This window comes from Mesorhizobium sp. CNPSo 4688, from assembly GCF_057784295.1.
The window spans coordinates 449,493-505,895 of the sequence record NZ_JBWLUY010000002.1; the positions used below are offsets into that span (position 1 = coordinate 449,493).

Genomic DNA, 56,403 nt, shown 5'->3' on the forward strand with positions numbered 1-56,403 from the left:
CATGCGAGGGGAGAGCGACGAAACCGGATCCTGGAAGACCATCTGGATTTTCGCGCGCAGCAACTGCAGCGCGTCTCCCTCGGCGTCCAGGACGTCGATCGGTCCTTCGCGGCCGTTGAAGACCACGGAGCCGCCGCTGGGGGTGACAGCCCGCATCAGGATCTTGCTGACGGTGGTTTTGCCGCAGCCGCTTTCGCCGACCAGACCCAGGCACTCACCCCGCCTGATGTCGAAGCTCACGCCGTCCACGGCGCGAACAGAGGTTTGATGGCTCCCGCCGAACCATGCGGACTTGCGGGTGGTGTAGACCTTTTTCAGATCCCTGACCGACAGCAGGATGTCGTCCGGCCCTTTCGAGTCCGGCGCTGTCTGTTTGCCCAGCAGGTTGCCGACATTCACCGGCACCTCGCGGAGCGCCTTTAGCCTCTCGCCGGGCTTCAGGTCGAAATGCGGAACGGCTGCCATCAGGCCCTTCAGGTAAGGGTGGCCTGGCCGGCGGAATATCGCCTCCACAGGTCCCGCTTCCATGATCTCGCCATGGTACATGACCACCACCTCGTCGGCGACATTGGCGACAACGCCGAGGTCGTGTGTGATCAGCAGCATCGCCATGTTCAGCTTGGTCTGAAGCCCGCGCAGCAGTTGCAGGATTTGCGCCTGGATGGTGACGTCCAACGCCGTCGTCGGCTCGTCGGCGATCAACAGAGCGGGCCGACAGATAAGCGCCATGGCGATCATGGCGCGTTGCCGCAATCCTCCCGAAAGTTCAAACGGATACATGTCATAGGCGCGCTTGGGATTGGGAAACCCGACAAGACTGAGCATCTCCTCGGTCCGCGCCTTGCGCTCCGCTCGAGCCATGGGCGTATGAATCTGCAGAGATTCGCTGACCTGATTGCCGATCGTGTGTAGCGGCGACAGGGATGTCATCGGCTCCTGAAAGATCTTGCCGATGCGGCTGCCTCTCAACGCCCGGATTTCTGGTCCATCGCGCGGCATCTTCAGGATATCCTGCGTCGTGCCGGGCTTTTCGGGATCGGAAAACAGGATACGGCCGCGAACATGGGCTGTGTTCGGCAAAATGCCCATCACTGCCTGGCTGAGAACCGATTTTCCGGAACCGGACTCGCCAACAAGCGCGGTAACCTTGCCCGGCAGGACGCGCAGATTTGCGCGCCTGACGGCATGCAGCGGTCCCCCGACAATGGCAAACGAGATGCCAACATCCTCGATCCGCAGCAAATCAACGCCTGCACTCATGCCCAACACCAGCCCCCACTCTGGCGGCTCTCCCGGCCTGCCCAGAAGCAAGACTAGCGCATTGTCAGCCTAGAGCAACTTGGATTCGAAACGAGTTCGCCTGTGGACGGCGACCGAACTGCCGACCCAAGGCGTTCGGATCAGATCGTGACGGTTACTGGAGCTTCCTCCGGTCGCCCGCCGACAGCCGCGCGGCATCACGATGAAGCAGCATGACCTGCTCGGCGTCCGATATCCGGTCGTGAAACGGCTCCAGCGCAACGTCTTCATCGAGTGCGAGAGCACCCGACAGGTCGGGTGAAAGCACCGTCAGCTTCTGCTTGATGCCGGCCAGCTCCTCCTTGCCGAGCGTCAGCCAGCTGTTGGCGCCGCAATAGCCCGCGAACTCTTTGCTGGCGAGAACGCTGTGCGGATATTTCTTGGTCAGGGTCTGGAGGCGCTGGACCTCGTTTACAGCCGAGCCGAAGACGGAGAATGTGAGCCGGTCGGTAAGCCCGACATTGCCGAACATCACATTGCCGACATGCAGGCCGATACCAAATTTTATGTCGTCCAACCCCTGCTCTTTTCTGCGCAGATTGAGCTCCATCATACGCGTGCTGGCCTTGTGCGCTGCCGCAAGAGCGGCCTGGCAGGCGATCTCGGACTGCGCGCGGTGCCTTTCGCAGGGATAGACGGCAATGAAGCCATCCCCCAGGAAACTCATGATCTGCCCGCCTTTGCGATTGAAAGGTGCAGCAATGGCATCGAAAAACTGGTTCAACGTATCGATATAGAGCTCGCGGCCGGAGGTTTCGGCAAGCCTCGTCGACCCGCGCATATCGCCCATGACCAGTGCGGCCCGGATTGTGTCGCCCTCGCCGCGCTTGATCTGGCCGTCCAGCACACGCCTGCCGGCGTCGCCACCGAGATACGTGGTCATCATGTTGTCGGCGAGCTTGGTGAGCACAGCCATCTTGGCTGCGATAGCGAGATGGTTCTGGACGCGCAGCAGCGCCGAAATCATGCTGTCGCTGAAGCCTGAAGCACTGTCCGTGGACCAGGACCCCATCATGCCCTGACTGGTGTCGCCGTTGAAGGGATGGACGAAAGCCATGTAATCGGTGACGCCCATGAGCCTGAGGTCATCGAAAACAGGAAACTCCGACCGCACCGACGGGTCGAGCCGGCGGCGCAGATGGTCGAGCTTGTTGCTGAGCAGATGGTAGTATGGGCTGGTCAGGAATCTGTCGGAATGAACGCCGTTCTCACTGCGGAAGCCTTCCACTTCCAGGCCCTGGCCGCGAAGCCAGGTAAAGCCAAGCGCATCATAAAGCGGATGAAGCATCGAAAAGCTCAGATGCACCCGCTTCAGCGGCACGCCGGCAGCAGCCAGCCGTTCACAAAAGCCCTTTACCAAGGTTTCCAGGTCGTCGCCGGCCAGCGCCGATTGGGTCAGCCAATCGGCAACCTTATCCATGAGAATGCTGGAAATTTCTGCTTGCGTTGTGCTCATGCTATCCCGAAACCCGTCGAAGACGAGCCATCTCCTTTGATCTGCCAAATCCTCTAAGTCAATGAAACCGGCTTCGGGGGCAAAAGCCGGCGAAGAATTTCCCGAATGACTGTCCTTGCAGGAAGGAAACAGGCGTAACTGCGCTTACTTCGCGAAACATTATGTGGCGAGGCTGCCCTCGGAGTGCAATCCCAATCCTGACATCGGGCAAAGAATTCGCCGGCTCAGCCGCCGTCAGGCCTTCACCACCGTCTCTCGGGCGAGCCCGAGACGGCCAAAAACATTGCGTGTGTCGACGATCAGAAGTGCGTGATCAGCGATCGCCTGATAGTCGATCATGTCGTGGTCGGTTGCGACGACGACCGCATCGAACTCCTTCAAGGCCGCCTCGGTCAGCTCGACCGAGCGACGCCCCTTGATCGCCATATGCTCGCGTGTGGTTGGAATCTCGGTAACATGCGGATCGTGGAATTCCGCCTTACCGCCCCATTCCTCGATGAGTTCAATGAGCCGCAATGAGGGGCTTTCGCGGATGTCGGGCACATTTTTCTTGTAGGCGAGCCCGATGATGAGAATGCGCGAGCGGCTGAGCGCCTTGCCGCAGCGCTGGTCCAGCGCCTTTGCCAGTTCATCGACCACATGACGCGGCATGGCCGTGTTGATCTCCGCCGCCAACTCGATGAAGCGGGTTGGCAGTTCGTATTCGCGCGCCTTCCAGGTCAGGTAGAAGGGATCGATCGGAACGCAGTGCCCGCCAAGGCCTGGGCCAGGATAGAAAGGCATGTAGCCGAAGGGCTTGCTCTTTGCCGCCTCGATCACCTCCCAGATGTCGATACCCATTGCGCCGAGCACGACCTTCAACTCGTTGACGAGGGCTATGTTGACCGAGCGGAAGATGTTTTCCGTCAGCTTGACCGCCTCGGCGGTCGCCGTGCTGGAAACCGGAACGACGGTCTTGACCACGCTTTGATAGAAAGCCTGCACAAGCGTCGCTGCTTCGACGCCGTCGCCTGCCACGACCTTGGGGATCGTCGCGACTTCAAAGCTGCGGTTGCCGGGATCCTCGCGTTCGGGCGAGAAGCCGAGGAAGAAGTCCGTCTTCGAATGCAAGCCGGTTTCTTCCAGTATGGGCTTGATCACGTCATCGGTGGTGCCGGGATAAGTGGTCGATTCCAGCACGATCAGCTGGCCGAGGCGCAGATGCTTGGCGATGGTGCCTGCCGTGTTCCTGACAAAGGAGAGGTCCGGTTCACGGTGTTTCGTCAGCGGTGTCGGAACGCAGATGATGATGACATCGCAGACGGCCAGTTCGGCAAAATCCGCAGTGGCGCGGAACCGTCCGCTCGTCACATGACCGGCAAGGGCCGTCGACGTTACGGCCTCGATATAGGATTGGCCGCTGTTCAGGCTCTCGACTTTCCCTGCTTCGATGTCGAAGCCGGAAACCGGGAAGCCGGCGCGTGCGATCGCAACCGACAGCGGCAACCCGACATAGCCCAGTCCGATCACGCCGACTTGCGCGGTACGCGTCGAAATTCGGTTCAGAAGACGGTCATATGTCGATCGTGAGGCGTCCAAAAATCTGCTTTCCCGTCAATTCGGACAGACTATCCGCTCCATGGCGAGGCTCACCTGGTCCCGAGAACCGTGGCCGAGGCATATTGCGGAAAACCGATTTCCGCAAGCCGTATCAAGCCGGGGCCTTCGCCTTCAGGCTCGCGGCAGCCATCGCATAGCCGCCGTCGGCGCCATCGATGAAATGAACGTGATCGGGCTGCAGCGGCGAGATGACGAGGCATGTCATCAAGGCCGATTTCTGGCGGTGCAGGCCATAGCTGCAGATGCCCGCTTCCTCCGCCTGTTTCAGCCGGCTCTCGATCCGTTGCAACACATCCGCGTTAACGTCGATGGTCATCTTCAGGCCGTCGTCGAACTTGCGGAAATCCGAATTGCTGGCCACCTCGCGTTTGTAGACCTTCGGATCGAAACGGCCGATCGTCCAGCCAAATCTGTCGGTGACGGCGGTAAGCGTCATCAGGAATATCACCCACAGCTTCGCCAGCCACCGCCGCCCTGGCGGCGCCGTGGCCCGCGCCTCGACATCGAGGCCGGCGGGCAGCAGACTGTAGGCCGGCCCGTCTACCGGCACCGGGTGGCCATCGCGTTCCTGCCTGCCGGCAAGGGCGATGATGTCGGACGCCAGAAACTGAAAACCGCGCAAATCTCGCGAAGCCCCTGGTATGGCTATGATCGAGACAATTTCGCCGTGCCGGGCTTCGATCGGGTTCCAGCGGCAGGAGAGGCCGGTCAGATCCGGCCGCGCGCCGGCCGGCGCGGGGTCGATGCGGTAGCGCCCCGCTTTCATCTCGGCTTCCGCCCAACTGCCGCCACCGCCGGCGAACATGGCATAGAACGCCGCTTCGGAGGCCTGGAACCGCGCCACGCGAACGTCGAGGCCTTGCGCTCTTATGTCCTTTATCGGCACGATAGCCGCACGCAAGGTCAGGTCCAGTTCGTCCGCCACCCATCTCTGGACAGAAGCCAGCGCGTTGCGGGCGATCTCCAGCGCCGAGCCGGGAAACGCCACGAGTGCGCCGTCGCCGCCGAAGACATAGGGAAGATCTTGCCGACCCAGCGCGTTGAGCAGCGCCGAAATGACGCTGGCGCCGGCCATATTGACGGTTTTATAGCGCCCGGCCCCGATCGCCTTGGTCGAGCCGACTATGTCGGCGGTGGCCAGCGCCCAGCCATCGGGGAGCGGCCGATAGTTATCGATATCGGCAACGCTTTCGAACTTTGCGAAGACCGGCAAAGAAGCGACAAACGGGTCGGACGCGACAGCTGTTTCCATGAGCATCAGATAGCATATTCCAGCGCTTGAAGGTGAAGTCGATCATGCGTCGAAATTGACTTGGCACAGCTTTGCGATGATAGGATCGCGCAATGCGAATTGCCTTTTACGCGCCGCTGAAGTCGCCCAATGATCCCGTTGTCTCCGGCGACCGCCAGATGGCACGGATGCTGGTCAGGGCGCTGCAGCACGGCGGGCATAGCGTCGAACTGGCATCGGAGTTGCGCTTCTATCTACGCCAGCCGGAGCCGAAAAGTTTCGATGCTCTCAAGATCGAGGCCCGGGACGAAGCCACGCGATTGACAAGGCTATGGGAGCGTGACGGCAAGCCCGATCTCTGGTTCTGCTATCATCCCTACTACAAGGCGCCCGACCTGATCGGGCCAGAGCTGGCGTCGGCCTTTGCTGTCCCCTATGTGACGGCGGAAGCCTCCTATTCCAGGCGGCGCAACGCCGGCTTGTGGGCCGATAGCCAGGCGCTGGTGGCGCGAGCCATCGAACAGGCGGCGCTGAACATCTGCTTCACGCAAAGGGATCGGCAGGGACTGGCGGATGTGATTCCCAACGCCGCTCTCGGCATGCTTTCGCCTTTCATCGACACATCGGCATTCCGGGAAACGCCGGCCCGGGGTTGTCCGACGCGCCTCGTCACCGTTGCCATGATGCGCCCGGGCGACAAAGTCGACAGCTATCGCATGCTGGCGCAAGCGCTCGGCTCGATCGGCCACCTGCCCTGGACCATGTCGGTCGTCGGCGACGGGCCTGCCCGTGACGAGGTCCAGGCGCAATTCGCCGGCTTGCCCGCCGACCGTATCGAATGGCTTGGCGCGATCGAGCCGGCCGCCGTGCCGGATGTCCTTTACACCAAGGGAATTTACGTCTGGCCGGGTTACGGCGAGGCCTATGGCGTTGCCTATCTTGAAGCGCAGGCCGCCGGCTTGCCGGTGGTGGCTCAGGACATTGCCGGCGTGCCGGAGGTCGTGCGGGATGGCCAGACCGGGTTTCTCACCCCGCCGGGCGATGTGGCGGCGTTCGCTTCCGCCATTGCAAGGCTTCTGGCCCATAACGACGAAAGAACCATGATGGCTGCGGAAGCCAGGCGTTTCGTCCTCGAAGAGCGCTCGCTGAGTGGTGCAGCGGCGCGTCTGGCCGAACTTCTCAAGAAGATCCCGGTCTCATGACATCCGATCCGGTCTGGCAGCCCTTGGTGGAAGAGCTGGCGCGCCTGCAACGGGCGGACCGCAAGGCGGAGTTCTGGCTGCGCGACGATGACACCGTGGATCCGACGCCTGCGCTTGATCGGCTGCTCGACCTCACCGGTGAATTCGCGGTTCCGGTCACTCTGGCTGTCATTCCGGCCGAGACCGACGGCAAGCTTGTCGTCCGGCTTGACGAGGCGCCGCATGCCACGGTCGCCATCCATGGCTGGGTGCACCGAAATCATGCGCCCGCGGACCAGAAAAAGCAGGAGCTCGGCCCGCATCGGCCACGCGAGGCGGTGCTCGACGATCTGGCTCGCGGGCTGTCGCACATCACCGGCCTGCACGGCGCACGTGCCGTTCCGATGCTGGTGCCACCCTGGAACAGGATCGACGCCGGCCTGGTATCCGACCTTGGATCCATAGGATTTGCGGCATTGTCGGTCTATGGGCCGCCGAAGCCGGCTCCCCTGGCCGTCATCAACAGCAATGTCGACATCATGGATTGGCATGGCACGCGCGGCTGCCGCGACCATGGCCTGTTGGTTCAGGCCATCATCGCGCAATTGCAGCATGCATTCGATGGCGGCGAACCGGTCGGCCTGCTCACTCACCACCTCGTCCATGATGAATCGGCCTGGCTTTTCCTTGAACGGCTATTCGCAGTCACCGCTCGGACTGAAGCCTGCACATGGCTTCCGATCCGGACATTGATCGGGCGCAGCGCCACTAGAGCATGATCCCGAAAAGTGGAATCCGGTTTTCTCGGACAAACGGTTTCCGTTTGCCCAGAGATCATGCTCAAACAAGGAGAGAAAAATAGCTCAACGCTTTTTGTGCAATGAGACCGGGAATTGGAGCGTCTGGCCATCCCGCGCGGCAAAAGCGCCGGCAAACCTGTCCTTGGCCAGTTTCTCCATCTCGTCCAGTTGCTCGTCGGTGCGTGTCGGGTCGTGGTGAAACAGCGCGAGCCCCCGCGCACCGGCCGCCTCACAGAGCTTGACGCCCTGTTGCCATGTCGAGTGCCCGTTGCCGCGGCGGCGTTCCATTTCCTTCTCGGTGTAGGTGCAATCGTAAATGACGAGGTCGGCATCGTCGATCAGGCCGAGCACCGACTGATCGAGTTTGCCCGGCTCGTGCTCGGTGTCCGTGATCACCGCCACGACGCGGCCGCCCCATTCGACCCGGTAGCCTATGCAGCCGCCCGGATGGGTAAGGCTGCCAGTCCGAACCACCACCCCTTCGCGCGGCCGAAGCACGTCTCCTGACACAAAGTCACGGCAGTCGAGCCTTGCCTTGCAGACGTCCATTTTCACCGGAAACCACGGTGGCCGCATGAACTCATCGATCATCTGCCGGGTCGTCATGCGTCCTGCAAGATGCCCGGACCAAAGCGTAAGCTTGACGCTCGGGTCAAAGATCGGCGCAAAAGCCGGCAGCCCGATGATGTGATCGTAATGGCAATGGGTGAAAAACAGGTCGAAATCGGTCACATCCGACGCCTGAAGCGCCCTGCCGGCAGGCCGCAGGCCAGAGCCCGCGTCGAACAGAAGCGTATGCTGGCCGCATCGCATCTCAATGCAGATTGTGTTGCCGCCATAGCGAGCGAATTCTGGCCCGGATACCGCAATGCTGCCGCGCACGCCCCAAAATCGGACCAGGAAAAAATCGTCGTCCATGCTAGCTTTCGCCCATCGTAGCTCTAGGCGCTTCGTGCGTCGATCAGATCCGCAGTCGTATGGCTTAGCCGATCGGCAAGAACCCGCAATATCTCGATGGTCATTTCCGGGAACTCCTTCATGAGCCTTAGGAAATGATCCTTGCGGATTCTCAGGGCCTCCAGATCACTTGCCGCTCTGACGGTGGCAGTGCGGGAACTGTTGCACAATATGGCGATCTCGCCGACGATCGAATTTGGCAGCAGTTCGGCAACTTTTATCGGCCCGTTGTCGGAATCGACCAGAATATCCGCCGTGCCTGAAAGGATGACATAGGCGGCGTCTGCCTCGTCGCCCTGCCGGAAAAGGATCTGGCCGGCGCTGTAGTTCACGCGATCCGACGTGAATGCGAGCAGCTTGAGCTTTGCCGGCTCAATGCCAGAGAACAAGGGAACGCGTTGCAGCATTCCAACTTCATCCTTGAGCAGCATTGTCGCAAACCTTCCTAAATTCGCGTCTGCCAGACTATGACAGAAGTTCCTTGAAGATACCGTTCTCTGCCAAAAGTGTCTCGTGCGTACCGTCTTCCACCAATTGACCCGAGTCAAAGACGATAACGCGATCGAACATTGTCGCCATTGCCGGGTTCGTCACGACCCACACAATTGCCGGCGAATGGCCGTCGCGTCTGGCTTCCTCGAGCACGTTTCGCAGCACCTTGTCCTGAATGCGCTGGTCGAGCGCCGACAGCGGCCGGTTGAGAATGAGAAAATCGGGACGCTTGAGCAGAGCCCTGGCAACGTCGAGCTTCTGTCGCTGCCCACCGGTCAGCCGCCTGCCGCCGGCGCCGACGTTGAAGTCCAGGCCGACATCCAGAAGCTCGGCATAAAGCCCCAGCTCGTCAAGAATTTCATAGACGATGGAGCGTATGCGGTCCGGCGCGTCGGGATGGTTGTTGCCCACGCGCCCGAACAGGACATTGTCCATGACGGTGGCCGCGGCAATGTATTTGGCAGGATCATACCGTTCGATCGCACCCTGCAGCTCGGGCGGCAGGTTTTCATAGAACTGGCTACGTGCGGCGACGATCTTGCTCATTAGCTCTTCGGTCAGCAGGCCGAAGCGGTGCCGGGGCTCGATATAGGCAAAGCTCAAGGTGATGATCATGGCGCGGTCGGCTTCCGAAACCACCTCGTAGGGACGGTTCTTGAGCCGCTGCAGCAAGGTCTCGTAGGCGGGGATCTCCTCGGCGCTCATGAAGGCGAGCTGCTGGAAGAACTGGTGATCGGGCGGCAGGTCGGCAAACAGCTCGATCGCCTGTTCGGCGATCTCCATGCCCATTTCGTAGAGCGTGCGGTCGAGGCCGGCTTGCTTCAGCACGGAAGCAAAATAGGGATTGGCCGCCAGGGCCTTGTCGGCCAGTTCGGGGCCGGCGGCAGCGCCGAAAAGCAGGTTCTGACCGATCGTCGCTTCCGTGTTGTAAGCGCCCGGCTCGAAAGGAACCACCAGTTCGCGCAGCCCTTCCTGTTCCAGCCGGGTTCGCAGCGCTGCACGCAGTTCGACGATCCGCCCGGCAAGCTTCGTGTGACGCGTGAGGTCGGCCGAAGAGCGCAAGCCAAGATCCAGAATGTCGCGCGACAGAAGAACCGCGTCGAGCACCCGGCGCACCGATTCAAAGAGGTCGTGCGGGCCGGAAGCACCGGCGGAAGCATAGTCGATCCAGTCGCTGCGGATATCGAGATCAGGATTGCCCGACCGGCGCGCCTCGTCGATGTTCCAGCGCCGCTGGTCTGCCGCGGCGCCCTCATAAGTCACCGATGTCAGCGGTGCATGCTTCAACCCGTAGAGCAGGTTATCGCGCAGGCTTGCGTGGAACAGGAAAACATCCGACGAGGCGTAGGACATACGCCGGCCGGTCACTGCTTCGGGGAGTTCAAGCAGGTCATCGGCGCCCGAAGCGACCTTTCCGCTTTCCGGCCAGTTCAGCCGCGCGAAGGCTTCTGCTAGCGCCTCCGCTCCACCTGTTGGGGTGCTGACCAGCGCCACGGTCTCAGCCGGTTTGACCTGCATGGAGATACGGTTGAGGAGCATTGCACCGCCATCGTCTGCTATGGACAGACCGACCGCCGACAGCGGTTTTGTCATCGGACCGGGATCGTCGATCGTCAGTGCTCCGATTTCCGGCGCAATGATATTCTCGACGGTGAACTGTTCAACGACCTGCTGATATTTGACCTGGACATCCTGCCGATCCTGATCCCAGTCGATCAGTTCCTTCATCGGTCCGGGCAGGTCCTTGTAGGCACCGATCACGGCCACGAGCTGGCCGACGTCCAGCCGCCCCGCGATGACCAGATAGCCGCCGATCATGTAGAACAGAAAGGGCGTGAGCTGCGCGAGAAAATTGTTGAGGAACTTTACCATGAATTTCCATTGGTAAAGATCGAAGCGGATCTTGAAGATGAGCCCGAGCCGGGCCGCTATGTCGGCGCGCTCGTAATTTGACGTGTCGTGGACGTGAACCGCGCCGATGCCGTCGACGATTTCGCCAACCCGGCCTGAAAGCGAGCGGGCGGTCAATTGCCGTTGGCGCCCGAGCACGAGCAGCCGCCGCCGCATGCGCGGGATGAGCACGATCTGGATCACCACGATCACCACCGCAATCATGCCGAGCCAGACGTTCTGGACCATGATGAACAGCATGGCTGTCAGCGCCTGGCCGCCGAGCAGCACCGGCTGCAGGAAGGCATCGCCGATGAAGCCGCCCAGCGGCTCCACCTCGTCCTTCACCATGGTCGCCACTTCGGCGGATTTCACCCGCTTGAAGTAAATCGGCGGAAAACGCAGCACACGATCGATCAGATCGAAGCGGATACGCCGCAGCATGCGTTCGCCGAGGCGGCCTTTGTAGGTATTGATGTAGAGTTTGAACAGGCCGTTGATGACGACCAGCAAGAGGAACACGATGCTGAGGGCAAGCAGCGTCGCCGTGCGGTCGAGTTGAAAACCGGAAAAGAACTGGACCTCGCCAATGAACGGCAGGTCATAGTGCACCCTCATGAAGGGAAGGGTCGCGCCGGGTTGCTCGAAGCCCTTGCCCTGGATCGGGCCGTTGACGATCAGCTTCGGCAGGTTGAAGGACATGAAATAAGGGATCATCGAAAGCAAGACGATCGCCAATATCCAGATCTGCTGCTTCCTGGTGTGCCTCCAGATATAGCGGGCTAGGCTGGGTTCCATATGCGACTGCGGACCCCTCAGTTGGAAGGATGCAGGCGGCCAAACGGCTGGCGGCTTGCGTGGGATTTTGGCGAGTAGCCTAACAGCAGGGGGCCGCCGCTGCGCGACTCGTGCCGGCCGATGGACGCCAATGGTCCGAACAGATGCAATAGGTTCCCTCCGGCAGCGGGCAATGGCAAAACGACTTGCGGCATAGTCACGTCCGCAAGTCGGACAGCCTCGCGGGAGGCAAGATTGCGTTGTGTCGCCCGAAATCCCAACATAGAAGACGAATATGATGGATGTCACGCAACCACGCAATGCCGGCATGGACGGGCACGAGCAAGCCCTGGACCTCACGCGCGGAATTGCAGCCTACGTCAACCACCCTCTCGTGGCCGCGCTGGCGCGCGTCATCGCCAAGCATCCGCAGGCCGATATCGCCAACGCCTTCAACCACAAGCAGGTCGCCTGCAAGATGTGGGCGCTCGACAGGCTGTTCGAAAGCTGCGGCGGCCGGTTCGGGCGCATATGGGTTCTGGGTGGATGGTACGGCGTGTTGCCGGCAATGCTTTTCAACGACGCCCGTTTCGACATCGCGGCGGTCGACAGCATCGACATCGATCCCGAAGTCGAGGCGGTCGCCCGAACCCTCAACCGGGAAGCCGGCGACCGCTTCCGGGCGCTGACGGACGATATGTACGCACTCGACTATGCGGCCGGGCAGCCTGACCTGGTGGTCAATACAAGCTGCGAACACATAGCCGACCTGCCCGCCTGGCTTGCCCTGCTTCCGCGGGGCACGAATGTGCTGCTGCAATCGAACGATTATTTCAGCGAGCCGACGCACATCAACTGCGTGGCGTCACTTGCAGCCTTCGAAGCCATGGCGGCGCTGCGGGAGATCAGGTTCTCCGGCGAACTGCCGACAAAAAAATATACGCGCTTCATGCTGATTGGAACTGTTTGAAGCGCGTTGGGCGAATCGAACCCGGACGCGACCCGCGTCAGGATTTCGGGGACCAGGTCCGATACCGCTCGCGCAGGATTTGCGCCGAGCGGCGCGCGCCTTCCAGATCGAGACGATGCGCGGCCGGCGTCGGTCCCGCAAGCGCCTGCTCGACCGCTTTCGCCAGACCCTCAGCCGTCAGGTCCTTTTCCGCCAGCACCGTTGCCAGACCGAGTTCTTCGAGCATCAGGGCGCGAACCGTCTGTTCGGTTTCCCCGCCGGCCGCAAACGGTACAAGCAGGGAGCGGCAACCGGCGCGCAGGACATCGCAGACCGTGTTGTAACCCGCCTGCGAGACCGACAGCCGGGCACCGGTCAGCAGGCTGGCGAAATCCTCGCGGAACCGGAAGATGGACAGGCCCGGCGTGGCATCGCGTGAAATCGCGTCAAACTCGTCCTTCGGCAGGTTTGGGCCGGTGATCAAACACCACTTCCAGGCGTTGTCGGTATTGTGCGCCGCCGCGGTGGTGGATCGGACAAGGCTCTTTCCGGCAGCCCCGCCACCAACCGACACCAGAACGTCGAAACGCTCGGAGGCCGCGGGTGCCGGAGACGCGGCAACGAGCCCTGTGTAGGCAACCTCGGCCCTGATCGCTGCCGCCAGTGGAAATGTCTTGTCGATGGTTGCGAAAGCCGGATCGCCATGGACCATGACAAGGTCGAAATGCCTGTTGACGAGATCGACCGTTTCCTCGTTTCGGCCCGGCTTGACGCGCTCCTGAAGAATGTCGCGCACCGACGTCGCCAAAAGCGGCCTGGGCGACATCGCGTCGATGGCCTCGATCAGCGGCAAGAGTTCGAAACGCATCTGCCGGCGTCCAAAGGGAAACGCCTCGACAATGACGATGTCAGGCCTGCAATCGCGGAATGCCTGCAGCAGCATCTCGCAGCGCCGCGTCTTGAAATCATCGTCGACGGGCTTGCCTTGCAGGTCGACAAGCCCGGAAAATCCTTCATCGCCGGAGGTGACAGGCGGCAGCGTTACAGATTTTACACCCGGTCCCGGAAACCCCGCGACCGGCGTTCCGCCGGTCACGACGGTGACGTCAAACCCGTCATCGGCCAGGGCCGCCGCGATGCGGCTGGCGCGGGCGAGATGGCCGATGCCGAGCAGATGCTGGACATAGAAGAAAGCGCGCAGCCGCTTCATTCGGCGGCCCGCCACTCCCGCTCGAACAGGTCCTTGAGCTGCCCAATGCTTGCCGTATGATCGAAATTTCCGCGCACGCGCCGCTCCGCGGCGTCGCCGAGGCGGGCGCGCAGCACGGGATCACGGATCAGGCGCTCCAGCGCCTGTGCCAGGGCTGCCGGGTTTTCCGTCGGGACCAGCAGCCCGGTTTCATCCGACGACAAAAGCTCCGGCACGCCGGAAATATCGGTCGACACGCAGGCAAGTCGCTGGCTGGCCGCCTCCACCAGAACATTGGGCAGACCGTCCCGGTCGCCATCCGCGGTGATCCTGCAAGCGAGCGCAAAGATGTCGGCGCTGCGATAGTGCTCGAGAACCTCCTTCTGCGCCATCGCACCTTTCCAGGAGATGCGGCCCTCCAGTCCGAGCTTTCGCGCCAGCGCCTTGAGCCGTTCCAGTTCCTCACCGCCGCCGATATGCTCGAACCGCCACGCCAGATCACCAGGCAAGAGGGCGAGAGCCTCCAGCAACGTGTCGTAACCTTTCTTTGCAACGGCGCGCCCGACACTCAAGATGAGGACCGGTTCGTCCGGCGCCGAGCCGTCATGTTGTTTTCGCGCCGCGTCGAAACTGCTGAAGCGATCGAGGTCGAGCCCATGATAGCTCAGATGCACGGACGAGCTGCCGTTTGCGAGTTTTTTCAGGCGGTCGAAGCCGGTTTGCGTGCAGGTGACCGTCCAGCGCGCCGAGGAAAGCTTGCCGGCCAGATCCCAATCCGCCGACGTCCAGATGTCCTTGGCATGGGCCGAGCAGCTCCAGGGCTGGCTACGAAGCTGGCTGGCATAGCGCGTCACCGATGCCGGCGTGTGCACGAAATGGGCATGCAGCCAACCGGCGTCTTGCGGCCATTCGGCCGCCAGCACGAGCGCTTGCCCGAAGCGCCGCACGCGATTGCGCGTAAAGTCGCGGGGGATATCCGCAGCCAGCGATTTGAGCGCGCGCCAGAAGCCCGGCCGCGGCAGGGCGGCAAACAGCGAGCGAAGCACGCGCAACGGCTCCCTATGCAGATATTCCGGCAGATAATGGACGGGCGCTTTGATCTCGTCATGCACGGGGTGGCGTTTTGCGTCGGTCGGCCGCCTGAGCGCGAAAAGTATGAGGTCGAACCCCGCACGCTCGAGACCGAGCAGTTCCTGCGCGATGAAGGTCTCCGACAGCCGCGGATAGCCCTTCAGAACCACGACGATCTTGCGGTTTTGCAACTCAGTTCATGCCTTCAATGACCGAAAGGTGATGGCCGGCCCGTCGGTCGAGCAGTTCAGCGACGATTTCAGAGATATGAGGCAGCCCTTCCAGCGTCAGGTGCGGATTGCTCTGCGATGGCCGGGGCCGGGCCGACAGCACCTTCAGCGCATCGGCAAACCGTTGGGAGTCCTTGGCTTCTTCCGGCAAAAGCATCTCGACGAGGCCGAGTTCGGCTGCGCGCCGGGCGCGGATCAGCTGTTCCTCGCGGGGCGTGACGCGCGGCACGATCAGCGCCGGCTTGTCGAAAGACAGTATCTCGCAATAGGTGTTGTAGCCGCCCATGGCCACCACCGCCTTGGCACCGGCAATCAGGTCTTCCATGCGGTTGTCGAACTCGATGATCTTGACGTAGGGGATCTTGGCCCCCTTCCTGAGCAGCTTGTTGCGCTTGCGCGCCGGCATGTAGGGCCCCAGCACGATCAGCGCCCTATGCTGCAATTGCGGATCCTGCTGATAGGCATCGATGACGTCGTGGATCAGTTCAGCGCCGTCACCGCCGCCGCCGGTGGTAACGAGGATATAGTCGCCTTCGGGCCGGTGGCCGGGCAATTCATTCCGCTGCAGGCTCCGTTGCAGGAAACCGAGAAACCTCATTTTTGCCCTGACAGCCGGCGGCACATCCAGGCCGGTCAACGGATCGTAGAAATCCGGCGGGCCATAGACCCAGACCTTGTCGTAGAACAGGCCGATCTTGCGCATCACATCCCTGCGTGCCCACTCCGCTTCGAGCAGATGCGGCGCGTCCATCACCTCGCGCAGGCCAAGCACGAGCGTGGTGCCCCGCGTCTTGAGGTAGGACAGTGTGTCCTCGATCTCACCGCGCAGACCGAGCGGTTCCTTGTCGACGATGAAGATATCCGGCCGGAAGCTCTCGGCGGTGTGGCGGATGATCGACTGCCGCATCCTCAGCGTCTCATGCAGATCGATATCCTTTTCCAGCGAAGTGTATTCGCCGTTGCGCAGCTTGATGACGCTGGGGATCTTCACGAAGTCGACACGGGCGCGGTAGTCGAAGGCGCCGGCGATGGTCGCACCCGAAATGATAAGCACCTGAAGCCCGCGGAAGTCCCCGACCAGCGAATGCGCGATCGTTCGGCACCGCTGCAAGTGGCCGAGCCCGAACGTGTCGTGGCTGTACATCAGAATTCGGGCGTCTTTGGCGTGCTGTGTCATGTTGAACGTCTTTTAGAATTCTCGCCGGACGGCGGGCAACCCCGCAAGCTTCGAAATCATCCGCGGGTCTAACGACCCGTTTTGAGACATGAGGGGGAACACAACGGCATTCTTCCCCTGGGCACGAATACCAAGGGGCGCTGTTTGTAGCGCGATGACTTGTCTCCGAAGACGAAATACGACCCGAGCACAAATCTCTCTCATGAGGCTTGACCCCGTGGAACTATATGCCTGCGGCCTGAGACAGGCAGAGCGCACATTGCGAGAAGTTAAGGGCGACCACGGGAAACGAGGTCGCCGCACATTGTGAGGAGAACCCCGCACCTTGGAAAAATGCTTCATAATCCATTGAAACGCAACGACCGCCAGAGACCGCACGTTGCGGCCTTTTATCCTGCCATCACCCTCGACCGGTAGCAAGCCTGTCGCGTGGAAGGGTTTCCGGATAGCACCGCCGCATCTGAGCCAAGACCGGCAGGGCGCGCATGATCTGCCCAATCGGTCGACGCAGATTTCGGTGACGCGGATCGCCACAAGGTTGCAACCACAGCCGAAGTTGTTCGTGACTTTGACGCGTCCGGAGAGCAAGTCGTAGTTCTGAGACAAAAGCATCAGCTCGCCGTTGAAAGAAAACCGGGATGCGGTAGTATCGCATCAGATGTTTGCGACTGCTTGACCGGGGGGTGCAGTGGATTCGTCTTCTTTCAAGCGCTGGCCGGCAACACTGGGGGTGCGCGATCCTGCGGTCTTCCAGACTGTTTCGCGCCGTATCTTCGGGGATTTGCCATGACAGCTGAAGCCAATACTGATCAGCTTACCAGGGAAGGCGTCGAAGCCATCGTTGCGGCGATCACGGCGCGGGTCACGGACCGCGAGGCGCTGATCTGGCTGTGGCCGCAGCTTGAAAAGCAACTGACGTCCTATGACGGCCATCTGCAGACGACATTGTTTCCCGGTTTCGAGGCACCTGCCGTGACGGCATTACCGCGGGCGCTCAGCCGGCGCGAACTCGCCGCCACGCTAAGGCTGGCGCTGCTGACGACCCTGGACAGGATCAACCCTCTCGAGGCCGCCTCGTCCACAAGTGCTGCCGACATACTGGCGGAATGGAACAAGCTTTCGGCCTTCGTCAGAAACAACATCAGCGATGGCTTTTCCGGATTTCAGAATATTCGCACCCGGCTCTATACCCAGTTCGGCGCGCCCAGCAATCCGGCCAAGGCGATCGACCGCGTCAACGCCTATTACAGCCAGCTCTCGGGTGCCGGCTTCCCCAAGGCGAGCTTCAAGTCGCCGGTGCATCCCGTGCTCAAAGCCCGGCTGGCGAACACGGTGGCGCTGCTGACGGCCAAGGGCGCCACAGCCGCGCTGACCAAGATCAAGAGCGTCGGCGGGTTCAACATCAGGCCCAATGTCAATTCGCCCGCGCGGCTCAGCAATCATTCCTTCGGCTGGGCGGTGGACGTCGATCCGGCGATCAACCCCAATGTCAACAAGGATAATCTGCCATTAGCCATCATCGCCGCCTTCACCGGAGTCGACCTCTACGGCGCCGAGAGCGCCACGCTGCGCGCCGGCGGCCCTTATGACACGCTGCTGCCGGCGGCTATTGTGCTGTCGAAGGCCAACGCCGCTGTCGTTGCCGCATTCGCCAATGCCGATGGCCTCAAGGCCGCCATGGGCAACGCCATAACACGGCTGGCCGGCGTGACCCTGCCAGCGGCGAAGCTCGCCACGGCCCATGCGCTGGCAACCGCCGTGCCGGCCAAGCAGACCGATCTCGCCACGCTGCTTCAGGGCGCCAGCGCCACCCCGGCCAAGGCCAAGTCGACCGCGAAGCTGCTGGCCGATGCCGCCGACCTCTCCCGCCGGGCGGCCAGGGTCAGCTCACCCAAGATCATCGGCACCGACGCGTCAGTTGCCCGCTTCGGCTTCTTCAATCTGGCTCCGCAAGCCGCAGCCGGGTTGGCCGCCAGCGACGGCGGCGGCCTGCGCTGGCTGGGCGCTGCCACCAAAACCAAGGACTACATGCATTTCGAGCTTGCGGAGGCCGATCAGCCGAAGCTGTTCTGACAGTACGTAGCGTCTGCGGTTTCTCGATATTTCGCTCATTAATCGAGTTTTATCGATTGTGAGCGGAACGGTCCGACCGCCTCAGAAATTTAAGTGCGCTGATAGGAGGAGCGCCAATGAGATTCGCAGCCATGCAAGATCCATGTGACCACTGGCTTGTCTACGATTTGATGTCAGCCCTGCCGGCGGAGGTGGAAGGACGATTGCTGATGGGGCTGACGCGGCGCGAAGCCGAGCAGCTTGCCGCGCAGGCCAATGCGACCTTCGTCAGGCAGGCGACCCGTTCGCCAGGTCCGCACCCCAGCTTCGCGTAGACATGCCGGCCTGACTACGCCAGCCTCGCCCTTGTCGTGCGCGGCGTCGCCAGCAGAAGGCTGGTCTCGCTGCCGGTTATTCCAGGAATCAGCCGTATCCGCCTCAGCACCGCGTCGAAATCGGTGAGGGAGGCCGTGCCGAGCTCGACCACCAGGTCCCAGCGGCCATTGGTGGTGTGAATGGTCGAAACCTCGGCGAGGCCGCCGAGCGCCCGGACCACGCGGTCGGCGGCATGGCCTTCGATCTCGATCATCATCACGCCGCGTATCCGCTGGTCGACGGCGTCGGCGCGCAGCACCACGGTGTAGCCGATGATCTCACCCGACTTTTCCAGCCGCTCCATGCGCGCCCTGACAGTGGCGCGCGACACGCCGAGATCGACCGCGAGGTCGGAGATGCTGCGCCGCGCGTCGTGCCTGAGCAGCGTAACCAGCCTTTCGTCGAGCGCGTCCATACTACTATCCACTTTGATCAACCTGACTGAGCGGAATGATAAATCAATCTTCTCGAAATGCCAATTTCGCCTGTTCAAACTGCCGGGCCGGAGTGGTTCATTCCACGCATTCATTGCGAGGACAAAAGAACCATGCGCTGCAGGATCGTTGGCGCGCCGGTGCAGGACGGCGCGGGCAGGATGGGATGCGAGATGGGGCCGAGCGCGCTGCGCACGGCAGGGCTTGTCTCGGTCCTCTCCGAACTCGGCCATGAGGTCGAGGACTGGGGCGCGGTGCAGCCGGCTGCGGCGCGCGCCATCGTCCATGGCAATCTTGCGCTGAAGGCGCTGCCGGAGATTTCCGCCTGGACGGCGGCGATCGCCGAGACCGCCTATGCGGCCTCGAAGGAGGCCATGCCGATCTTCCTTGGCGGCGACCACGCGATATCAGCCGGCACGGTATCAGGCATAGCGCGCCGGGCGGCCGAGCGCGGCCGGCCGCTCTTTGTGCTATGGCTCGACGCGCATCCGGATTTCCACACGCTCGACACCACCGTCAGCGGCAACCTGCACGGCGTGCCGCTCGCCTATGCCAGCGGCCGGCCGGGCTTCAACGGCTATTTCCCGGATTTGCCGGTCGCCGTCGATCCCGCCCGCATCTGCGTCATGGGTCTGCGCAGCGTCGATCCGGCCGAGCGCCGGGCGCTGAACGAAGCGGGCGTGACCGTGCATGACATGCGCACCATCGACGAGCACGGCATTGCGCCTTTGCTGCGCGCCTTCCTCGCCCTTGTCGAAGAGGCCAACGGCCTGCTGCATGTCAGCCTCGACGTCGACTTCCTCGACCCCTCGATCGCGCCCGCTGTCGGCACCACCGTGCCCGGCGGCGCCACCTTCCGCGAGGCGCATCTGGTGATGGAGATGCTGTCCGACAGCGGCCTGGTCTCCAGCCTCGACCTGGTCGAGCTCAACCCGTTCCTCGACGAGCGCGGCCGCACCGCCACGCTGATGGTCGATCTCGCCGCCAGCCTGATGGGCCGCCGCATCATGGACCGCCCGACCCGCAGCCATTCCGGAAGCATTGCATGACCCAGCCTTCCCGCCTTGCCATCGTCCCCTTCGTCAGCGTCGACCGCATGATGAAGCTGGTGCTGACCATCGGCGTCGAGCGGTTCCTGACCGAACTCGCCGCCTATATCGAAGAAGATTTCCGCCGCTGGGAGCTGTTCGACAAGACGCCGCGCATCGCCTCGCACAGCCATGACGGCGTCATCGAGCTGATGCCGACCAGCGACGGCAAGATGTACGGCTTCAAATACGTCAACGGCCACCCGAAGAACATGCGCGAGGGCCGCCAGACCGTCACCGCCTTCGGCGTGCTCGCCGATGTCGGCTCCGGCTATCCGATGCTGCTCACCGAAATGACGATCCTGACGGCGCTGCGCACTGCGGCAACCTCGGCTGTCGCGGCCAAATATCTGGCCCCCAAGGGTTCGCGCTCCATGGCCATCATCGGCAATGGCGCCCAGTCCGAGTTCCAGGCCGTCGCCTTCAAGGCGCTGCTCGGCATCGACCGGCTGCGGCTCTACGACATCGACCGCTCCGCTTCGGAAAAGTGCATCCGCAACCTCGCCGGCAAGGGCTTTGACATCACCATCTGCACGACCGGCCAGGATGCGGTGGAAGGCGTCGACATCATCACCACGGTGACCGCCGACAAGCAGTACGCCACCATCCTTACCGACAACATGGTCGGCTCCGGCGTCCACATCAACGCGGTCGGCGGCGACTGCCCCGGCAAGACCGAGCTGCATCGCGACATCCTGCTGCGCTCCGACATCTTCGTCGAGTTCCCGCCGCAGACGCGCATCGAGGGCGAGATCCAGCAGCTCGACGCCGACCATCCGGTGACCGAGCTGTGGCAGGTGATGACCGGCAAGGCGGAAGGCCGCAAGACGGCGGAACAGATCACGCTGTTTGATTCCGTCGGCTTCGCCACGGAGGATTTCTCGGCACTGCGCTATGTCCGCGACCAGCTCCAGGCCACCGGCCTCTATGAGGAGCTCGACCTGCTCGCCGACCCCGACGAGCCGCGCGACCTGTTCGGCATGCTGCTCAGGGCAGAGTTGGAAACGGCGGCGTGAGCTTTTCCTTCTCCCCCAGAAACGCCATGCACACATCTTCTGTGATTGGTGTGACTGATCGGCCGAAGGCTTGATTGCTAGGTGGTTCCCCCAATCCGTCGCTGCTTCGCAGCGCCACCTTTCCCCCCTCCGGAGGGAAAGGAAGGGAGCCTTGCTGGACGAGCGTTGACGGCAAAAAGCTTGGCGCCTTTCCTCTACCCCGTCGATCGGGGGAGAGGTGTCTCGGCGAAGCCGAGACGGAGTGGGGGTCGACCAGCGGTACATTAAAGGGGCGGCGCCGGCGTCGGTGATTGTCAGCACCTACCCGCGCAACGGCGCGCAGCTCTCCCGTTCGACGAGCACCGGCGTGAGCACTTCGCGGCGCGAATGCGCCGCCGGCTCGGCGACGCGGGCGAGCAGCAGGCTGACGGCGCGCGTACCGATCTTCTCGACCGGCTGCGCGATCGTCGTCAGCGGCGGCCATGTGGTGACGGCATAGGGAATGTCGTCGAAGCCGATCATCGACATGTCGTCGGGAACCCGCAGGCCCCGCGCCCGCAGCACCGTCAGCGCGCCCATGGCCATCAGATCGTTGCAGGCAAACAGCGCCGTGATGCCGGGTGCCTGCGCCATCAGCCGCTCCATCGCCGTGCGGCCGCCGGCGAAGTGATAGTCGGAATCGACTATGGCATTCGCCGGCAGGTCGAGGCCGGCTTCCTGCAGCGCCCTGGCGAAGCCGCGTAGACGGGCCGGGCTGGAGCTCGAATCGCGCGGGCCGCCGATGACGCCGATCTTCTCGTGACCGAGCCCGACCAGATAGCGGCCGGCGAGATAGCCGCCATGATCGTGATCGACCAGCACGGTATCGACGTTGACCGAATGGATCTCGCGGTCGAGCAGCACCGCCGGCACGCCGGGCAGGAGGTTGGAGAACACCCGCGCATGGTCGGACGAGCCGGCGAAGATCAGCCCGTCGATCTGCTTGGCCATCAGCACGTGGAGATAACGCTCCTCCTTCTCGGCGCTGCCGTCGGAGTTGCACAGGATCACCGTATAGCCGGCAAGGAAGCCGGCATCCTCGATCTGGCGCGCCACGCTGGCGAAGAACGGGTTGGAATTGTCCGGCAACAGCAGGCCGATGGTCTTGGTCTCGCCGCGCCTGAGGCTGCGGGCCAGCGTGTTGGGCCTGTAGCGCAGAGCGGCGATGGCCGAATGCACGCGCTCGGCCGTCTCCGGCTCGACATGGCGCGTGCGGTTCATCACATGCGAGACGGTTGCAACCGACACTCCGGCATGGCGCGCGACATCGGCAATCGTCGTCATCGTTCGTCCCTCTAATGCATGTCGCCCAAAAGTGTGTAGCGGTTTTGGGAAAACGACATGCATAAAACAAAAGCTAAAGCGCCGCGCGCTTTAGCGGATCACCCTCAGCAGCTTTTCCCGATAGGCGTCTAGGATGACGGCAAGCACAATGACAAGGCCTATCACGATCGGCTTGAAATTGTCGCCGACGCCGAGCAGCTGCAGGCCCGTGCTAAGCACCTGCAGGATGCACGCGCCGACCAGCGTGCCGATGATCGAGCCCTTGCCGCCGCTGAGGCTGGTGCCGCCGATGATGACGGCGGCAATCGCGTTGAGCTCGTAGCCGACGCCGGCGATCGGGCTGCCGATGTTGAGGCGCAACAGATAGACCATCGCCGCGATGCCGGCGGTGAGCCCGCTGATGGTGAAGGCCGCGATCTTGTAGAAATCCGGATTGTGGCCGGAGAGGCGAACAGCCTCGTCATTGGTGCCGACGGCGAAGATCATGCGGCCGAAGACGGTGAAGCGCAGCACGAACCAGCCGGCCGCGATCACCAGCACCGCGATCAGGAAGATCGACGGCAGGAAGCCGCCGATGATGAGGTTGCCGAAATCGACGAAGCTCTGCGGCAGGCCGGTGATGGTCGAATTGTCGCTGACCACGCGGGCCGCGCCCGCCGCCATGTTGAGCATGCCGAGCGTGACGATGAAGGACGGGATCTTCCAGCGCGTCGAAATCCAGCCATTGAGGAAGCCGCAGGCTGCACCCGTGGCCATGCACGCCAGCAGCGCCAGCAGGATCGCCAACCCCGGCGACAGGCTCTCGTCTATCATGACCGTGGCGCCGACCACCGTGCACAGCGCCAGCACCGATCCCACCGAAAGGTCGATGCCGCCGGTCAGGATGACGAAGGTCATGCCGGCCGCCAGCACCGTATTGATGGCGATCTGCACGAAGATCTTCAGCGCATTGCCCGACGTTGCGAAGTAGGGTGCCGTCGCCGAGAAGAACACGGTGATCAGCACCAGCGCCAGAAGCACGCCGGCATCGCGCACCAGAAAGCGCAGGAATTTCGCGCGGCCCGGGGAAACGGGCGCCGACACAGTCACTTGCGACGTCTCGCTCATGGTCGCACATACTCCTGATAGGCGAGCGACAGGATGTGCTCCTGGTCGAACGCGGCGCGCGGCACGTCGCCGACAATCTTGTTTTTGGAAAAGACGATGATGCGGTGGCACATGCCCATCAGCTCGGGCAGGTCGGACGACACCATGATGATGCCCTTTTTTGCCGCAGCCAGCATCCACAGCAGCTGGTAGATCTCACGCCGTGCGCCGATGTCGACGCCACGGGTCGGCTCGTCGAGGATCAGCGTCGAGGTGCCCCTGAACAGCCACTTGGCCAGCACCACCTTCTGCTGGTTGCCGCCCGAGAGATTGCGCACCGCCTGCTCGATCGAACTCGCCTTGACCCTGAGCTGGCCGACCAGGTCGTTGGCGGCGGCGGCCTCCGCCCTGCGGTTCAGCAGCCCGTTGCGCGAGACTTTGCTCAGATCGGTGATGGTGATGTTCTTGTCTACCGCCATGTCGAGCAGCAGGCCCTGGCCCTTGCGGTCTTCGGTGAGCAGGCTCAAGCCGTGCCGCACTGCATCCTTGGGCGCGGTGATCGCCACCGGCTTGCCGTCGATCTCGACCACGCCGTCTAGTTTCGGGTCGGCCCCGAACAGCGCCCGCATGGCCTCGGTGCGGCCGCTGCCGACCAGCCCAGCGACGCCGAGGATCTCGCCATGGCGGACTGCGAAGGAGATGGCAGGGGTCTCGGTGCTGCGTTTGAGATTGGCGACGCTGAGCGCGACCGTGCCCGGCACGATCGAAGCATCGAAGCCGTACTCGTCGGCAATGTCGCGACCGATCATCATGCGCACCAGGTCCGGCACGGTGAGGCCCTGCAGGTCGCGGGTCGCGACCAGTTTTCCGTTGCGCAGCACCGTCACCCGGTCGCCGATCTCGAACACTTCGTGCAGGCGGTGCGAGATGTAGATGATGGTGACGCCCTTGGCCTTCAGCCGCTTGATGATGGCAAACAGCCGCTCGATCTCCGGCGGCGTCAGCGTCGCCGTCGGTTCGTCGAGAACAAGCAGCTTTGAATCATTGCTCAGCGCCTTGGCGATCTCGACCAGCTGCATCTGCGCGACGCCGAGCGCGTCGACGCGGGTGCGCGGGTCGATGTCGAGGCCGACCTCCTTCAGCAGCGCCAATGCGCGGCTGTTGAGGGCCTTGCCGTCGACGATGCCGAAGGCGCGGCGCGGCAGGTTTTCCAGCATCAGATTCTCGGCGATGCTGAGATAGGGCAGAAGGTTGAGTTCCTGATGCACGATGCGGATGCCGGAAAGTTGCGCATCATGCGGCGTCTTCGGCCGATAGGGCTGGCTGTTGAAGGCGATCGAGCCTGAGTCCGGCTGGTAGATGCCGGCCAAGAGCTTGATCAGCGTCGACTTGCCGGCGCCGTTCTCGCCCAGGATGATGTGGGTTTCGCCGCGCGCGATCGACAGCGACACGTCGCTCAGCGCGACGGCGCCGGGAAAAATCTTTCCGACCCCTTCAAGGGAGAGAATCGCATCCATGGGCAGCGGAATCCTAAACTGCGCTCTCAAGCAATTCCAGGAAAAGTGCGCAGCGGTTTTCCGTCCGGAATTGCGTAAAAACAAATAGTTAGACCCCGCGAAAGCGGCGCGGGAGCATCGACATCGCCGCCGACAGTTTGCCGGCGGCGATGATGAGACAAGCGGAAACGCCGGAGGGAGTACCAGCGCCTTCGTTCGCCTCAGCCGGTGATCAGCTTGATGTCGGTCTTGACCCAGCCGGAGAACTTTTCGCCCGCAAGTTCGCGCAGGCCGTAATCGATGCCCATGGCTGCCATCTGCGCGCCATACTGCTCCACCGTTGCGAGCATCTTGCCCGCCTTGAGCAGCGGACCGACGGCCGGGATGTTGTCGAAGCCGACGACCTTGATCTGGCCCGACTTGCCGGCCGCGTCGAGCGCCTTGACGACACCGAGCGCCATCGAATCATTGGCCGCCATCACACCCTGTATGTCCTGGTACTGGGTAAGGAAGTTGGTCATCAGCGTGTTGGCCTCCTCGGTCTCCCAATGCGCCGTCTTGGAGTCGAGCAGCTCGAGGCCGTTCTCCTTGATCGCGTCGTCGAAGCCGAGCTTGCGCTCCTTGGCATTGTCGGCTTCCGGGTTGCCTTCGAGGATGACGACCTTACCGCCCTTGCCCAGCGCCTTGCCCAGCGCATCGCCGGCAAGCTTGGCGCCGCCGCGATTGTCCGGACCGAAGAAGGCGAGGTCGATGCCGGCCTTCTTCTTGGCTTCGGCATCGAGCGCGACGTCGATGTTGATGACCTTGATGCCGGCCTGCAGCGCCTTGGAGATCGGCGTCACCATGGCCTTCGAATCGGCCGGCGCGACGACGATGATGTTGTAGTTCTGGGTGATGAAGTTCTCGATGGCGTCAACCTGCGCGGCGAAGTCGCGCTCGTCCTTCATGCCGACGGCGGCGAAGTCGAACTTGTCCTTGTTCTTGGCGGCATACTCCTCGGCGCCGGCCTGCATCTGCTTGAAGAACTCATTGGCCAGCGACTTCATGACCAGGCCGACCTTCGGCTTGTCGGCGGCAAAGACCGCCCCAAGCGGCAGCGCGAGTGCGCCCGCGGCCATGGCGCCGGTCATCAGGAACTGGCGGCGCGAGAACGGGCCGAGCCCGTCCGTAATTGTTTTCTTGCTCATGATTTCCTCCTCAGTGATCCCTAGTAATCGGTTACGTAACCGATTACGCCACAGGTTAGTGCTTGGCTTTGCCAGGTGTCAATATCGGCCGCGGCAACTTCGCGCCTTGCGGTCGAACTCATGCCACAGCGTATCCGTATCGACTGCCGCCGGAGCGCTGTATCGTTGCCAACGCCCAATGATTCCCAGCCTGGTGATTCCCGACCTGTGACCCCTGCAGACAGGAAACCTTCATGCATGGCCTGACGCCCGTCCTTTCCACCGTGACCGCCTCGTTCCTCGCCTCCTTCGTCGAAGTGGTCGAGGCTTTCACCATCGTGTTGGCGGTCGGCGTCACCCGCAGCTGGCGGCCGGCGCTGACGGGCGCCGCCCTTGCGCTGGCGCTGCTGGCGGCTTGGGTGCTGGCCTTCGGACCGTTGTTGGCGCTGGTTCCCATCACCGTGCTGCAGTTCGTCGTCGGCGTGCTCCTGATCCTGTTTGGCATGCGCTGGTTGAGAAAGGCCATTTTGCGCAGTGTCGGCATCATCGCCCTGCATGACGAGGACGCCGCCTTTTCCAAGGAAACCGCCACCTTGCAGCAACAGGCCAATGATCGCCGCGCCGATTACCTGGCCGGGCTCGCGGCTTTCAAGGCGGTGCTGCTCGAAGGCGTCGAGGTGGTGTTCATCGTCATTGCCGTGGGCGCCGCGCATGCACAGACCTTCTATGCCAGCCTTGGCGCGCTGGCGGCCTTCATCCTGGTGACGGTCATCGGCCTTGCGGTGCATCGGCCGCTGGCGCGGGTGCCGGAAAATGCACTCAAATTCGCCGTCGGCCTGATGTTGACCAGCTTCGGCATTTTCTGGACCGGCGAAGGGCTTGGCGCCGACTGGCCGGGCGCCGATCTGGCGCTGCTGGGCATCTTCGCCATCATTGCCGTTGCGTCCTTTGCCATCGTGCGCTGGTTGCGCGACCCCAAGACTGCACAAGGAGCTGCCCGATGAAAGTCCTGCGCCTCATCCTTAGGGAACTCGTCGGCATGTTCATCGACGACGGCAGCCTGGCGACGCTGGCGCTGCTGCTGATCGTGGCGATCACCGCGGCGGTGAAGCTGCTGGCGCTGCCGCCGCTTGCCGGCGGCATCCTGCTTCTGGCGGGCTGTCTCGCCATCCTGCTCTACAGCGTGCACCGTGCGGCGCGGCGTTCCGGTCAGTAGAGGGTGAAAAACACCGGCAGCACGCCGCTGATCCGCAGCTGCTCGACCGTCTCGATCGCCGGGAACAGCGCCAGGAAATAGAGCCCGTCCACGAATGTCCGCCGCAACGCCTTGGTCGAAAACCGGCGCTCCGCCTGGTCGCGAAACAGCAGCGGGTTCGGCCAGAAAGGCGGCGTGCGCTCGGCATAGGCGCTGTAGGCGGGACCGAACTTTCCAAACAGGAACTCGGCTTCCTTGCGCGCCGTCGCCCGGAACACAAGGTAGCTCACCAGAGCCAGCGCCGCTGCCACCAGCACCGAGCCATACATCAACCCGATGCCTGCGGCGCCGACCGTGGAAAAGAAATAGAGCGGGTTCCGGCTCATCGAGAACGGGCCGATGGTGACCAGCTCTTCGTTCTTCCTGCCGCCGACATAGAGAATGCTCCACAGGCGGCCGAGGAAACAGACCAGCACGAAGCCCATACCCAGCGTTTCGACGTATTCGTGCCCCTCCGAGCCTTCGACGAAAAAGGGCTTGGCGAATAACAGCGGCGCAATGGCGAGGACTGCGGCCATCTGTATGACGATCAGCCGCTTGTGCTGGTCGAACGCCTTCGCCGCCGGCTTGGGGGGAGCGTCGCTCATCATCGTTCCTGCTCTCCGGCAGGGCCCATCGCGCCGGTGTCTCGCCATCCACTAGCTCTTCCGTGCGGCGATGGCGAGGCGCCAACCGATGATTCCAGGAAAAAGCATGAAACGGCTTTTCGGCCGGAATTGCGCCAAAACAGGGCATTAGAGCGGGCGCCAATGGCCAGCGATTGGAGCAACAATGCGCCTTCTTCTCGTCGAGGACGACCCGCGCACGGCCGACTATGTCGTCAAGGGCCTGAGCGAAGCCGGCCATATTTGCGACCTGCTGCGCGATGGCCGCGACGGGCTGGTGGCAGTGACCCGCAATGCCTACGACGTGATCGTCGCCGACCGCATGTTGCCTGGCCTCGACGGCCTGTCGATGATCAAGGCGGTGCGCGCGGCTGGCGTGCGCACGCCGGCGATCTTTCTGACCTCGGTCGGCGGTGTCGACGACCGCGTCGAGGGGCTCGAGGCCGGCGGCGACGATTATCTGGTCAAGCCTTTCGCCTTTTCCGAACTGCTCGCCCGCATCAACGCGCTCGGCCGCCGCCCGGCAGCCCAGGAGCAGAAAACCACGCTGCGCATCGCCGATCTCGAAATGGACCTGATCCAGCGCCGCGTTACCAGGCAGGGCCAGGCGATCGACCTGCAGCCGCGCGAATTCAGCCTGCTCGAAGTGCTGATGCGCGGCGAGGGCCGCGTCATCACCCGCACCATGCTTCTGGAACGGGTGTGGGATTTCCATTTCGACCCCAAGACCAGCGTCGTCGAAACCCATATCAGCCGGCTGCGGGCGAAGGTCGATCGGCCGTTCGAGGTGCCGCTGATCCACACCGTCCGCAACACCGGCTACAGCGTGCGCGCGCCGAGTTGAATGGGCCATGCTCGATCGCATCTCGCACGTCCAACTGGCTGTACGTATATGAGCGATATGTCGATGCTGGACTCTGCAAAGCGATGGGCGCGCGGCATCACGCGCGACACGGTGGCATTGTGGCTTGCCGCCCGCGATCCTCGTGTGCCCTGGTACGCAAAGGCCGCTGCCGGAGCGGTTGCGGCCTATGCTCTGAGCCCTATCGACCTCATTCCTGATTTTATCCCGGTCATCGGCTATCTGGATGATCTGCTTATCGTCCCGCTCGGCATCATGCTTGCGGTCAAGCTGGTGCCAGCCGGTCTCATGCAGGAATTCCGTGATGCGGCCGAGCGCCGCGCCAGGCCGGTTGGCAAGGCCGGACTGGTCTTCATGATTGCTGTCTGGATATTGGCGGTGCTGGCGTTGCTATGGCTGTTCTGGCCGAAGTCCGCCTGAAGCGATGAAGGAAACAAGCGCCAGCCTGCTGCGCAGCACGCCGTTCCGGCTCGCGCTCACCTTTGCCTTGCTGTTCGTGCTCGCCTTCATCCTGTCGGGCGCCGTCGTCTACCAGCTGATGAGCGCCGAGCTTGCCGAGCGGTTGGACGAGGGGATCAAGGAGACCTATTCCGTCGTCGCGGTCACCTATTCGCAAAGCGACCAGGAGGATCTGGTCCTGTCGGTCGACAGCCATGCCGCCCTCAGCCCCAAGAAGGAGCAGCTGTTTTCGCTGACCGACAGCAATGGCAATCGCCTGGCCGGGAACTTCACCGCGGCCGACCTTCCCGACGGCTTTTCGGATTTTGCCGCTTCCCTGCCGGGCGTGGCAGCCGGCACCCTGTACCGCGCCTGGTCCGGTTCGGTCGGGCCAAACAGCCTGACGGTTGCCTTCTCGCTCTCTGAAACCGAAGAGCTGGAGAGGATCGTGCTGATGAGCTTCGGCTGGGCAACCTTGATTATCTCGGGCCTTGGGATGGCCGGCGGTGCCTTGCTGGCGTCGCGGGTGCAACGCCGCCTCGACGGCATTGCCGCCACCATGGTCGACGTCTCCAACGGCCGGCTCGACGCCCGCATTCCGCTGCTCGGCAATGGCGACGACATTGACGGCGTCTCCTCGCAGGTGAACGCCGCGCTGGAACGGCTGGCATCCCTTGTCGACGGCATGCGCCAGGTCAGCGCCGACATCGCGCACGACCTGAAGACGCCGCTCAACCGGCTGCAAATGATTCTCGAGTCGGCCGCCGACAAGACGACGCGGGGCGAGGCCGTTGCCGACGAGCTGGCGGAGGCACGCGAAGAAAGCCTGCAGATCAACGAGACCTTCGATGCGCTGTTGCGCATTGCCCAGATCGAGGCCGGCGCCCGCAAGGCGCGCTTTGTCGATCTCGACCTCAACGGCGTCGTCGAAAGCATCGGCGAGATTTACGCCGACGTCGCCGATGACGATGGCAAGTCGCTGTCGGCGGAGATTTCGCAAGACAGTCGATGCCTGATCCACGGCGATCGCGATTTGTTGACGCAATTGTTCGCCAATCTGGTGGAAAACGCGCTGCGGCATTGCCCGAAGGGCACGACTATCCGCCTATCCGTGACGCGGCGGGCCGATCACATTCTGGCTGAGGTCGCCGACAATGGCCCCGGCATCCCGGCCGAGGAGCGCGAAAAGGTGTTCCAGCGGCTCTACCGGCTGGACACCAGCCGCACCACGCCCGGCAGCGGACTAGGCCTCAGCCTGGTGCGGGCCATCGCCGACCTGCATGGCGCATCAATCGCGCTTGAGGAGCGCCATCCCGGCCTGGCGGTGATTGTCGGTTTCCCTGCAGCAAAGGCATCGCTGGCCTCGTCGACTGCCTAGATCCTGACGTCCCACCAGGGCGTCCCACTCCGGTGCCCTGTGTGATGATGGAGTCAGGCGGCTGCTTTGCCCCTGCTCGCCATGACGAGTTCGGCGATGATGCTGTCGAGGGTCGTCACCCCTTTGACCGCCGATCGACCGTACTCGCCGAAGTCGATCCATCCCTCGTTGAAGCCGTCGAGCATGCGCATCCGCGGCAATGGATTTCGCATTCCCTGGGCACGAAAAATCTGCTCCCAGCTCTCGCGGGGCACCGTCTCGACCCGGACCGTGCGCTCCAGTGCAGCGGTAAAGGCGCGGGCGATATCATTTGGCGACACGCGCACGGGCCCCTCCAGCTCGACGACCCGCGTCCCGCTCCACTCCTGCTGGAGCAGCGTGGCAGCCAACCACCCGACATCTTGCGTCGCGACCATCGGCAGCGGTCTGTCGGCCGGCTGCAGGAAGCTGCGCAGCACGCCTTCGTCGCGCGCCGAGGCAACGTCCCAGAGCGCGTTCTCCATGAACCAGGCGGGCCTCAGCAAAGTGACCGGAAGCCCGATTTCCCGCAGTGACTGTTCCATCAGCGTGTGCTGGGTCAGCAGGTTTTCGTGCGGCGCATCCGCGCCGATGGTCGAAAGGTAGACGACCTTGCCGGGGCGGGCCTTGGCCAGGGCCGCCGTCACGGCCGCGATGACACGCCTGGCCTCGGGAAAGCCGGGCTCCGGGTCGAACTCGGGGGGCGGCAGGATGAAGACGCCCGCGGCACCCGTGAAGGCTGACGTTAGGCTTGCCGCGTCCTCCATCTCGGCGAGGGCGATGTCGCAGCCCAGGTCTCGCCACTCATTCGCCTTGGCCGCGTCGCGCAGAACGGCGCGGACGGGCTGTCCTTCGGCCAGAAGGTTGCGCGCCAGCGCGCCGCCGACCTTGCCGGTAATGCCGGTGATTGCATACATGATGGGTCTCCAGAAAGTTGATGTTTTCGCTTTGGCTCAGGCGAGCCCGGCATAAAGGCCGCGCTCGAATTCGCCGTAGACCGCGACGACCCGCTCGTCGTAGAAGGGCAGGACCTTGGTGAAGAGCGTGCCGGTGACTTGGCTCACCGGGTCGAGCCAGAAGTAGCAATTGAGCAGGCCGGCCCTTCTGCGCGTGTGAGGTCGTTCATGGCTGCTCCTTCCGGATCGAAGCAAACACGGCTTGCTCGGCCGCCCGCGGTGATGCCGGAGTTGTAGGCCGCACACAGGCGTGATTCACGCGCATTAAAGTCAGTGCTATAGTGACTCAAATTCACTTCTCGCGGCCGCCGATGGAGGGCTGGTCGGGCAGCTGCCGGGCGGAAGGGGGATCGAAATGGCTTTCGACACGCGGCTGCTGACCGGCGTCGGCGTCCTTGCAGCGGTGGCGGAGGCCGGGAATTTCGCCCGCGCCGCGGAGATGCTCGGCCTGACACCTTCGGCGGTCAGCCGGGCCGTCGCGCGTCTGGAGGCGCGGGTCGGCGTGCGGCTGTTCGACCGCAATCCACGCGGGGTCAGCCTCACCGAGGAAGGACGCCGCTTCCACACGCAGGTGATGCCGCTTCTTGCCGGCCTGGATGAGGCGGCCGCCGAGGCCGCGGGCGCCGCGGCGGTCATGCGCGGCCGGCTGCGCGTCTCGGTGGACCCATGGTTCGCGCGCATGGTGCTGGCGCCGAAGCTGCAGCAGTTTCTTGCCCGCTACCCCTTGCTCTCGGTCGATTTCTCCACCAGCAACTACCGCGAGGAGATGATGGCTGGCATGGATGTGGCGGTGCGCTTCGGCCCACCCGATGCGTCATCCCTCATCGTGCGCAAGCTGCTGGAGACCCGTGTCCTGACGGTTGCCGCGCCGGCCTATCTCGAAAAGCACGGCGAACCGCAATCGCCGTATGACCTCGTTCACCACGAAACGATCCTCTTCCGGGATCCGCAGACCGGCCGGCCGTTTGGCTGGGAGTTCCAGCGCGGCGCGGAGGTCAGCGAAGTCAAGGTCTCCAGCCGCCTGGTCATGGATGACCCTTCGGCGGCGATGGCCGCCTGCCTGGCCGGTCAAGGCATCTTCCAGAGCCTCGCGATCGGCCTAGCGCCCTTCCTGTCGCGAGGCGAGCTTGTTCAAATCCTGCCGGAATGGTCGGAAGAACGCTTTCCGCTCTACGCCTATCATCCCTCGCGCCACCTGCCGCCGGCCAAGGTCCGGGCGCTTCTGGACTTCATCCAGGAAATTGCTGTCCTGGCGTGATCGCCGACCTGCCGTGGCGCCCGAGGATGGTCATCCGGCCTGACGGTCGTCATCGGTGCAACGAGCAGTTGGCGCTGGGATAGGGATTCGCGCCGGCGAAGGCACTGACGCTCGGCCGCGCGTCGCCAATGTATCGGCAAAGGCGTTGGTTGCCGCACCCGGCCCTCTGCCTGTGACGTTAAGACTTCAGTCTGATGCCTCCTGGGACCGTAGTCCACAGGCGGAACGATCGCACCGGGGCGCCGTTCTGCTTCCAGTAAAGTCGGCTAACAGGGAGCGAAGGCAATGGATGATCGAAACACCAGCGTCATGGAAGCTCGGTGGCTTCTTGCTGTGCCCGCCTCGCTTATCTTGACGGTTCTTTTCGCCGGCTTCTGGCTTGCGTAATTGCCCAGTCGGCCGCTCAGAGGCCCGATTGTGAGGGGCGCTCGACGAACGATCGGGCGGGCAGCCGCCAACGGTAGCGATTAGTTGCCGGAGCACAGCACCAATAATCAGCAAGCTTACGGAACAATAGATATCTGACAGAGTTTCATGTTTGGGCAGTCAATGCGTAGTTCTGAAACAGCCCTTAACATCGGAAGGTTTGTCATGAAAAAGTATCTTGTCACTATCGCCGCAGGTCTTGCACTGGTCGCCGGAATTGGCGCAGCCGTAGCGGACGACGTCGTCGTTCTTAAGCCTGAGCAGCAGACGGTGGTCCGCGAATACATCCACAAGCAGAAGCTCGCATCGGTCAGCCTGCTCGGTGTTGAACTCAACGTCGGCACTGCTCTGCCGGATACGGTCGAGCTTCACCCAATCGACGTCCCCGACGTCAAGTACAAGTATACGGTCGTCGGAGACCATGCGGTCCTCGTCGACCCGGATACGCGCAAGATCGTTCAGATCATCGAGTAGCAGCTTCGGCCGGATGTCTTCCGGTCGCTGACGACCCGCTTCCAGAGCTGTCCTCTGGAAGCGGGTTTTTCGCGTCTGCCTGCGGTCACAGCCGCAAGGGCAAGGACCCTACTAAAGCACGGTGTATCCGGCGCTCGTACGCTCGCGGCGAAAATCCGACGGCGACATGCCGGCGAGCTTGCGGAACGATTTGTTGAAGGCGCTGAGCGAGCCGAAGCCTGAATCCATGGCGACGCGCAGCACGTTGGCGTCTTCATGCATCAACAGCGCCTGCGCGTAGCTCAGCCGCAACAGGTTCATATATTCGTTGAGCGTCATTCCGGTCGACTTCTTGAAGATGTTCATGGCGTATTTCGGATGGATGTCGGCGGCCGCCGCGATGTCGACGCAGTCTATGTCGTAGAGGAAATTCTCGGCGATGAAGTCGCACATGCGCCCGACATTGCGCAGCGATTGCTGGTCGAACGGGCCGCCGGTTTCCTGGCTGGCGGTTTCCGGCACCAGCCGGTAGGGCTCGAAGCGCACCCGCTCCAGCCGCAGCAACAATTCATTCACCGCGTGCTCGGTTATCGCCGGATCGCCCGAGCGGAAGTAGCGATTCCAACGCTCGAAATTGTGATGGTCCGCCGGGTCGGTGGCCGATGTCACCAGCGTCGCGCCCGTCATCAGCCGGTGGCGGATGTCCGTCGGCAGATGCAGGCGGAAGAAATGCACCAGCGGCAGATGCGCGCCGGCATAGATGGCGTCGTCGGAGAGATCGTCCATCTGGTGCGGCAGCCCGCCCCAGAACAGGCACATGTCACCGGCCGACAGCGAAATCTCGTGCTCGGCCATGCGGTAATGCACACTGCCACGGACGATGAAATTGACCTCGACCTGGGCATGCCAATGCGGCTTGAGCATCACCAGCGGGTGATTGTGGAACATCTGCAAGGCCATCGGCAGGCCTTCGACGCTGCTGGCGCCAGGCTGGTAAAACGGCCGTTCCGGCATCTTACTTTCCGCCCATTTTTTATTCCCGTTGTCGGGGACAAGCCTTCCGCGCTGCTTAGTTTAGCCATGCTCGCGAAGAGAGAGCAAATGAAATGGGAGGATTTCAATGCGCACGACACTGATCTGTGCCGCGCTGGCGCTTGGCCTGGGCTCAGGCCCGGCCTTGGCGCAGTCTGGCGAAATCACGATCTGGAGCTGGAACATCGCCGCTTCGTCGCTGAAGTCGACGATCGCCGGCTTCAACAAGCAGTATCCCGACGTCAAGGTCACCGTTCAGGACCTCGGCAACCAGCCGACCTACGACAAGTCGATCGCCGGCTGTGCCGCCGGTGGCGTCGGCCTGCCGGATATCGTCTCGATCGAAAATGGCGAGGCCGAGAATTACTGGAGCCAGTTCCCCGACTGCTTCGTCGATTTGCACACGCTGGGCTACAGCGCAGACGACCAGAAGAAATTCCCCGATTTCAAGCGCACCGAACTGGAAGTGGGCGACAAGGCATACGCCATGCCGTGGGATTCCGGCCCGGTCGCCGCCTTCTACCGCCGCGACTTCTACGAGAAGGCCGGCGTCGATCCGGCCTCGATCAAGACCTGGGACGATTTCATTGCCGCCGGCAAGAAGATCCAGGCCGCCAATCCCGGCGTCACCATGACCAATGCCGATTTCAATGGCGACACCGAATTCTTCCGCATGATCTCCAACGAGCAGGGCTGCGGTTATTTCGCCGAGGACGGACAGTCGATTACCGTCAACCAGCCAAAATGCGTCGATACGCTGGCCAAGATCAAGGACATGAAGGACGCCGGCATCATCTCGTCGGCCGACTGGGGCACCAAGATCACCAACAACACCGCCGGCACCGTCGCCACCCAGGTCTATGGCGGCTGGTATGAGGGCACCATCCGCACCGAATCGGCCGGCGAAAACGGCAAGTGGGGGGTCTATCTGATGCCGTCGCTCACCGCCGACGGCCCGCGCGCCGCCAATCTCGGCGGCTCGTCGCTCGCCATCACATCGGCCTCGAAGAACAAGGAAGCGGCCTACGCCTATCTGAAATACACGCTGGAGACGAATGAGGGCCAGATCACCATGCTGAAGGAGTTCGGCCTGGTGCCGTCGCTGATCTCGGCGCTCGACGACCCCTATGTCTCTGAAGGCCTGCCCTATTGGGGCGGCCAGGCGGTGTGGAAGGACATTCTCGCCACCCTGCCCAAAGTGGTGCCGAGCCGCGGCACCCCGTTCCAGAGCGACGCCGAAATCATCATGCGCGCCGTGCAGACCAAATATCTCGGCGGTGGCTATCCGGATGCCAAGGCGGCGCTTGACGATGCTGCCAACCAGATCGCGGCAGCGACTGGATTGCCGATAAAGTGACGGGATGTTGGCGAGGCAGATAATGGGCAACTTACCGGACCATTGGCGCTGCCCCTCATCCCCCTGCCGGGACCTTCTCCCCGTATAGTGACGGGGAGAAGGGGCTGGCCACGACCTCGGCGCTATTCCGCCAACGCTGGCGATTAGCGAAACCGGCGATGACAGCACCCCTCTCCCCGTCACTATACGGGGAGAGGATGCCGGCAGGCAGGTGAGGGGCGGCGCTGGCCTCGACAAATGATGCAGCCAACCGTCGAGCCGCATTGATACCAACCGCCCCTCCGGGCGTAGGACAAACAAAAGGAAGGAGGAGGAAACCATGCGCTACCAGAACGCCACGGCCTATCGCTTCCTCACGCCCTATCTGCTGATCTTCGCCATCTTCTGGGTGTGGCCGATCATTTCCTCGTTCATGATCTCGTTCCAGGCGACGCGCACCGTGCCGTGGCGTTTTGCGCCGACCTTCAACTGGGGCCGGCTGATCGGCGACCCCGCCTTCTTCAACGCGCTGAAGAACACGCTGCTCATCCTCGTCATCCAGGTGCCGGTGATGATCTCGCTGGCTATCGTCATGGCGGTGCTGCTGAACTCGCCGCTGTTGAAAGCGCGCGGCCTTTACCGCTTCGCCTTCTTCGCACCGGTCGTGGTTGGCGAGGTCGCCTACTCCGCGGTGTTCCGGCTGATGTTCAATCTCGATTTCGGCATCATCAACAAGCTCCTTAACAGCGTTGGCCTGGCCAAGATCGACTGGTTCTCCAACGTCACCCCAGCCATGGCGCTGATCATGATCGCGGTGACCTGGCGCTGGGCCGGCTACAACGCCATCATCCTGCTCGCCGGGCTGCAGTCGATCCCCGAGGATGTCTATGAGGCGGCGACGCTCGACCGCGTCAGCAAGGTCAAACAGTTCTTCTACATCACCCTGCCGCTGCTCAAGCCGGTCATCGTCTTTTGCGCGGTGCTGTCGATCATCGGCACCATGCAGCTCTTCACCGAGCCGTTCCTGATCACCGAGCGCGGCGGTCCTGGCGGCGGCACCGAGACGCTCGGCCTGCTGCTCTACCGCCAGGGGTTCCGCTCGCTCAATTTCGGCTATGCCTCGGCCGTTGCCTACACCATGGCGGGCCTGGCCATTGCCATCACGCTGGTGCAGCTGTGGCTGACGAGAGAGCCGAAATGAGAAGAGAGCCGAAATGAACTCGCTGTCGCAACGCCGGCTCGGCCGCAGCCTCCTGCTGCATTTGTTCCTGACGCCGCTGGCGGTGATCTGGCTGTTTCCGCTGTGGATGATGATCGTCTTCTCGACCATGCCCGACAACGGCATCTTCAGCCCCGGCATCGAACTTCTGCCGCACGACAATTTCCTCGCAAACTTCCAAAATCTGCAGCGCGACACCGACTTTGTCGGCGCCATCGGCATCTCGGTCTCGGTGGCGGTGACCTACACCGTGCTGTCGGTGCTGCTGACCTCGATGGCCGGCTGGGCGCTGGCGCGCTACCATTTCGTCGGCAAAGGTTTTGTCGTCGCCATCATCCTCGGTACCATCACGCTGCCTTACGCGGTGGTGCTGATCCCGCAGTTCATCATGGTGGCGCGTGACTTCCAGCTCGCCAACACCTGGGTGGCGTTGATCGTGCCGCCTTTGTTCAATTCACTCGGCGTGCTGTTCATGCGCCAGGCCTTTTCGATGATGCCGCACGATCTGTTCGACGCGGCCAGGGTCGAGGGCGTCAAGGAATGGCGCATCTTCCTGTTCGTCGCATTGCCCTTGGCGCGGCCGATGCTGGCGGCACTGGCCATCATCCTGTTCCTCGCGTCGTGGAACAACTACCTCTGGCCGCTTCTGATCAACAGCCAGCCCGGCGCGATGACAGCACCGGTGGCGCTCGGCACGCTGATCGGCCTGACCAAGGTCTCCTGGGGCGGCCTGATGGTCGGCGCCGTCATGCTGACCGTGCCGATGCTCGTCGTCTTCGTGCTGCTGCAGCGCCACTTCATCGCCGGCATCGCCGCCGGCGCCGTCAAGTAGGGACAATAGCGATATGGCGGCAGTCACCCTCACCAATGTCATCAAGCGCTTCGGCGTCTATGAGATCATCCATGGCGCCAACATCGATATCGCCGATGGCGAGTTCGTCGTCTTTGTCGGCCCGTCCGGCTGCGGCAAGTCGACCTTGCTGCGGATGATCGCCGGGCTGGAGGACATCAGCGGCGGCGAGATCGCCATTGGCGGCAAGGTGATGAACGATGTCGAGCCGGCCGACCGCGGCATCGCCATGGTGTTCCAGTCCTACGCGCTCTACCCGCACATGACGGTGGGGCGGAATCTCAGCTTTGGCCTCAGAATGACCGGCAACCCAAAGGAGGACACCGAACGGCGGGTGAAACGGGCATCGGAAATCCTGCGCATAACCGAGCTGATGGCGCGGCGGCCGAAGCAACTCTCCGGCGGCCAGCGCCAGCGCGTCGCCATCGGTCGCGCCATCGTGCGCGAGCCGCAAGTCTTCTTGTTCGACGAGCCGCTGAGCAATCTCGACGCAGAGCTCAGGGTGCAGATGCGGGTCGAGATCTCGCGCCTGCACAAGGAGCTCGGCACGACGATGATCTATGTCACACACGACCAGACCGAAGCGATGACGCTGGCCGACCGGATCGTGGTGCTGCGCGGCGGCCATGTCGAGCAGATCGGCCGGCCGCTCGATCTCTACGACAATCCCGACAACCAGTTTGTCGCCGGCTTTGTCGGTTCGCCGAAGATGAATTTCATCAAGGGTCGCGTGGTCGGCCGTAACACGAGAAGCGTCACCGTCGAGCTGGTCGGCGAGGAAAAGGCCCGCATCACGCAACCGCTGACCGGCGCCGTTTCGGAAAACGGAGCCAAGGTCATTGTCGGCGTGCGGCCCGAACATTTTGGCAATGCCGGCGAGGGCGACGCCGACCTCACTGTCGGCATCGACGTGGTCGAGCATCTCGGCGGCACCAGCTTCATCTATGCCCGGACCGCCCATGGCGAGGACCTGGTGATCCAGCGCGACGCGGCGAAGGTCCCCGAGACATCAGAGATCACCGTGTCCATCCGCAAATCCTATCTGTTCGATGAAAACGGCCAGCGTCTGCGCTGAGCCCTTCAAGCCTTTCCAAGGAGAATGACCATGACTTCAACCGCGCCCATCCGTTGGGGAATCCTCGGGCCGGGCGACATCGCCAAAGCCTTTGCCGGCGGCGTAGCAGGATCGCGCACCGGCACGCTGGCAGCGCTCGGCGCCCGCAACCCCGGCAAGGAGGGATTAGCCCTGACATTTCCCGGCGCCCGCATCCTCGACGGCTATCAGGCGCTGCTCGACGACCCCGATATCGACGCCGTCTACATCGCCATCCCGCATCCCGGCCATGCCGAATGGGCGATCAAGGCGGCCGAGGCCGGCAAGCACGTTCTGTGCGAAAAGCCGCTGGCGCTGACCGCCTTCGAGGCCGACGCCATGATCCATGCCGCGCGCAAGGCCGGCACCTTCCTCGGCGAAGCCTTCATGTACCGGCTGCACCCGCAGACGCTGAAGCTGGTCGAGCTGATCAAGTCTGGCGTCATCGGCGAAGTGCGGATGATAAAGTCGAGCTTCGGCTTCGCCATGCCGGGCTTCATGCCGGAGCACCGGCTTTACGCCAATGATCTTGCCGGCGGCGGCATTCTCGACGTTGGCGGCTATCCCGTCTCGATGGTGCGGCTGATCGCAGGCGCTGCGACGGGAAAACCCTTCGCCGAGCCGGACAAGGTTGCCGGCGCCGCCCATCTCGGCCAGTCCGGCGTCGACGAATGGGCTTCGGCACTGCTGCATTTCCCGGGTGGGATCGTCGCCCAGGTGTCCTGCAGCATCTCACTCAACCAGGAGAATATGCTCTCGATTCTCGGCACCAAGGGCCGCATCGAGGTGCCGGATTTCTGGTTCGCCGGCGGCAACCGTGATGTCGGCCTCGGCAAAATCGACGTGATCCGCGCCGACGGCAGGCGCGAAACCATCAGCGTCAACGAAACCCGCCATCTCTATTCCTTCGAGGTCGACGCCGCGGGCGAGGCGATCCTGGCCGGGAACCAGGAATTCGCCTGGCCGGGCATGGGCTGGGCCGATAGCCTCGGCACGCTGCGAGTGCTCGACAGATGGCGCGCTGCCGTCGGCCTGGAATACGAGATCGAAAAGCCGGCTAAGCGTGTCAACACCATCTCCGGCCGGCCGCTGCGCACCGATGGCACCGCCATCGCCAAGCGCAAGATCCCGGGCTTGTCGAAACCGGCCTCCGTGGTGGCGCTCGGCTTCGAGGATTTCCGCACCTTCTCCTCGGGCTCGATCCTGCTCGACGCATTCTTCGAGGCCGGCGGCAATCTGTTCGACACCGGCTATGTCTACGGCGCCGGCTACACCGAGACGCTGCTCGGCCAGTGGCTGAAAAGCCGTGGCGTGCGCGAACAGTCGGTGATCATTGCCAAGGGCGCACACTCGCCGCTCTGCTATCCCGATGTCATCGGCAAGCAACTCGCCCAGTCGCTGGACCGGCTGCAGACCGACCATGTCGACATCTATTTCATGCACCGCGACAATCCGGACGTGCCGGTCGGCGAGTTCGTCGACGCCATGGACGCCGAAGCCAAGGCCGGTCGCATCCGCGGTCCGTTCGGCGGCTCGAACTGGACGATGGCGCGCATGGACGAGGCGATCGCCTATGCCGAGAAAAACGGCAAGCAGAAGCCCGGCGCGCTCTCCAACAATTTCTCGCTGGCCGAGATGCTGGAGCCGATCTGGGCCGGATGCATCACCTCATCCACCGACGACTGGAAGGCATGGTTGACGAAGCGGCAGATGCCGAACTTCGCCTGGTCGAGCCAGGGCCGCGGCTTCTTCACCGACCGCGCCGGCCGCGACAAGCAGGACAATGAGGAGCTGGTGCGGGTCTGGTATTCCGAGAAAAATTTTGGCCGCCGCGACCGCGCGATCGAGCTGGCGCAACGGCTGGGCAAAAGCCCGATCCACGTCGCGCTGGCCTATGTCCTGGCGCAGCCTTTCCCATCCGTGCCATTGATCGGTCCGCGCACGCTGGACGAGCTGGAGGACAGTTTGAAGGCGCTGGATATCAAGCTGTCGGCGGAGGATGTGGCGTGGCTGGATAATGGGCCGGAAAGGCGCAGGGCTTAGCGCTGCCCGCTTAGAGTTTGGAGATTGGCGAAAAGCCAGGGCGACAGCTGATCTCCCCCCTTGCGGGGGAGATCAGCAGCTCATGCGTCCCGCCGACGCATCGCTGCTACCGATCAATCCGCGTCGACAAAATGATCGACGACGACGTCCGCTCGACCCCGTCCATCGCCCCGATCTCGTCCAGCAGCGCATCCAGATCCCTTATCGACGGCGCGTCGACGATGACGATCATGTCGAAATTGCCGCTTACCGAATGCAATGTCCTCACCGGCGGCAGGGCCTGTAAAGCGCGCACCACCTTGTCGGCGAGTTTCGGCGTGACGGTGAGCAGCACATGCGCCCGCACCAGCCCCTGCTCATAGTCCGGCGCCAGCCGCACGCCATAGCCGGTGATGATGCCGCGCTGTTCCAGCCGCTCGATCCGGCTTTGCACCGTAGTGCGCGACACGCCGAGCTGGCGTGCCAGCTCCGCGGTCGACGCGCGGGCATTGGCGCGCAGCAGCGAAAGCAGCTTTTGTTCGGCGTCGCTGAGCATTTCGACGATCCTTGTCAGCATATTGCTCAATAGGGTACTTCGTTTCGAACAATTCCACGCTTCCTTTCGCCAGGCAAGCTGCGATTCTCAAGGCCATGCCGCCCACCGCGCAGCGGTTCGGGCCAAAGGCTTTTGTGAGGGATCGAATCATGAAGAAAATCATCGTCGTCGGAGCCGGCAAGATCGGCTCCACCATTGCAGGCATGCTCGCCGACACCGGCGACTACCATGTCACCGTCGTCGACCGCGCGGCCGCACAGCTTGCCGCGGCCGAACTTCCCGTCGGCGTCGAGGCGCTGGAACTCGACATCACCGCTCCCGGCGCGCTCGAGGCCGCGCTCGCCGGCGCCTTCGCCGTGCTGAGCGCCGCCCCCTTCCATCTGACCACCCGCATCGCCGAGGCGGCCGCCGCCACCGGCGTCCACTATCTCGACCTGACCGAGGATGTCGTCTCGACCCGCCGCGTCAAGGAGCTGGCGCGTTCAGGCAAGAGCGCCTTCATTCCGCAATGCGGCCTGGCGCCGGGCTTCATCTCCATCGTCGCCAACGATCTCGCCAGCCGTTTCGATACGCTGGAAAGCGTGCGCATGCGCGTCGGCGCGCTGCCGCAATATCCATCGAATGCGCTCAACTACAACCTGACCTGGAGCACCGACGGCGTCATCAACGAATATTGCGAGCCTTGTGAGGCGATCGTCGAGGGCGAGCTGATCGAAGTGCCGCCGCTGGAAGAGCGCGAGGAGTTCTCGCTCGACGGCGTCACCTACGAGGCCTTCAACACGTCGGGCGGGCTCGGCACCCTGGCCGAGACGCTGAAGGGCAAGGTGCGCACGCTGAACTACCGCACCATCCGCTATCCCGGCCATGCCGCAATCATGAAGGCGCTGCTCAACGACCTTGGGCTCCGCCACCGCCGCGACGTGCTGAAGGACATTTTCGAGAGCGCCTTGCCGGCAACGCTGCAGGACGTGGTCATCGTCTTCGTCACGGTGTCGGGCCGCCGCAACGGCCGCCTGCTGCAGGAAACCTACGCCAACAAGATCTACTCGCAGCGCGTCGGCGACCAGGTCCGCAGCGCCATCCAGATCACCACCGCCTCCGGCATCTGCGCCGTGCTCGACATGCTGGCCGACGGCAGCCTGCCGGCGACCGGTTTCGTCAAGCAGGAAGACATCGCGCTCGACGCCTTCCTCGCCAACCGGTTCGGCCGCGCCTATGCCCAGCACGAGATGGTGAGCCGGCTCGCGAGCTGAGGAAAATAATCTCCCCCCTTGAGGGGGAGATGGCCGGCAGGCCAGAGGGGGTCGGTTCGACTGGATGCGACCCTATTTTGCTACAGATGGAGGTTAGCGCTTCACGCGCGGCGACCCCCTCTGTCGCCTGCGGCGACATCTCCCCCTCAAGGGGGGAGATCACCCTCCTAAATATGCAGCGCGTGCCCCAGCGCCTTCAGCGCCGCTTCCTGGAATCCTTCGCCTTGCGTCGGATGCGCATGGATCGTGCCGGCGATATCCTCCAGCCGCGCGCCCATCTCCAGCGCGAGGCCGAACGCCGCCGCCAATTCAGACACCCCTTGCCCGACCGCCTGGATGCCCAGCACCAGATGATTGTCCGCGCGCGCCACGACGCGCGCGAACCCGTCCTCGCCGAGTTTGGTCATCGCCCGGCCATTGGCCGCGAAGGGGAACTGGCCGATCTTGATTTCGCCCAGCGCCTTCGCCTCTTCCGGGGTCAGGCCGGCGGTGACCAGTTCCGGGTCGGTGAAGCAGACGGCGGGAATCAACCGCTTGTCCCAGCTGCGCTTGTGGCCGGCAGCGATCTCGGCCACCATTTCGCCTTGCGCCATCGCCCGGTGCGCCAGCATCGGCTCGCCGGTGACGTCGCCAATGGCATAGATGCCGCGCATCGAGGTGCGGCACTGGTCGTCGATTTTGATGAACTTGCCGGCCATATCGAGGTCGATCTGGTCGAGCCCCCAGCCTTCGGTCACCGGCTTGCGGCCGACCGTGACCAGGATCTTGTCGGCGGCGATTTTGGCGCTCTTGCCGTCCGCGGTCTCGACCAGCAGCGCGTCGCCCTTGATCCCCTTCGCCTTGGCGCCAGTCATGACCTCGACGCCGAGCTGGGTCAGCCGCTTCACCACGGGCCGGGTGAGTTCCGCGTCATATTGCGCCAGCACACGCGGCAAGGCTTCGACCACGGTCACCGCGGCGCCCATTTTGGCGAAGGCCATGCCGAGCTCCAGCCCGATATAGCCGCCGCCGACAACCGCGAGCTTCTTCGGCACGTCGCTGAGAGCGAGCGCTTCCGTTGATGAAATCACCGGCCCGCCAAACGGCAGGAACGGCAGCTCGACCGACGCCGAGCCGGTGGCGATCACCACGGTCTCGGCGCGGATGATCTGGGTGCCGGTCTCGGTCTCGACCGCGACGGTCTTGCCGTCACGGAACGTCGCCCAGCCATAGACGGTTTTCACCTTGGCCTTTTTGAGCAGCCCGGCAACGCCACCGGTCAGCCGGCTAACAATGCCGTCTTTCCAGGCGACGGTCTTGCCGAGATCGAGCGCCGGGGCACTGACCGAGATGCCGAGCGGGCTGCTGCCGCCGGCCATATGCGAGACCGCCTCGAACTCTTCCGCCGCATGGATCAGTGCCTTGGACGGGATGCAGCCGACATTGAGGCAGGTGCCGCCCGGTTTGCCGGCTTCGACGATCACCGTATCGATGCCGAGCTGGCCGGCGCGGATGGCGCAGACATAGCCGCCTGGACCGGCGCCGATGACGAGCAGCTTGCAGGAGATTTCTTTCATGATGGCACCTTGATTGGTTGCAGCATGGGGCCTGCAAATCGTCGACCTCTGAGGTTAACCGAAACGCCCATGCCTTCGTCATCCTGGGGCGAAGCAGGAGCGAAGCGACGTCGCGAAGACCCCAGGATCCATGCCGTGACCTCCGAACGCCGCAGCGGTGCATAATTCTGTTCCGCAGCATCCTTCGGCTTCGGGCACGGCATGGATCCTCGGGTCAAGCCCGAGGATGACGAAGGCGCGGGGGCCCGCGGCCAATCGCAGATGGCGTAGGCCTGCAGTCGGGCGCTGCATTCAGGCAAAGAGCCAACTCCTTCAGCCATCGCCCTCAATCCACAAATATCAGCGCCGGTGTTTCCAGCAGCGCCTTGATGCGCTGGATGAACACCGCCGCGTCCCAGCCATCGACCACCCGGTGGTCGAAGCTCGACGACAGGTTCATCATCTTGCGCGGGACGAACTGGGTGCCGTCCCAGACCGGCCGCACCATCATCTTGTTGACGCCGACGATCGCCACTTCCGGGTGGTTGATTACCGGCGTCGTCGCCACGCCACCCATGGCGCCGAGCGAGGTGATGGTGATGGTTGATCCCGACAGCTCGTCGCGGCTGGCAGTGCCCGACTTCGCCGCCTCGGCCAGGCGGTTGAGTTCGGCTGCGCAATCCCAGAGGTCGCGCGCCTCAGCATGCTTGACCACCGGCACCACCAGCCCCGACGGCGTCTGTGCGGCGATGCCGATGTGGACGCCGCCATGCTGATGGATGATGCCGGCCTCGTCGTCGAACAGCGCGTTGATGTTGGGCTGGTCGGCAATCGCCTTGACCATCGCCCGCATCAGGAACGGCAGCAGCGTCAGCTTCGGCCTTTCGACTCCCTTGCGCTTTTCCTTGTTGAGCGCGGCCCGCAACTCCTCCAGCGCGGTGACGTCGATCTCCTCGACATAGGTGATGTGCGGAATGCGTGACTTCGCCAGCGACATTTTCTCGGCGATCTTGCGTCGGAGCCCGATGACCTTGATGTCCTCGACGCTGTCGTTGCGGGCGAGGCCCGATGCCTTCGCGACTTGCGGCCCGCGCGCCAGAAAAGCCTCGATGTCTTCATGGCTGATGCGGCCGGCCGGGCCGGTTCCCGATACCTGGCGCAGATCGATGCCTGCCTCTTTGGCCCGCAGCCGAATGGCTGGCGATGCCAAGGGCTTTTCGCCCTCCGGGCGCGGCGCGCCGGAAAGTGCTGCACCACCAGAAGCCGGCGCAGTACCCCCACCCCTAGCCCCTCCCCTCAAGGGGGAGGGGGATTCGGTCTCTGCTGCTCGTTCGCTTTTGGCTGCAGGTGATGGTGGGGTGGATTTGGCATCTGCCTTGGAGGCCGAAGCGCGTTCCCCTCCCCCTTGTGGGGAGGGGTTAGGGGTGGGGGTAGGTGTCGCCGTGGCTTCTGGCAATTTCGAGCCTTCGGCAACATTGCCTTCACCCGCCACCTTCAGCCGCACGATCGGCGAGCCGATCGCCACCGTGTCGCCGATCTCGGCGCCCAGCCAAAGAATCTCGCCATCGACCGGCGAGGGGATTTCGACCGTCGCCTTGTCGGTCATCACGGCGGCAAGCACGGAATCCTCGCGCACGAGATCGCCGACCTTGACGTGCCATTCCACAAGTTCCGCCTCGGCGACGCCTTCGCCGACATCGGGCAGCTTGATGATGTGTTCGCCCATCTTAAGCTCCCATGGTTTCGAGAAGCGCGCGGCCGACACGGGCGGGGCCTGGGAAATACTCCCACTCCTGCGCATGCGGATAGGGCGTGTCCCAGCCGGTGACGCGGGCCACCGGCGCTTCGAGGTGATAGAAACAATTCTCCTGCACCAGCGCCGAAAGCTCGGCGCCGAAGCCGGAGGTCAGCGTCGCCTCGTGCACGACCACGCAGCGCCCGGTCTTCTTCACCGAGGCGACGATGGTGTCGAGGTCGAGCGGCAGCAGGGTTCTGAGATCGATGATCTCGGCATCGATGCCGGTTTCTTCCGCGGCCGCCTGCGCGACATAGACCATGGTGCCGTAGGCCAGCATGGTGACAGCGGAGCCCTGCCTCCGGATCGCCGCCTTGCCGAGCGGCACGGTGTAGTGGCCGTCGGCAACCTCTCCCAGCTCATGCTTCGACCACGGCGTCACCGGCCGGTCGTGATGGCCGTCGAACGGGCCGTTATAGAGCCGCTTCGGCTCGAGGAAGATCACCGGATCCGGATCCTCGATCGCCGCGATCAGCAGGCCCTTGGCGTCATGCGGGTTGGACGGCACCACCGTCTTCAGACCCGACACATGAGTGAACAAGGCTTCGGGACTCTGGCTGTGCGTCTGGCCGCCGAAAATGCCACCGCCGGTCGGCATGCGCACCACGATCGGACAGGTGAAATCGCCGTTGGAGCGGTAGCGCAGCCGCGCTGCTTCCTGCGTCAGCTGGTCGTAGGCCGGGTACATGTAGTCGGCAAACTGAATTTCCACGCAGGGCTTCAGCCCATAGGCAGCCATGCCGATGGCCGAGCCGACAATGCCGGATTCGTTGATTGGCGCGTCGAAGCAGCGGCTCTTGCCGTATTTCGCCTGCAGGCCCTGCGTGCAGCGGAAGACGCCGCCGAAGAAGCCGACATCCTCGCCATAGACGATGACGCGTTCGTCGCGCGCCATCGACACATCCATGGCGTCGCGGATCGCCTCGATCATGGTTCGTCTCGGCATGGTCAGACTCCCGCCTGCTGGCGCTGGCGCCTGAGATGCGGCGGCATCTCGGCATAGAGGCCCTCGAACATGTCGCGCGTCGACGGCTTACCCCCGGCATGCAGCGTGCCGTGGCTTTCGGCTTCCTTCTGCGCCGCGATCACCGTTTCCAGGATTTCCGCCTCGGCCTGCGCGTGCCGTTCGTCCGACCAGACGCCGCGCTGGATCAGATGGTTCTTCAGCCGCACGACCGGGTCGCCGAGCGGCCAGGCATCGGACTCGGTCTTCGGCCGATAGGCCGACGGATCGTCCGAACTCGAATGCGCGCCGGCGCGGTAGGTGACATATTCGATCAGCGTCGGCCCAAGGTTCTGCCGCGCCCGCTCCGCCGCCCATTTGGCCACCGCGTGCACGGCGAGATAGTCATTGCCGTCGACGCGCAGCGACGGAATGCCGAAGCCGAGGCCGCGCGCGGCAAAGGTGCCGGAGCCGCCGCGCGCAATGCCTTGAAAGGTCGAGATCGCCCACTGGTTGTTGACGACGTTGAGGATGACCGGCGCCTTGTAGGTCGAGGCGAACACAAGTGCGGAATGGAAATCGGATTCGGCGGTCGAGCCGTCGCCGATCCAAGCCGCGGCGATTTTCGAATCGTTGGAAATCGCCGAAGCCATCGCCCAGCCGACCGCCTGGATGTATTGCGTCGCCAGATTGCCGGAGATCGAGAAGAAGCCGTGCTCCTTCGACGAGTACATGATCGGCAATTGCCGCCCTTTGAGCGGATCGGCTTCGTTGGAGTAGATCTGGTTCATCATCGTCACCATCGGATAGCCGTCGGCGATGAGCAGGCCGGCTTGCCGATAGGTCGGAAAATTCATGTCGCCCGGCGCCAGCGCCTTGCGGAAGGCGCAGCTCACCGCCTCTTCGCCCAGATGCTGCATGTAGAACGAGGTCTTGCCCTGGCGCTGCGCCATCTGCATGCGGGCATCGAAGCTGCGCAGCGTCATCATATTGCGCAGGCCTTCGAGCAGCTCCTCATCGGTGAGCAGCCCGGCCCACGGCCCGACCGCCTCCCCGTCGCGGTTCAGCACGCGAATGATCGAAAACGCCATGTCGCGGATGGTGCGCGGATCGACATCGATCTCGGGGCGAGGCGCCGAACCGGCCTTCGGGATGGGCACGTTGGAAAAGTCAGGCGTCCCGCCCGGCCGCACCTCCGGCTCCGGCACATGAAACCGCAACATCCCAGCATCGGCCATGACCTTCTCCTCCAATGTTGCCCGGTCGCGTATATCAACACATCTGCGCCGCCAGACCAGTGCGATTTCGTGAGGGCCAGAACACGCACCCATCCTCCCGGTCATCGGCCTGTTCAGGGCCGACGCGGCACGCCGCGCCAAGATGCAGATATGGCGGCGAAATTTCTTGTCGATGTTTTGCGGTGGCGCGCAATTAGGCGGAAGGTTTTGCAGGGTTTCCGGTACATAACGCACTTTACGACCTCCGGGAGCGAGGGGCCAAGGTTGGCGAACTCGCGCTTTTCCTTTCCCCCGTCGATCGGGGGAGAGGTGTCGAGCGTAGCCCGACGGAGTGGGGGTCGACCCTTGGGCGCAAGGCGATGCTTGCGCCTAGTGCCCTTCCTATGTCCGTTCGAGGCGACTGCCAGGTGGTTCCCCCACTCCGTCTCGGCTTCGCCGAGCCACCTCTCCCCCCTCCGGAGGGAGAGGAAAGGCGCCAAGGTCGGCGAACACTCCGGAGAACGTTCACTCCACGCCCGCATCATGCTAACCACCCACCATGGCACAGAAGAAAGGATACGAGGTCGATTCGTGGCTGGCGAAGCCGGACGCGCGCATCTCGATTGTCCTGCTTTACGGCCCCGACCGCGGCCTCGTCGCTGAGCGCGCCAAAGCCTTTGCCGAAAAGACCGGCCTGCCGCTCGACGACCCTTTCTCGGTGGTCCGGCTCGACGGCGCGGAGGTCGATCGCGACCAAGGTCGGCTGCTCGACGAGGCCCGCACGGTGCCGATGTTCTCCGACCGGCGGCTTTTGTGGGTGCGCAACGCCAGTGGCCAGAAGCCGCTGGCCGAAGACGTCAAGGCGCTGACGGTAGAGCCCGCGCGCGACGCCATCATCCTGATCGAGGCTGGCGATCTCAAGAAGGGTGTCGGCCTGCGCGCCATCGTCGAGGCGGCCGACACCGCCATGGCGCTGCCTTGCTATGCCGACGAGGCCCGCGACATTGACACCGTCATCGACGATGAGCTGCGCAAGGCCGGCATGTCGATGGCGCTCGACGCCCGCCAGGCGCTGCGCCGCAATCTCGGCGGAGATCGGCTCGCGTCGCGCGGCGAGATCGAAAAGCTGGTGCTTTACGCGCACGGCCAGAGGGAAATCGACCTCGACGACGTCAGGGCGATGTCCGGCGACGTCTCCAGCGCTTCCTTCGATGATGCCGTCGATGCGGTGCTGGAAGGCAAAGTCAGTGACTTCGACACCGCCTTCACCCGCCACTGCCTGTCCGGCGGCCAGCCTTTTCTTGTGCTGTCCTCGGCGATGCGGCAGTTCCAGCAGCTTCAGGTCATGCGTGGACAGATGGACTCCGCCGGCCGCAACGCCGCATCCGCGGTTGCGGGCGCAAGGCCTCCGGTCTTTTTCTCCAGGCGCAAGCTGGTGGAAAAGGCGCTCGAACGCTGGAACGTCGAAGCGCTCAGCCGCGCGTTGATCCGCCTGCAATCGGCCGTGCTACAGACCAGGCGCAGGCCGGACCTGTCCGAAGCGTTGGCGCGGCAGGCGCTGCTTGGCATTGCAGTGGAAAGCGCGAGGCTGGGGCAGCGGTAATCTCCCCCCTCGAGGGGGAGATGTCGCCGAAGGCGACAGAGGGGGTCGTCTCAGCTGCCTCGACCTCATCCTTGATGAAAAAGGGGGTCGCGCTTCACGCGATGCGACCCCTTCTGGCCTGCCGGCCGTTCGTCGCTCGAAAAGCCAAGCAATTGGCTTTCCGTCCGCTGCGCGGACCACTCCTCAACCCCCTCGAGGGGGGAGATCAGCAGCTCCACCGCTGCCTCCATCCGTCAATCCATGATCATCGCTTCCATCGGCTGGAAGGTTGGCAGCGCCTGCGGAAAGACCAACACCGCCGCGCCATACAGGAGCAGAGCGACACCCGACAGCTTTGCGATCCTCTCCCCTGACGGCAGGGTCTTTTCTGCAAAGATCAGCAAGGTGACCACAGCCATCGCAGCGATGTTCATGATCCCGAGGGGAAAAAGAGCGAGGAACAAAAGCCAGCAGCAGCCCAGGCAAAAGAGCCCATGCTCCAGACCCATGCGTACCGCGCCCCACTGACCATCGCGCCATGAGGTCAGGATGAAACCAATGGGCGTGCGGCATTTGGCCAGGCACAGATCCTTCAGCGGAGAAAGTTGATAGGCGCCTGCCAGCGACAGCAGCGCGCCGCCGATGCGCGCGGCCGTGGCGGCCGACATTCCCGCATGCGCCGCAATGAGCTCTCCGGCAGCCGCACCGGCAAAGGCGAGCGCACCCATCGCGCCCCAAAGCAGCATGTACGCAGCCACGAAAAACCAGGTCGAGACAAAAGTCTCGCCGCGTCCCCGTTTGCCGGCCTGAACGCGATGAAAGGTCAGCACCATGGGCGCGGCGGTCGGGGACATCATGGCAATCATCATGATCATCCAGACGACAAGAAACAGCGGCGCCTTCATCCCCATGGTGGGTGAGTACATGCGCATGTCCGCGTCCATGCCGATCCAGACAAGCACGGTCCACGCTGCCGCGGCGACAACAATCAGCAGCGCGAGAATGATGTTTCGCTGCAATATCAGCGCCATAAGCTAAGTCCGTTGTGGCCGGGAAGCCAGAGCAATTTCAGGAAAAATGTGAGCGGTTTTCCATCAAAACAAAGAGATAGAGCGGATCGCCGTTTCCATGAAACGGTGAGAGCGCTCTAGTGCTGGCCGGACCAATTGATCGGGGCATAGTGCCCATTTCGACGGGAATTATCCCAGCTCATGCCGTGGTCGCTGAATGTGCTGCCTTCCGCCCCCATCGCCAGAGCGAGCCAGTCGGGGTTGACGGGATGGCCGGTGGCCGCCCACATCTGCCCGTCCTCGCGCATTGTCGGCAACGGTTCGACCGCCATCTGCATGACGCCCGCAATCTGCGCCGACCGCTTCTTGCCATCGACCCGGTAGCTTATCGGCACCTTCTTGGCGCCGAGGTTCGTGCCGATCATGGGTGCCAGCACCGCCATCGGACCGCCTGCAGCGCCGGTGAAGATCGCGCCCAGCGCTTCTGTCTGCTTGTCGTCGGCCTGTTCGTCGATATACGCGGCGGCCGTCCAATTGCCGTCCGCCATCGGGCCCGGCGCGTGTGCAACCATCGCAACATTGAGGCCATCCAGCCGAACGTCACCGTATTTGCCCGTATCGATATGAAAGACCAGGCCAACGTCGCAAACGCCTTGCGTCGGCTTCGATGTCAGCTGCGCGTTGGTGGACAGCAGGCAAGGACACACGACATCGCAGTTGCAATTTTCGAAGTAACTTCCAGACAGTTGCCAACTAACCGCCATTTGCACCTCCCCACTTGCGTCAGGCGCGTCGGCATATCGCTTGGGCGAGGTGGTGCCGTTCACAAATGGTACGGCAATTGGCCCCGCCGCGACTGATCGGCACGCTAGGGCAATTAATGTAAGCAATATCTAATTTACGTTACGCCGTTGCCCGGCCCTGTCAAGAGATTGGCGAAAGCAGAGGCGATGGCTGATCTCCCCCCTTGAGGGGGAGATGTCGCCGAAGGCGACAGAGGGGGTCGCCGCGCGTGGAGCGCCAACCCTTTCGCGGCACGGAAGATGGAGGCGACTATGTCTGGCGACCCCTTCTGGCCTGCCGGCCGTCTCCCCCCTCGAGGGGGGATGCGCTGCCGCGCCGATTTCGCCAACGGCCAACGCCACAAAGAAGGGCCGGCATCGCGCCAGCCCTTCATTTGTCTATCACCAATATATCAGCGCTAAAACCTAAGCTTATGCCAAAACTTCATTTGCCGGCTAAATAGCGTGGCGCCCCAACCGTCTACCGCTCGTCCTTCAACCGCCGGCACAACTCATCAAGCTGCTCCAGGCTCCGGTAGTTCACGCGAATCGCGCCGCCCTTGCCCTTGTGCTCGATGGTCACGATCATGCCGATCGTGTCGGTCATCAGCTTTTCCAGTGCCAGCGTGTCGGCATCTTTGTCCGACCCGCCCTGCGCTGGTTTTGCCTTGGGCGGCGTGCCCCCTGCCGGCATCTGCGCCAATGCCTCGGCTTGGCGCACCGAAAGCCCTTCCTCGACAATCTGCTTGGCCAGACCGGCCGGATCCTGCGCCGTCACCAGCGTGCGGGCGTGGCCGGCCGACAACGCGCCGTCAACCAGCATGTCTCTGATGACATCGGGCAGCTTCAAAAGCCGCAGCGTGTTGGCGACATGGCTGCGGCTCTTGCCGATGACATTGCCGAGGTCGGCTTGGGTGTAGCCGTGGTCGTCGATCAGCTGCTGATAACCCAGCGCCTCCTCGACCGGGTTGAGGTCGGTGCGCTGGACGTTCTCGATGATCGCCAGTTCGAGCGCCGTGCGGTCGTTGACGTCGCGAACGATGATCGGGATCTCGGTCAGCCCGGCACGTTGCGCGGCGCGCCAGCGCCGTTCGCCGGCGATGATCTCGTAGCGGCCGGCCTGTGTTGGCGACGGCCGCGCCACCACCGGCTGCACCACGCCATGTTCGCGGATCGACTGCGCCAGGTCGGTTAGGTCGGCGTCGCCAAAATGCCGGCGCGGGTTTTTCGGGTTCGGGCTCAGGAATTCGATCGGCACCTTGCCATCGGCGCTGGCGGCCGGCTTTTCTGCCGCCACCGGACGATCGATCTCGCCGATCAGCGCCGCCAATCCCCGCCCCAGTCTTTTTCTCGAAAGGTCTTCGCTCATCTCTGTTCCAGGTCTTCAAATCGTTTCGGTATCGAATCGGCTTGGTTTATGAGCCAACCCTAATTAAGCGGCGCGCAATTTACGCTCGCGGCGGATCACTTCGGAGGCCAACTGCAGATAGGCCTGGCTGCCCGAGCACTTCAAATCATAGAGAATCGCCGGCTTGCCGTAGGACGGCGCCTCGGACACACGCACATTGCGCGGGATGATGGTCTCGTAAACCTTGTCGCCCATATGCGCCCGCACATCCTGCACCACCTGGTTGGCGAGGTTGTTGCGGCCGTCATACATGGTCAGCACGATGCCCTGGATGATCAGGTCCGGATTGATCGTGCGGCGCACCTGCTCGACCGTTTCGAGCAGTTGGCTGAGACCTTCCAGCGCGAAGAATTCGCATTGCAGCGGCACGAGAACGGAATCGGCTGCCGCCATTGAATTCAAAGTCAAAAGGTTGAGCGATGGCGGGCAGTCGATCAGCACATAGCCGAACGGCGCGCCGCGCTCGGACGCGGCACGCAGCGCATTGCGCAGCTTCAGCACCCGGTCGGGCGCCGAGGCGATTTCCATCTCGATGCCGAGCAGGTCGAGCGTCGACGGCACGATCGACAGGCCAGGCACCGCCGTCGGGATCGCCGCAGCTTCCAGGTCAAGCTCGCCGGTCAGCACGTCATAGGAGGAGACGGTGCGGTCCTTGCGGTCGATGCCGAGACCCGTCGAGGCATTGCCTTGCGGATCGAGATCGACAATCAGCACCTTTTCGCCGATGGCGGCCAGCGCCGTGGCCAGATTGATGGCGGTGGTGGTCTTGCCGACGCCGCCCTTCTGGTTGGCGACGGTGATGATGCGGGGGCCAGTTTTCATGGGTCTATGCCAAATATTCATTTCGCGGGTCGCCAAAAGGGTCGTCAAGCGGTTGCGAGAGAGGCTTACGCAGTCCGCAGATCGGTCACTTCGAGGATGACGCCATGGGCGTCGGTCATGCTCGGATGTTCTACCAGATCGAAGGCCCAGCGGTGAGTGCTTTCTTCCACTTCGGCGCGGTAATCCCGGCCTTTGTGGAACAGAGCGCGCGACCCCTTGGTCAGCCATGGCGCCGACAGATCGAGCAGGGCGGGCAGCGCCGCCAGCGCCCTGGCCGTGACAATTTCCGGCGTGGAAACAAGAGCATAGCTGTCGTCGATGCGCCGAGCGACGACCCGAGCCGGCAAACCGAACTGGCCGATCACCGCCTGCAGGAACGATGCTTTCTTGCGGTTGCTCTCGACCAGATCGATCGACGCGCCGTGCCGCTCGACCAACAGGAAAGCCAGCACCAGGCCGGGAAAACCGCCGCCCGAACCGAGATCGGCCCAGCGTTTTGCCTCAGGTGCGATTCGCGCCAGTTGCGCGCTGTCCAGAATATGCCGGCCCCAGACATCGTCGAGCGTCGACGGTGCGGCCAGGTTGATGCTGCGATTCCATTTCAGGAACAGCTGTTCGAACGCCACCAGGCGCTCGAATGTTTCACGTGAAACCGGTCCCGCAGCCTCTTGCAGGCTCGTCCATGAGGCAGCGCTCACGCGACGGCCCTTTGCGCAGCCGATTCGGCATTGCGGACATGCGCGACAATGATCGCGAGCGCCGCCGGCGTCATGCCTTCCATACGCTGCGCATCGGCAATCGAGCGCGGCTGCCGCGTCCGCATCTTCTGTTTTAGCTCATTAGAAAGTCCTGGAACATCGGCAAAATCGACAGAGGTAGGGATCAGTCGGCTTTCCTCATGCCGGATCTGAGCGACATCAGCCTGCTGGCGATCGAGGTAAACCGAATATTTCGCTTCCGTTTCGAGCCGCTCGGCCGTCTTGGCGTCGATGGCGCCGAATGCCGGCGCGACGCGGGCCAGCCAGCCAACATCGACGCCGGGATATGCGAGCAACTCATAGGCGGAGCGGCGCACACCATCCTTGTTGACCTCCAACCCATGCCGCGCCGCTTCATTCGGCGTCATTGTCGTGGCAATTGCCAGTTCGCGCGCCTTCTCAAGATCAACAGTGATCTGGTTGAACCGCTGCGTCCGCTGCACCGATGCAATCCCCAGCCGCATCGCCAGCGGCGTCAGCCGCTCATCGGCATTGTCGGCGCGCAGCGACAGCCGGAACTCAGCCCGTGAGGTAAACATGCGGTAGGGCTCGGCAATACCGCGGCTGGTGAGATCGTCGACCATCACGCCGATATAGGCCTCGGTGCGGCTGAGCACGATTTGGTCACTGGCGCCTGCGTTGCGCGCGGCATTCAGCCCGGCGAGCAGGCCTTGCGCACCGGCTTCTTCGTAACCGGTGGTGCCGTTGATCTGCCCGGCCAGGAATAGGCCGGCGATGCGCTTGGTCTCCAGCGTCGGCTCGAGTTCGCGCGGATCGACGTGGTCGTATTCGATGGCGTAGCCCGGCTGCAGCATGGTCGCCCGCTCCAGCCCCGGGATAGTCTTCAGAATGTCGAGCTGCACATCCTCGGGCAGGGAGGTCGAAATGCCATTGGGGTAGACGGTGTCGTCGTCGAGCCCTTCCGGCTCAAGGAAGATCTGATGTCCCTCGCGATCGCCGAACTTGACGATTTTGTCTTCGATCGACGGGCAATAGCGCGGCCCGACCCCTTCTATCGAGCCGGAATACATGGCCGAGCGACCGAGATTGGCGCGGATGAGGTCGTGCGTGGCCGGCGTCGTGCGGGTGATGCCGCAATGGATCTGCGGATTCTGGATCGTATCGGTCATCAACGAGAACGGCACGGGATGCTCATCCGCCGCCTGGCTTTCCAGCTCCGCCCAGTCGATGGTGCGGCCATCCAGCCGCGGCGGGGTGCCGGTCTTCA

The 56,403-nt window shown here is 63.2% G+C and carries 51 protein-coding genes (2 of these 51 running past the window's edge); 21 read left to right on the plus strand and 30 right to left on the minus strand.

Annotated features, from left to right (window positions below; all coding sequences use genetic code 11):
* The 4 genes from AC04SH_RS05230 to AC04SH_RS05245 all read right to left on the minus strand — a co-directional run.
* Nucleotides 1-1,260 carry the 5' portion of an ABC transporter ATP-binding protein gene (locus AC04SH_RS05230; RefSeq protein WP_488574186.1) on the minus strand. 636 nt of this gene lie to the left of the window's left edge, so only the first 1,260 of its 1,896 coding nucleotides appear in the window; its start codon is at nucleotides 1,258-1,260; its stop codon lies beyond the left edge, outside the window.
* Between the two features lie 154 nt (nucleotides 1,261-1,414).
* Nucleotides 1,415-2,755, minus strand: a complete 1,341-nt coding sequence (locus AC04SH_RS05235) for an adenylate/guanylate cyclase domain-containing protein (protein WP_203280078.1) — start codon at nucleotides 2,753-2,755, stop codon at nucleotides 1,415-1,417.
* 234 nt (nucleotides 2,756-2,989) lie between these two features.
* On the minus strand, nucleotides 2,990-4,333 hold the full coding sequence (locus AC04SH_RS05240) for a nucleotide sugar dehydrogenase (protein ID WP_488574187.1): 1,344 nt from the start codon (nucleotides 4,331-4,333) through the stop codon (nucleotides 2,990-2,992).
* A gap of 112 nt (nucleotides 4,334-4,445) precedes the next feature.
* Nucleotides 4,446-5,612, minus strand: coding sequence for a DUF3095 domain-containing protein (locus tag AC04SH_RS05245; RefSeq protein ID WP_488574188.1), 1,167 nt, complete (start codon nucleotides 5,610-5,612; stop codon nucleotides 4,446-4,448).
* Nucleotides 5,613-5,698: 86 nt separating this feature from the next.
* Between AC04SH_RS05245 and AC04SH_RS05250 the strand changes: the two genes are divergently transcribed.
* Nucleotides 5,699-6,787, plus strand: coding sequence for a glycosyltransferase family 4 protein (locus AC04SH_RS05250; protein WP_488574189.1), 1,089 nt, complete (start codon nucleotides 5,699-5,701; stop codon nucleotides 6,785-6,787).
* Nucleotides 6,784-7,545 carry a polysaccharide deacetylase family protein gene (locus AC04SH_RS05255; RefSeq protein WP_488574190.1) on the plus strand — a complete coding sequence of 254 codons (762 nt, stop codon included), beginning with the start codon at nucleotides 6,784-6,786 and terminating at the stop codon, nucleotides 7,543-7,545. The genes AC04SH_RS05250 and AC04SH_RS05255 overlap by 4 nt, the downstream gene beginning before the upstream one ends.
* Before the next feature lie 84 nt (nucleotides 7,546-7,629).
* Here the strand turns inward: AC04SH_RS05255 and AC04SH_RS05260 are convergent, their stop codons facing one another.
* From AC04SH_RS05260 to AC04SH_RS05270, 3 genes are read right to left on the minus strand one after another with little or no spacing between them, the layout of a single operon-like run.
* Nucleotides 7,630-8,484, minus strand: coding sequence for an MBL fold metallo-hydrolase (locus AC04SH_RS05260; RefSeq protein ID WP_488574191.1), 855 nt, complete (start codon nucleotides 8,482-8,484; stop codon nucleotides 7,630-7,632).
* A gap of 23 nt (nucleotides 8,485-8,507) precedes the next feature.
* Nucleotides 8,508-8,954, minus strand: coding sequence for a cyclic nucleotide-binding domain-containing protein (locus tag AC04SH_RS05265; protein ID WP_488574192.1), 447 nt, complete (start codon nucleotides 8,952-8,954; stop codon nucleotides 8,508-8,510).
* 34 nt (nucleotides 8,955-8,988) lie between these two features.
* A complete protein-coding gene (locus tag AC04SH_RS05270; protein ID WP_488574193.1) occupies nucleotides 8,989-11,703 on the minus strand; it encodes an ABC transporter transmembrane domain-containing protein in 2,715 nt (904 codons plus the stop codon).
* A gap of 277 nt (nucleotides 11,704-11,980) precedes the next feature.
* On the opposite strand from AC04SH_RS05270, the gene AC04SH_RS05275 reads away from it, so the two are divergent.
* Entirely contained in the window at nucleotides 11,981-12,652 is a 672-nt protein-coding gene (locus AC04SH_RS05275; protein ID WP_488574194.1) for a class I SAM-dependent methyltransferase, read from the plus strand.
* A 37-nt stretch (nucleotides 12,653-12,689) separates the two neighbouring features.
* Here the strand turns inward: AC04SH_RS05275 and AC04SH_RS05280 are convergent, their stop codons facing one another.
* From AC04SH_RS05280 to AC04SH_RS05290, 3 genes are read right to left on the minus strand one after another with little or no spacing between them, the layout of a single operon-like run.
* Entirely contained in the window at nucleotides 12,690-13,841 is a 1,152-nt protein-coding gene (locus tag AC04SH_RS05280; RefSeq protein ID WP_488574195.1) for a glycosyltransferase family protein, read from the minus strand.
* Nucleotides 13,838-15,082, minus strand: a complete 1,245-nt coding sequence (locus AC04SH_RS05285; RefSeq protein WP_488574196.1) for a glycosyltransferase family 4 protein — start codon at nucleotides 15,080-15,082, stop codon at nucleotides 13,838-13,840. Before AC04SH_RS05285 ends, AC04SH_RS05280 begins: the two co-directional genes overlap by 4 nt.
* 1 nt (nucleotide 15,083) lies before the next feature.
* Nucleotides 15,084-16,298, minus strand: coding sequence for a glycosyltransferase family protein (locus AC04SH_RS05290; RefSeq protein WP_477232399.1), 1,215 nt, complete (start codon nucleotides 16,296-16,298; stop codon nucleotides 15,084-15,086).
* A gap of 786 nt (nucleotides 16,299-17,084) precedes the next feature.
* Here AC04SH_RS05290 and AC04SH_RS05295 point away from each other — a divergent pair.
* Both AC04SH_RS05295 and AC04SH_RS05300 read left to right on the plus strand, forming a co-directional pair.
* Nucleotides 17,085-18,371 carry a M15 family metallopeptidase gene (locus AC04SH_RS05295; RefSeq protein WP_488574197.1) on the plus strand — a complete coding sequence of 429 codons (1,287 nt, stop codon included), beginning with the start codon at nucleotides 17,085-17,087 and terminating at the stop codon, nucleotides 18,369-18,371.
* Between the two features lie 131 nt (nucleotides 18,372-18,502).
* Nucleotides 18,503-18,685, plus strand: coding sequence for a hypothetical protein (locus AC04SH_RS05300; protein WP_488574198.1), 183 nt, complete (start codon nucleotides 18,503-18,505; stop codon nucleotides 18,683-18,685).
* Nucleotides 18,686-18,699: 14 nt separating this feature from the next.
* Here the strand turns inward: AC04SH_RS05300 and AC04SH_RS05305 are convergent, their stop codons facing one another.
* Nucleotides 18,700-19,140, minus strand: coding sequence for an Lrp/AsnC family transcriptional regulator (locus tag AC04SH_RS05305; protein WP_112560188.1), 441 nt, complete (start codon nucleotides 19,138-19,140; stop codon nucleotides 18,700-18,702).
* Between the two features lie 132 nt (nucleotides 19,141-19,272).
* Here AC04SH_RS05305 and rocF point away from each other — a divergent pair, with 132 nt between their 5' ends.
* A complete protein-coding gene (rocF, locus tag AC04SH_RS05310) occupies nucleotides 19,273-20,208 on the plus strand; it encodes an arginase (protein WP_488574199.1) in 936 nt (311 codons plus the stop codon).
* Nucleotides 20,205-21,263: an ornithine cyclodeaminase gene (gene ocd / locus AC04SH_RS05315; RefSeq protein WP_488574200.1), complete on the plus strand. Its 1,059-nt coding sequence runs from the start codon at nucleotides 20,205-20,207 to the stop codon at nucleotides 21,261-21,263. Before rocF ends, ocd begins: the two co-directional genes overlap by 4 nt.
* 300 nt (nucleotides 21,264-21,563) lie before the next feature.
* Here the strand turns inward: ocd and AC04SH_RS05320 are convergent, their stop codons facing one another.
* From AC04SH_RS05320 to AC04SH_RS05335, 4 genes are all read right to left on the minus strand, one after another.
* Entirely contained in the window at nucleotides 21,564-22,565 is a 1,002-nt protein-coding gene (locus AC04SH_RS05320) for a LacI family DNA-binding transcriptional regulator (RefSeq protein ID WP_477232393.1), read from the minus strand.
* Nucleotides 22,566-22,655: 90 nt separating this feature from the next.
* Complete coding sequence (locus AC04SH_RS05325) at nucleotides 22,656-23,672, minus strand: ABC transporter permease (protein WP_488574201.1); 1,017 nt, start codon at nucleotides 23,670-23,672, stop codon at nucleotides 22,656-22,658.
* Complete coding sequence (locus AC04SH_RS05330; protein ID WP_488574202.1) at nucleotides 23,669-25,168, minus strand: sugar ABC transporter ATP-binding protein; 1,500 nt, start codon at nucleotides 25,166-25,168, stop codon at nucleotides 23,669-23,671. The genes AC04SH_RS05325 and AC04SH_RS05330 overlap by 4 nt, the downstream gene beginning before the upstream one ends.
* A 200-nt stretch (nucleotides 25,169-25,368) precedes the next feature.
* Nucleotides 25,369-26,277: a substrate-binding domain-containing protein gene (locus AC04SH_RS05335; protein WP_488574254.1), complete on the minus strand. Its 909-nt coding sequence runs from the start codon at nucleotides 26,275-26,277 to the stop codon at nucleotides 25,369-25,371.
* 290 nt (nucleotides 26,278-26,567) lie between these two features.
* Between AC04SH_RS05335 and AC04SH_RS05340 the strand changes: the two genes are divergently transcribed.
* The gene (locus AC04SH_RS05340; protein WP_488574203.1) at nucleotides 26,568-27,317 is read left to right on the plus strand and encodes a COG4280 domain-containing protein; all 750 of its coding nucleotides are present in this window, start codon (nucleotides 26,568-26,570) and stop codon (nucleotides 27,315-27,317) included.
* Entirely contained in the window at nucleotides 27,314-27,529 is a 216-nt protein-coding gene (locus AC04SH_RS05345; RefSeq protein WP_488574204.1) for a hypothetical protein, read from the plus strand. Before AC04SH_RS05340 ends, AC04SH_RS05345 begins: the two co-directional genes overlap by 4 nt.
* Here the strand turns inward: AC04SH_RS05345 and AC04SH_RS05350 are convergent.
* Nucleotides 27,523-28,155, minus strand: a complete 633-nt coding sequence (locus AC04SH_RS05350) for a methyltransferase family protein (RefSeq protein WP_488574205.1) — start codon at nucleotides 28,153-28,155, stop codon at nucleotides 27,523-27,525. The two genes, AC04SH_RS05345 and AC04SH_RS05350, sit on opposite strands and share 7 nt — an antisense overlap.
* A gap of 184 nt (nucleotides 28,156-28,339) precedes the next feature.
* Here AC04SH_RS05350 and AC04SH_RS05355 point away from each other — a divergent pair, with 184 nt between their 5' ends.
* Genes AC04SH_RS05355 through AC04SH_RS05365 form a run of 3 tightly spaced genes read left to right on the plus strand, consistent with a single transcriptional unit; the run spans nucleotide 28,340 to nucleotide 30,851 of the window.
* On the plus strand, nucleotides 28,340-29,017 hold the full coding sequence (locus tag AC04SH_RS05355) for a winged helix-turn-helix domain-containing protein (protein WP_477232386.1): 678 nt from the start codon (nucleotides 28,340-28,342) through the stop codon (nucleotides 29,015-29,017).
* A gap of 57 nt (nucleotides 29,018-29,074) precedes the next feature.
* Nucleotides 29,075-29,455, plus strand: a complete 381-nt coding sequence (locus AC04SH_RS05360; protein ID WP_488574255.1) for a YkvA family protein — start codon at nucleotides 29,075-29,077, stop codon at nucleotides 29,453-29,455.
* Nucleotides 29,456-29,459: 4 nt separating this feature from the next.
* On the plus strand, nucleotides 29,460-30,851 hold the full coding sequence (locus tag AC04SH_RS05365; protein ID WP_488574206.1) for a HAMP domain-containing sensor histidine kinase: 1,392 nt from the start codon (nucleotides 29,460-29,462) through the stop codon (nucleotides 30,849-30,851).
* Nucleotides 30,852-30,904: 53 nt separating this feature from the next.
* Here the strand turns inward: AC04SH_RS05365 and AC04SH_RS05370 are convergent, their stop codons facing one another.
* Nucleotides 30,905-31,786 carry an NmrA family NAD(P)-binding protein gene (locus AC04SH_RS05370; protein ID WP_488574207.1) on the minus strand — a complete coding sequence of 294 codons (882 nt, stop codon included), beginning with the start codon at nucleotides 31,784-31,786 and terminating at the stop codon, nucleotides 30,905-30,907.
* 394 nt (nucleotides 31,787-32,180) lie between these two features.
* Between AC04SH_RS05370 and AC04SH_RS05375 the strand changes: the two genes are divergently transcribed.
* Nucleotides 32,181-33,083, plus strand: coding sequence for a LysR family transcriptional regulator (locus AC04SH_RS05375; RefSeq protein ID WP_488574208.1), 903 nt, complete (start codon nucleotides 32,181-32,183; stop codon nucleotides 33,081-33,083).
* 591 nt (nucleotides 33,084-33,674) lie between these two features.
* Nucleotides 33,675-33,983, plus strand: a complete 309-nt coding sequence (locus AC04SH_RS05380) for a DUF1236 domain-containing protein (RefSeq protein WP_477232381.1) — start codon at nucleotides 33,675-33,677, stop codon at nucleotides 33,981-33,983.
* 111 nt (nucleotides 33,984-34,094) lie between these two features.
* On the opposite strand, the gene AC04SH_RS05385 is transcribed toward AC04SH_RS05380, so the two are convergent.
* Nucleotides 34,095-34,976 carry a helix-turn-helix domain-containing protein gene (locus AC04SH_RS05385; RefSeq protein ID WP_488574209.1) on the minus strand — a complete coding sequence of 294 codons (882 nt, stop codon included), beginning with the start codon at nucleotides 34,974-34,976 and terminating at the stop codon, nucleotides 34,095-34,097.
* Between the two features lie 106 nt (nucleotides 34,977-35,082).
* On the opposite strand from AC04SH_RS05385, the gene AC04SH_RS05390 reads away from it, so the two are divergent.
* From AC04SH_RS05390 to AC04SH_RS05410, 5 genes are all read left to right on the plus strand, one after another.
* Nucleotides 35,083-36,351: an ABC transporter substrate-binding protein gene (locus AC04SH_RS05390; RefSeq protein WP_488574210.1), complete on the plus strand. Its 1,269-nt coding sequence runs from the start codon at nucleotides 35,083-35,085 to the stop codon at nucleotides 36,349-36,351.
* A 319-nt stretch (nucleotides 36,352-36,670) separates the two neighbouring features.
* Nucleotides 36,671-37,531 (plus strand): carbohydrate ABC transporter permease, encoded by an 861-nt coding sequence (locus AC04SH_RS05395; RefSeq protein ID WP_488574211.1) that lies wholly within the window; start codon nucleotides 36,671-36,673, stop codon nucleotides 37,529-37,531.
* 13 nt (nucleotides 37,532-37,544) lie between these two features.
* A complete protein-coding gene (locus tag AC04SH_RS05400; RefSeq protein WP_488574212.1) occupies nucleotides 37,545-38,381 on the plus strand; it encodes a carbohydrate ABC transporter permease in 837 nt (278 codons plus the stop codon).
* Between the two features lie 13 nt (nucleotides 38,382-38,394).
* The gene (locus tag AC04SH_RS05405) at nucleotides 38,395-39,474 is read left to right on the plus strand and encodes an ABC transporter ATP-binding protein (protein WP_488574213.1); all 1,080 of its coding nucleotides are present in this window, start codon (nucleotides 38,395-38,397) and stop codon (nucleotides 39,472-39,474) included.
* A 30-nt stretch (nucleotides 39,475-39,504) separates the two neighbouring features.
* Nucleotides 39,505-41,535 carry an aldo/keto reductase gene (locus AC04SH_RS05410; protein WP_488574214.1) on the plus strand — a complete coding sequence of 677 codons (2,031 nt, stop codon included), beginning with the start codon at nucleotides 39,505-39,507 and terminating at the stop codon, nucleotides 41,533-41,535.
* Between the two features lie 106 nt (nucleotides 41,536-41,641).
* Here the strand turns inward: AC04SH_RS05410 and AC04SH_RS05415 are convergent, their stop codons facing one another.
* Nucleotides 41,642-42,070 (minus strand): Lrp/AsnC family transcriptional regulator, encoded by a 429-nt coding sequence (locus tag AC04SH_RS05415; RefSeq protein ID WP_112560245.1) that lies wholly within the window; start codon nucleotides 42,068-42,070, stop codon nucleotides 41,642-41,644.
* 149 nt (nucleotides 42,071-42,219) lie between these two features.
* Here AC04SH_RS05415 and AC04SH_RS05420 point away from each other — a divergent pair, with 149 nt between their 5' ends.
* The gene (locus AC04SH_RS05420) at nucleotides 42,220-43,323 is read left to right on the plus strand and encodes a saccharopine dehydrogenase family protein (RefSeq protein ID WP_488574215.1); all 1,104 of its coding nucleotides are present in this window, start codon (nucleotides 42,220-42,222) and stop codon (nucleotides 43,321-43,323) included.
* A 167-nt stretch (nucleotides 43,324-43,490) separates the two neighbouring features.
* On the opposite strand, the gene lpdA is transcribed toward AC04SH_RS05420, so the two are convergent.
* The 4 genes from lpdA to AC04SH_RS05440 form a co-directional block, all read right to left on the minus strand.
* Nucleotides 43,491-44,879, minus strand: a complete 1,389-nt coding sequence (gene lpdA / locus AC04SH_RS05425; protein WP_488574216.1) for a dihydrolipoyl dehydrogenase — start codon at nucleotides 44,877-44,879, stop codon at nucleotides 43,491-43,493.
* 325 nt (nucleotides 44,880-45,204) lie between these two features.
* Complete coding sequence (locus tag AC04SH_RS05430; RefSeq protein ID WP_488574217.1) at nucleotides 45,205-46,584, minus strand: dihydrolipoamide acetyltransferase family protein; 1,380 nt, start codon at nucleotides 46,582-46,584, stop codon at nucleotides 45,205-45,207.
* Nucleotide 46,585: 1 nt separating this feature from the next.
* The gene (locus tag AC04SH_RS05435) at nucleotides 46,586-47,599 is read right to left on the minus strand and encodes an alpha-ketoacid dehydrogenase subunit beta (RefSeq protein ID WP_488574218.1); all 1,014 of its coding nucleotides are present in this window, start codon (nucleotides 47,597-47,599) and stop codon (nucleotides 46,586-46,588) included.
* Between the two features lie 2 nt (nucleotides 47,600-47,601).
* Nucleotides 47,602-48,834 (minus strand): 3-methyl-2-oxobutanoate dehydrogenase (2-methylpropanoyl-transferring) subunit alpha, encoded by a 1,233-nt coding sequence (locus tag AC04SH_RS05440; protein ID WP_477232370.1) that lies wholly within the window; start codon nucleotides 48,832-48,834, stop codon nucleotides 47,602-47,604.
* A gap of 538 nt (nucleotides 48,835-49,372) precedes the next feature.
* Here AC04SH_RS05440 and holA point away from each other — a divergent pair.
* Nucleotides 49,373-50,416, plus strand: a complete 1,044-nt coding sequence (gene holA / locus AC04SH_RS05445; RefSeq protein WP_488574219.1) for a DNA polymerase III subunit delta — start codon at nucleotides 49,373-49,375, stop codon at nucleotides 50,414-50,416.
* A gap of 65 nt (nucleotides 50,417-50,481) precedes the next feature.
* On the opposite strand, the gene AC04SH_RS05450 is transcribed toward holA, so the two are convergent.
* The 7 genes from AC04SH_RS05450 to mnmG form a co-directional block, all read right to left on the minus strand.
* Nucleotides 50,482-50,634 carry a hypothetical protein gene (locus AC04SH_RS05450; protein ID WP_488574220.1) on the minus strand — a complete coding sequence of 51 codons (153 nt, stop codon included), beginning with the start codon at nucleotides 50,632-50,634 and terminating at the stop codon, nucleotides 50,482-50,484.
* A gap of 15 nt (nucleotides 50,635-50,649) precedes the next feature.
* Nucleotides 50,650-51,426 (minus strand): DUF2182 domain-containing protein, encoded by a 777-nt coding sequence (locus AC04SH_RS05455; RefSeq protein ID WP_488574221.1) that lies wholly within the window; start codon nucleotides 51,424-51,426, stop codon nucleotides 50,650-50,652.
* Nucleotides 51,427-51,542: 116 nt separating this feature from the next.
* On the minus strand, nucleotides 51,543-52,175 hold the full coding sequence (locus tag AC04SH_RS05460; protein WP_488574256.1) for a DUF1326 domain-containing protein: 633 nt from the start codon (nucleotides 52,173-52,175) through the stop codon (nucleotides 51,543-51,545).
* Between the two features lie 493 nt (nucleotides 52,176-52,668).
* Nucleotides 52,669-53,556: a ParB/RepB/Spo0J family partition protein gene (locus tag AC04SH_RS05465; protein WP_488574222.1), complete on the minus strand. Its 888-nt coding sequence runs from the start codon at nucleotides 53,554-53,556 to the stop codon at nucleotides 52,669-52,671.
* 63 nt (nucleotides 53,557-53,619) lie between these two features.
* The gene (locus AC04SH_RS05470) at nucleotides 53,620-54,417 is read right to left on the minus strand and encodes a ParA family protein (RefSeq protein WP_112560215.1); all 798 of its coding nucleotides are present in this window, start codon (nucleotides 54,415-54,417) and stop codon (nucleotides 53,620-53,622) included.
* A gap of 65 nt (nucleotides 54,418-54,482) precedes the next feature.
* On the minus strand, nucleotides 54,483-55,115 hold the full coding sequence (gene rsmG, locus AC04SH_RS05475; RefSeq protein ID WP_488574223.1) for a 16S rRNA (guanine(527)-N(7))-methyltransferase RsmG: 633 nt from the start codon (nucleotides 55,113-55,115) through the stop codon (nucleotides 54,483-54,485).
* Nucleotides 55,112-56,403: the 3' portion of a tRNA uridine-5-carboxymethylaminomethyl(34) synthesis enzyme MnmG gene (gene mnmG / locus AC04SH_RS05480; protein WP_488574224.1), read on the minus strand. Its footprint extends 583 nt past the window's final position; 1,292 of the gene's 1,875 nt are visible here — the last part of the coding sequence; the start codon falls outside the window, past its right edge; its stop codon occupies nucleotides 55,112-55,114. The genes rsmG and mnmG overlap by 4 nt, the downstream gene beginning before the upstream one ends.

Bases quoted from the DNA above. Each gene is read 5' to 3' on its own strand.
- AC04SH_RS05235 (WP_203280078.1), bottom strand. From the start codon at position 2,755: ATGAGCACAACGCAAGCAGAAATTTCCAGCATTCTCATGGATAAGGTT.
- AC04SH_RS05245 (WP_488574188.1), bottom strand. From the start codon at position 5,612: ATGCTCATGGAAACAGCTGTCGCGTCCGACCCGTTTGTCGCTTCTTTG.
- AC04SH_RS05250 (WP_488574189.1), top strand. From the start codon at position 5,699: ATGCGAATTGCCTTTTACGCGCCGCTGAAGTCGCCCAATGATCCCGTT.
- AC04SH_RS05255 (WP_488574190.1), top strand. From the start codon at position 6,784: ATGACATCCGATCCGGTCTGGCAGCCCTTGGTGGAAGAGCTGGCGCGC.
- AC04SH_RS05260 (WP_488574191.1), bottom strand. From the start codon at position 8,484: ATGGACGACGATTTTTTCCTGGTCCGATTTTGGGGCGTGCGCGGCAGC.
- AC04SH_RS05265 (WP_488574192.1), bottom strand. From the start codon at position 8,954: ATGCTGCTCAAGGATGAAGTTGGAATGCTGCAACGCGTTCCCTTGTTC.
- AC04SH_RS05270 (WP_488574193.1), bottom strand. From the start codon at position 11,703: ATGGAACCCAGCCTAGCCCGCTATATCTGGAGGCACACCAGGAAGCAG.
- AC04SH_RS05275 (WP_488574194.1), top strand. From the start codon at position 11,981: ATGGATGTCACGCAACCACGCAATGCCGGCATGGACGGGCACGAGCAA.
- AC04SH_RS05280 (WP_488574195.1), bottom strand. From the start codon at position 13,841: ATGAAGCGGCTGCGCGCTTTCTTCTATGTCCAGCATCTGCTCGGCATC.
- AC04SH_RS05290 (WP_477232399.1), bottom strand. From the start codon at position 16,298: ATGACACAGCACGCCAAAGACGCCCGAATTCTGATGTACAGCCACGAC.
- AC04SH_RS05295 (WP_488574197.1), top strand. From the start codon at position 17,085: ATGACAGCTGAAGCCAATACTGATCAGCTTACCAGGGAAGGCGTCGAA.
- AC04SH_RS05300 (WP_488574198.1), top strand. From the start codon at position 18,503: ATGCAAGATCCATGTGACCACTGGCTTGTCTACGATTTGATGTCAGCC.
- AC04SH_RS05305 (WP_112560188.1), bottom strand. From the start codon at position 19,140: ATGGACGCGCTCGACGAAAGGCTGGTTACGCTGCTCAGGCACGACGCG.
- rocF (WP_488574199.1), top strand. From the start codon at position 19,273: ATGCGCTGCAGGATCGTTGGCGCGCCGGTGCAGGACGGCGCGGGCAGG.
- ocd (WP_488574200.1), top strand. From the start codon at position 20,205: ATGACCCAGCCTTCCCGCCTTGCCATCGTCCCCTTCGTCAGCGTCGAC.
- AC04SH_RS05320 (WP_477232393.1), bottom strand. From the start codon at position 22,565: ATGACGACGATTGCCGATGTCGCGCGCCATGCCGGAGTGTCGGTTGCA.
- AC04SH_RS05325 (WP_488574201.1), bottom strand. From the start codon at position 23,672: ATGAGCGAGACGTCGCAAGTGACTGTGTCGGCGCCCGTTTCCCCGGGC.
- AC04SH_RS05330 (WP_488574202.1), bottom strand. From the start codon at position 25,168: ATGGATGCGATTCTCTCCCTTGAAGGGGTCGGAAAGATTTTTCCCGGC.
- AC04SH_RS05335 (WP_488574254.1), bottom strand. From the start codon at position 26,277: ATGACCGGCGCCATGGCCGCGGGCGCACTCGCGCTGCCGCTTGGGGCG.
- AC04SH_RS05340 (WP_488574203.1), top strand. From the start codon at position 26,568: ATGCATGGCCTGACGCCCGTCCTTTCCACCGTGACCGCCTCGTTCCTC.
- AC04SH_RS05345 (WP_488574204.1), top strand. From the start codon at position 27,314: ATGAAAGTCCTGCGCCTCATCCTTAGGGAACTCGTCGGCATGTTCATC.
- AC04SH_RS05350 (WP_488574205.1), bottom strand. From the start codon at position 28,155: ATGAGCGACGCTCCCCCCAAGCCGGCGGCGAAGGCGTTCGACCAGCAC.
- AC04SH_RS05355 (WP_477232386.1), top strand. From the start codon at position 28,340: ATGCGCCTTCTTCTCGTCGAGGACGACCCGCGCACGGCCGACTATGTC.
- AC04SH_RS05360 (WP_488574255.1), top strand. From the start codon at position 29,075: ATGTCGATGCTGGACTCTGCAAAGCGATGGGCGCGCGGCATCACGCGC.
- AC04SH_RS05365 (WP_488574206.1), top strand. From the start codon at position 29,460: ATGAAGGAAACAAGCGCCAGCCTGCTGCGCAGCACGCCGTTCCGGCTC.
- AC04SH_RS05370 (WP_488574207.1), bottom strand. From the start codon at position 31,786: ATGTATGCAATCACCGGCATTACCGGCAAGGTCGGCGGCGCGCTGGCG.
- AC04SH_RS05375 (WP_488574208.1), top strand. From the start codon at position 32,181: ATGGCTTTCGACACGCGGCTGCTGACCGGCGTCGGCGTCCTTGCAGCG.
- AC04SH_RS05380 (WP_477232381.1), top strand. From the start codon at position 33,675: ATGAAAAAGTATCTTGTCACTATCGCCGCAGGTCTTGCACTGGTCGCC.
- AC04SH_RS05385 (WP_488574209.1), bottom strand. From the start codon at position 34,976: ATGCCGGAACGGCCGTTTTACCAGCCTGGCGCCAGCAGCGTCGAAGGC.
- AC04SH_RS05390 (WP_488574210.1), top strand. From the start codon at position 35,083: ATGCGCACGACACTGATCTGTGCCGCGCTGGCGCTTGGCCTGGGCTCA.
- AC04SH_RS05395 (WP_488574211.1), top strand. From the start codon at position 36,671: ATGCGCTACCAGAACGCCACGGCCTATCGCTTCCTCACGCCCTATCTG.
- AC04SH_RS05400 (WP_488574212.1), top strand. From the start codon at position 37,545: ATGAACTCGCTGTCGCAACGCCGGCTCGGCCGCAGCCTCCTGCTGCAT.
- AC04SH_RS05405 (WP_488574213.1), top strand. From the start codon at position 38,395: ATGGCGGCAGTCACCCTCACCAATGTCATCAAGCGCTTCGGCGTCTAT.
- AC04SH_RS05410 (WP_488574214.1), top strand. From the start codon at position 39,505: ATGACTTCAACCGCGCCCATCCGTTGGGGAATCCTCGGGCCGGGCGAC.
- AC04SH_RS05415 (WP_112560245.1), bottom strand. From the start codon at position 42,070: ATGCTCAGCGACGCCGAACAAAAGCTGCTTTCGCTGCTGCGCGCCAAT.
- AC04SH_RS05420 (WP_488574215.1), top strand. From the start codon at position 42,220: ATGAAGAAAATCATCGTCGTCGGAGCCGGCAAGATCGGCTCCACCATT.
- lpdA (WP_488574216.1), bottom strand. From the start codon at position 44,879: ATGAAAGAAATCTCCTGCAAGCTGCTCGTCATCGGCGCCGGTCCAGGC.
- AC04SH_RS05430 (WP_488574217.1), bottom strand. From the start codon at position 46,584: ATGGGCGAACACATCATCAAGCTGCCCGATGTCGGCGAAGGCGTCGCC.
- AC04SH_RS05435 (WP_488574218.1), bottom strand. From the start codon at position 47,599: ATGCCGAGACGAACCATGATCGAGGCGATCCGCGACGCCATGGATGTG.
- AC04SH_RS05440 (WP_477232370.1), bottom strand. From the start codon at position 48,834: ATGGCCGATGCTGGGATGTTGCGGTTTCATGTGCCGGAGCCGGAGGTG.
- holA (WP_488574219.1), top strand. From the start codon at position 49,373: ATGGCACAGAAGAAAGGATACGAGGTCGATTCGTGGCTGGCGAAGCCG.
- AC04SH_RS05455 (WP_488574221.1), bottom strand. From the start codon at position 51,426: ATGGCGCTGATATTGCAGCGAAACATCATTCTCGCGCTGCTGATTGTT.
- AC04SH_RS05465 (WP_488574222.1), bottom strand. From the start codon at position 53,556: ATGAGCGAAGACCTTTCGAGAAAAAGACTGGGGCGGGGATTGGCGGCG.
- AC04SH_RS05470 (WP_112560215.1), bottom strand. From the start codon at position 54,417: ATGAAAACTGGCCCCCGCATCATCACCGTCGCCAACCAGAAGGGCGGC.